The 55,787-nt window shown below is 74.0% G+C and carries 52 protein-coding genes and 1 pseudogene (1 of these 53 running past the window's edge); 35 read left to right on the top strand and 18 right to left on the bottom strand.

Annotation, left to right across the window (positions count from 1 at the left end):
* Both ACME2J_RS09915 and ACME2J_RS09910 read left to right on the top strand, forming a co-directional pair.
* On the top strand, positions 1-1,657 hold the 3' portion of the coding sequence (locus tag ACME2J_RS09915; RefSeq protein WP_495544744.1) for a hypothetical protein. The gene continues 1,130 nt to the left of window position 1, outside the view; 1,657 of the gene's 2,787 nt are visible here — the last part of the coding sequence; its start codon lies beyond the left edge, outside the window; its stop codon occupies positions 1,655-1,657.
* A 184-nt stretch (positions 1,658-1,841) separates the two neighbouring features.
* Positions 1,842-3,638, top strand: coding sequence for an AMP-dependent synthetase/ligase (locus tag ACME2J_RS09910; RefSeq protein ID WP_495544743.1), 1,797 nt, complete (start codon positions 1,842-1,844; stop codon positions 3,636-3,638).
* Here ACME2J_RS09910 and ACME2J_RS09905 read toward each other — a convergent pair.
* Positions 3,626-4,183, bottom strand: coding sequence for a redoxin domain-containing protein (locus tag ACME2J_RS09905; protein ID WP_495544742.1), 558 nt, complete (start codon positions 4,181-4,183; stop codon positions 3,626-3,628). The genes ACME2J_RS09910 and ACME2J_RS09905 overlap by 13 nt on opposite strands.
* Positions 4,184-4,265: 82 nt before the next feature.
* On the opposite strand from ACME2J_RS09905, the gene ACME2J_RS09900 reads away from it, so the two are divergent.
* Complete coding sequence (locus tag ACME2J_RS09900; protein WP_495544741.1) at positions 4,266-4,871, top strand: TetR/AcrR family transcriptional regulator; 606 nt, start codon at positions 4,266-4,268, stop codon at positions 4,869-4,871.
* A gap of 15 nt (positions 4,872-4,886) precedes the next feature.
* Here the strand turns inward: ACME2J_RS09900 and ACME2J_RS09895 are convergent, their stop codons facing one another.
* Positions 4,887-5,945 carry an alpha-hydroxy acid oxidase gene (locus ACME2J_RS09895; protein ID WP_495544740.1) on the bottom strand — a complete coding sequence of 353 codons (1,059 nt, stop codon included), beginning with the start codon at positions 5,943-5,945 and terminating at the stop codon, positions 4,887-4,889.
* Between the two features lie 55 nt (positions 5,946-6,000).
* On the opposite strand from ACME2J_RS09895, the gene ispG reads away from it, so the two are divergent.
* A complete protein-coding gene (gene ispG / locus ACME2J_RS09890; protein WP_495544739.1) occupies positions 6,001-7,281 on the top strand; it encodes a flavodoxin-dependent (E)-4-hydroxy-3-methylbut-2-enyl-diphosphate synthase in 1,281 nt (426 codons plus the stop codon).
* 85 nt (positions 7,282-7,366) lie between these two features.
* Here the strand turns inward: ispG and ACME2J_RS09885 are convergent, their stop codons facing one another.
* Positions 7,367-8,947 carry a hypothetical protein gene (locus ACME2J_RS09885; RefSeq protein WP_495544738.1) on the bottom strand — a complete coding sequence of 527 codons (1,581 nt, stop codon included), beginning with the start codon at positions 8,945-8,947 and terminating at the stop codon, positions 7,367-7,369.
* 200 nt (positions 8,948-9,147) lie between these two features.
* Positions 9,148-9,756, bottom strand: a complete 609-nt coding sequence (locus ACME2J_RS09880) for a superoxide dismutase (RefSeq protein ID WP_495544737.1) — start codon at positions 9,754-9,756, stop codon at positions 9,148-9,150.
* A 143-nt stretch (positions 9,757-9,899) separates the two neighbouring features.
* Between ACME2J_RS09880 and ACME2J_RS09875 the strand changes: the two genes are divergently transcribed.
* From ACME2J_RS09875 to ACME2J_RS09845, 7 genes are all read left to right on the top strand, one after another.
* Positions 9,900-11,570, top strand: coding sequence for a proline--tRNA ligase (locus ACME2J_RS09875; RefSeq protein WP_495544736.1), 1,671 nt, complete (start codon positions 9,900-9,902; stop codon positions 11,568-11,570).
* Positions 11,552-12,343, top strand: coding sequence for a CDP-alcohol phosphatidyltransferase family protein (locus ACME2J_RS09870; RefSeq protein WP_495544735.1), 792 nt, complete (start codon positions 11,552-11,554; stop codon positions 12,341-12,343). The genes ACME2J_RS09875 and ACME2J_RS09870 overlap by 19 nt, the downstream gene beginning before the upstream one ends.
* Positions 12,344-12,414: 71 nt before the next feature.
* Positions 12,415-12,675, top strand: a complete 261-nt coding sequence (locus tag ACME2J_RS09865) for an RsiG family protein (protein ID WP_495544734.1) — start codon at positions 12,415-12,417, stop codon at positions 12,673-12,675.
* A gap of 27 nt (positions 12,676-12,702) precedes the next feature.
* The gene (locus ACME2J_RS09860; RefSeq protein WP_495544733.1) at positions 12,703-13,176 is read left to right on the top strand and encodes an FHA domain-containing protein; all 474 of its coding nucleotides are present in this window, start codon (positions 12,703-12,705) and stop codon (positions 13,174-13,176) included.
* Complete coding sequence (gene ftsR / locus ACME2J_RS09855) at positions 13,176-13,955, top strand: transcriptional regulator FtsR (RefSeq protein ID WP_495544732.1); 780 nt, start codon at positions 13,176-13,178, stop codon at positions 13,953-13,955. The genes ACME2J_RS09860 and ftsR overlap by 1 nt, the downstream gene beginning before the upstream one ends.
* A complete protein-coding gene (locus ACME2J_RS09850; protein ID WP_495544731.1) occupies positions 13,952-14,500 on the top strand; it encodes an adenine phosphoribosyltransferase in 549 nt (182 codons plus the stop codon). The genes ftsR and ACME2J_RS09850 overlap by 4 nt, the downstream gene beginning before the upstream one ends.
* 36 nt (positions 14,501-14,536) lie before the next feature.
* Positions 14,537-14,941, top strand: coding sequence for an SRPBCC family protein (locus ACME2J_RS09845; RefSeq protein ID WP_495544730.1), 405 nt, complete (start codon positions 14,537-14,539; stop codon positions 14,939-14,941).
* On the opposite strand, the gene ACME2J_RS09840 is transcribed toward ACME2J_RS09845, so the two are convergent.
* On the bottom strand, positions 14,898-16,010 hold the full coding sequence (locus ACME2J_RS09840; protein ID WP_495544729.1) for a hypothetical protein: 1,113 nt from the start codon (positions 16,008-16,010) through the stop codon (positions 14,898-14,900). The genes ACME2J_RS09845 and ACME2J_RS09840 overlap by 44 nt on opposite strands.
* Positions 16,011-16,074: 64 nt before the next feature.
* Between ACME2J_RS09840 and ACME2J_RS09835 the strand changes: the two genes are divergently transcribed.
* Entirely contained in the window at positions 16,075-16,539 is a 465-nt protein-coding gene (locus ACME2J_RS09835) for a PaaI family thioesterase (protein ID WP_495544728.1), read from the top strand.
* Positions 16,540-16,573: 34 nt separating this feature from the next.
* Here the strand turns inward: ACME2J_RS09835 and ACME2J_RS09830 are convergent, their stop codons facing one another.
* Positions 16,574-18,373, bottom strand: a complete 1,800-nt coding sequence (locus ACME2J_RS09830; RefSeq protein ID WP_495544727.1) for an NAD+ synthase — start codon at positions 18,371-18,373, stop codon at positions 16,574-16,576.
* Between the two features lie 138 nt (positions 18,374-18,511).
* On the opposite strand from ACME2J_RS09830, the gene ACME2J_RS09825 reads away from it, so the two are divergent.
* The 4 genes from ACME2J_RS09825 to ACME2J_RS09810 all read left to right on the top strand — a co-directional run bounded on the left by ACME2J_RS09825 (position 18,512) and on the right by ACME2J_RS09810 (position 22,459).
* The gene (locus tag ACME2J_RS09825) at positions 18,512-19,060 is read left to right on the top strand and encodes a sigma-70 family RNA polymerase sigma factor (RefSeq protein WP_495544726.1); all 549 of its coding nucleotides are present in this window, start codon (positions 18,512-18,514) and stop codon (positions 19,058-19,060) included.
* A 399-nt stretch (positions 19,061-19,459) separates the two neighbouring features.
* The gene (locus ACME2J_RS09820) at positions 19,460-20,437 is read left to right on the top strand and encodes a septal ring lytic transglycosylase RlpA family protein (RefSeq protein ID WP_495544725.1); all 978 of its coding nucleotides are present in this window, start codon (positions 19,460-19,462) and stop codon (positions 20,435-20,437) included.
* 62 nt (positions 20,438-20,499) lie between these two features.
* Positions 20,500-21,639, top strand: coding sequence for a DNA polymerase IV (gene dinB, locus ACME2J_RS09815; protein ID WP_495544724.1), 1,140 nt, complete (start codon positions 20,500-20,502; stop codon positions 21,637-21,639).
* A gap of 13 nt (positions 21,640-21,652) precedes the next feature.
* Positions 21,653-22,459, top strand: coding sequence for an alpha/beta fold hydrolase (locus ACME2J_RS09810; RefSeq protein ID WP_495544723.1), 807 nt, complete (start codon positions 21,653-21,655; stop codon positions 22,457-22,459).
* Positions 22,460-22,486: 27 nt separating this feature from the next.
* On the opposite strand, the gene ACME2J_RS09805 is transcribed toward ACME2J_RS09810, so the two are convergent.
* Positions 22,487-23,233: a tetratricopeptide repeat protein gene (locus ACME2J_RS09805; RefSeq protein WP_495544722.1), complete on the bottom strand. Its 747-nt coding sequence runs from the start codon at positions 23,231-23,233 to the stop codon at positions 22,487-22,489.
* Between the two features lie 22 nt (positions 23,234-23,255).
* Between ACME2J_RS09805 and ACME2J_RS09800 the strand changes: the two genes are divergently transcribed.
* The 3 genes from ACME2J_RS09800 to ACME2J_RS09790 are packed head-to-tail and all read left to right on the top strand — an operon-like array spanning position 23,256 to position 25,632.
* Positions 23,256-24,062, top strand: a complete 807-nt coding sequence (locus ACME2J_RS09800) for an alpha/beta hydrolase (protein ID WP_495544721.1) — start codon at positions 23,256-23,258, stop codon at positions 24,060-24,062.
* Positions 24,063-24,073: 11 nt separating this feature from the next.
* Positions 24,074-24,826: an enoyl-CoA hydratase-related protein gene (locus ACME2J_RS09795; RefSeq protein ID WP_495544720.1), complete on the top strand. Its 753-nt coding sequence runs from the start codon at positions 24,074-24,076 to the stop codon at positions 24,824-24,826.
* A complete protein-coding gene (locus tag ACME2J_RS09790) occupies positions 24,823-25,632 on the top strand; it encodes a thioesterase family protein (protein ID WP_495544719.1) in 810 nt (269 codons plus the stop codon). Before ACME2J_RS09795 ends, ACME2J_RS09790 begins: the two co-directional genes overlap by 4 nt.
* 42 nt (positions 25,633-25,674) lie before the next feature.
* Here the strand turns inward: ACME2J_RS09790 and ACME2J_RS09785 are convergent, their stop codons facing one another.
* On the bottom strand, positions 25,675-27,261 hold the full coding sequence (locus ACME2J_RS09785) for an alkaline phosphatase D family protein (RefSeq protein ID WP_495544718.1): 1,587 nt from the start codon (positions 27,259-27,261) through the stop codon (positions 25,675-25,677).
* A gap of 137 nt (positions 27,262-27,398) precedes the next feature.
* Here ACME2J_RS09785 and ACME2J_RS09780 point away from each other — a divergent pair, with 137 nt between their 5' ends.
* Positions 27,399-28,556 (top strand): pyridoxal phosphate-dependent aminotransferase, encoded by a 1,158-nt coding sequence (locus ACME2J_RS09780; protein ID WP_495544717.1) that lies wholly within the window; start codon positions 27,399-27,401, stop codon positions 28,554-28,556.
* Between the two features lie 11 nt (positions 28,557-28,567).
* On the opposite strand, the gene ACME2J_RS09775 is transcribed toward ACME2J_RS09780, so the two are convergent.
* The gene (locus tag ACME2J_RS09775; protein WP_495544716.1) at positions 28,568-29,074 is read right to left on the bottom strand and encodes a GNAT family N-acetyltransferase; all 507 of its coding nucleotides are present in this window, start codon (positions 29,072-29,074) and stop codon (positions 28,568-28,570) included.
* A 46-nt stretch (positions 29,075-29,120) separates the two neighbouring features.
* Between ACME2J_RS09775 and ACME2J_RS09770 the strand changes: the two genes are divergently transcribed.
* From ACME2J_RS09770 to ACME2J_RS09760, 3 genes are read left to right on the top strand one after another with little or no spacing between them, the layout of a single operon-like run.
* Positions 29,121-29,783 carry a TetR/AcrR family transcriptional regulator gene (locus tag ACME2J_RS09770; RefSeq protein WP_495544715.1) on the top strand — a complete coding sequence of 221 codons (663 nt, stop codon included), beginning with the start codon at positions 29,121-29,123 and terminating at the stop codon, positions 29,781-29,783.
* Position 29,784: 1 nt separating this feature from the next.
* Positions 29,785-30,816: a 6-phosphofructokinase gene (locus ACME2J_RS09765; protein WP_495544714.1), complete on the top strand. Its 1,032-nt coding sequence runs from the start codon at positions 29,785-29,787 to the stop codon at positions 30,814-30,816.
* A gap of 52 nt (positions 30,817-30,868) precedes the next feature.
* The gene (locus ACME2J_RS09760) at positions 30,869-32,476 is read left to right on the top strand and encodes a hypothetical protein (protein ID WP_495544713.1); all 1,608 of its coding nucleotides are present in this window, start codon (positions 30,869-30,871) and stop codon (positions 32,474-32,476) included.
* Positions 32,477-32,704: 228 nt separating this feature from the next.
* On the opposite strand, the gene lipP1 is transcribed toward ACME2J_RS09760, so the two are convergent.
* Complete coding sequence (gene lipP1, locus ACME2J_RS09755) at positions 32,705-33,850, bottom strand: LipP1 family hormone-sensitive lipase (RefSeq protein WP_495544712.1); 1,146 nt, start codon at positions 33,848-33,850, stop codon at positions 32,705-32,707.
* 44 nt (positions 33,851-33,894) lie between these two features.
* On the opposite strand from lipP1, the gene ACME2J_RS09750 reads away from it, so the two are divergent.
* Positions 33,895-34,221, top strand: a complete 327-nt coding sequence (locus tag ACME2J_RS09750; protein WP_495544711.1) for a hypothetical protein — start codon at positions 33,895-33,897, stop codon at positions 34,219-34,221.
* A gap of 27 nt (positions 34,222-34,248) precedes the next feature.
* Here the strand turns inward: ACME2J_RS09750 and ACME2J_RS09745 are convergent, their stop codons facing one another.
* Positions 34,249-34,911 carry a hypothetical protein gene (locus tag ACME2J_RS09745; RefSeq protein WP_495544710.1) on the bottom strand — a complete coding sequence of 221 codons (663 nt, stop codon included), beginning with the start codon at positions 34,909-34,911 and terminating at the stop codon, positions 34,249-34,251.
* Between the two features lie 38 nt (positions 34,912-34,949).
* Here ACME2J_RS09745 and ACME2J_RS09740 point away from each other — a divergent pair, with 38 nt between their 5' ends.
* Together ACME2J_RS09740 and hrpA are read left to right on the top strand one after the other, a co-directional pair.
* Positions 34,950-35,345, top strand: coding sequence for a hypothetical protein (locus tag ACME2J_RS09740; protein ID WP_495544709.1), 396 nt, complete (start codon positions 34,950-34,952; stop codon positions 35,343-35,345).
* A gap of 16 nt (positions 35,346-35,361) precedes the next feature.
* Positions 35,362-39,315, top strand: a complete 3,954-nt coding sequence (gene hrpA, locus ACME2J_RS09735) for an ATP-dependent RNA helicase HrpA (protein WP_495544708.1) — start codon at positions 35,362-35,364, stop codon at positions 39,313-39,315.
* A 58-nt stretch (positions 39,316-39,373) separates the two neighbouring features.
* Here hrpA and rnhA read toward each other — a convergent pair whose 3' ends face one another.
* Positions 39,374-39,835 (bottom strand): ribonuclease HI, encoded by a 462-nt coding sequence (gene rnhA, locus ACME2J_RS09730; RefSeq protein ID WP_495544750.1) that lies wholly within the window; start codon positions 39,833-39,835, stop codon positions 39,374-39,376.
* Between the two features lie 207 nt (positions 39,836-40,042).
* Here rnhA and ACME2J_RS09725 point away from each other — a divergent pair, with 207 nt between their 5' ends.
* The 4 genes from ACME2J_RS09725 (at position 40,043) to ACME2J_RS09710 (ending at position 44,324) form a co-directional block, all read left to right on the top strand.
* Positions 40,043-41,101: an SDR family oxidoreductase gene (locus tag ACME2J_RS09725; RefSeq protein WP_495544707.1), complete on the top strand. Its 1,059-nt coding sequence runs from the start codon at positions 40,043-40,045 to the stop codon at positions 41,099-41,101.
* A 36-nt stretch (positions 41,102-41,137) separates the two neighbouring features.
* Complete coding sequence (locus tag ACME2J_RS09720; RefSeq protein WP_495544706.1) at positions 41,138-41,380, top strand: hypothetical protein; 243 nt, start codon at positions 41,138-41,140, stop codon at positions 41,378-41,380.
* 26 nt (positions 41,381-41,406) lie between these two features.
* Positions 41,407-41,730, top strand: coding sequence for a hypothetical protein (locus ACME2J_RS09715; RefSeq protein WP_495544705.1), 324 nt, complete (start codon positions 41,407-41,409; stop codon positions 41,728-41,730).
* A 179-nt stretch (positions 41,731-41,909) separates the two neighbouring features.
* Positions 41,910-44,324 (top strand): putative bifunctional diguanylate cyclase/phosphodiesterase, encoded by a 2,415-nt coding sequence (locus ACME2J_RS09710; protein ID WP_495544704.1) that lies wholly within the window; start codon positions 41,910-41,912, stop codon positions 44,322-44,324.
* Between the two features lie 372 nt (positions 44,325-44,696).
* Here the strand turns inward: ACME2J_RS09710 and ACME2J_RS09705 are convergent, their stop codons facing one another.
* The gene (locus tag ACME2J_RS09705) at positions 44,697-45,269 is read right to left on the bottom strand and encodes a flavodoxin domain-containing protein (protein ID WP_495544703.1); all 573 of its coding nucleotides are present in this window, start codon (positions 45,267-45,269) and stop codon (positions 44,697-44,699) included.
* A gap of 162 nt (positions 45,270-45,431) precedes the next feature.
* Between ACME2J_RS09705 and ACME2J_RS09700 the strand changes: the two genes are divergently transcribed.
* A complete protein-coding gene (locus ACME2J_RS09700; protein ID WP_495544702.1) occupies positions 45,432-46,295 on the top strand; it encodes a universal stress protein in 864 nt (287 codons plus the stop codon).
* Positions 46,296-46,424: 129 nt separating this feature from the next.
* Complete coding sequence (locus ACME2J_RS09695) at positions 46,425-47,624, top strand: MFS transporter (protein WP_495544701.1); 1,200 nt, start codon at positions 46,425-46,427, stop codon at positions 47,622-47,624.
* 61 nt (positions 47,625-47,685) lie between these two features.
* On the opposite strand, the gene ACME2J_RS09690 is transcribed toward ACME2J_RS09695, so the two are convergent.
* Positions 47,686-49,545 (bottom strand): glycoside hydrolase family 15 protein, encoded by a 1,860-nt coding sequence (locus ACME2J_RS09690; protein WP_495544700.1) that lies wholly within the window; start codon positions 49,543-49,545, stop codon positions 47,686-47,688.
* Between the two features lies 1 nt (position 49,546).
* Complete coding sequence (locus ACME2J_RS09685) at positions 49,547-49,714, bottom strand: hypothetical protein (protein WP_495544699.1); 168 nt, start codon at positions 49,712-49,714, stop codon at positions 49,547-49,549.
* A gap of 87 nt (positions 49,715-49,801) precedes the next feature.
* Here ACME2J_RS09685 and ACME2J_RS09680 point away from each other — a divergent pair, with 87 nt between their 5' ends.
* Positions 49,802-50,122, top strand: coding sequence for a hypothetical protein (locus ACME2J_RS09680; protein ID WP_495544698.1), 321 nt, complete (start codon positions 49,802-49,804; stop codon positions 50,120-50,122).
* Between the two features lie 27 nt (positions 50,123-50,149).
* Here ACME2J_RS09680 and ACME2J_RS09675 read toward each other — a convergent pair whose 3' ends face one another.
* On the bottom strand, positions 50,150-50,677 hold the full coding sequence (locus tag ACME2J_RS09675) for a DUF1360 domain-containing protein (protein ID WP_495544697.1): 528 nt from the start codon (positions 50,675-50,677) through the stop codon (positions 50,150-50,152).
* A 61-nt stretch (positions 50,678-50,738) separates the two neighbouring features.
* Positions 50,739-51,335 carry a glutathione S-transferase family protein gene (locus ACME2J_RS09670; RefSeq protein WP_495544696.1) on the bottom strand — a complete coding sequence of 199 codons (597 nt, stop codon included), beginning with the start codon at positions 51,333-51,335 and terminating at the stop codon, positions 50,739-50,741.
* A 55-nt stretch (positions 51,336-51,390) separates the two neighbouring features.
* Here ACME2J_RS09670 and ACME2J_RS09665 point away from each other — a divergent pair, with 55 nt between their 5' ends.
* Together ACME2J_RS09665 and thpR are read left to right on the top strand one after the other, a co-directional pair.
* Positions 51,391-53,031, top strand: a complete 1,641-nt coding sequence (locus ACME2J_RS09665; protein WP_495544695.1) for an alkaline phosphatase D family protein — start codon at positions 51,391-51,393, stop codon at positions 53,029-53,031.
* 89 nt (positions 53,032-53,120) lie between these two features.
* Complete coding sequence (thpR, locus tag ACME2J_RS09660; RefSeq protein ID WP_495544694.1) at positions 53,121-53,702, top strand: RNA 2',3'-cyclic phosphodiesterase; 582 nt, start codon at positions 53,121-53,123, stop codon at positions 53,700-53,702.
* Positions 53,703-53,717: 15 nt separating this feature from the next.
* On the opposite strand, the pseudogene ACME2J_RS09655 reads toward thpR, so the two are convergent.
* Positions 53,718-55,787 (bottom strand): annotated as a pseudogene (locus ACME2J_RS09655) (hypothetical protein); the annotation flags it as partial.

The following is a 55,787-nucleotide window of genomic DNA, read 5'->3' as shown; positions in this document are numbered from 1 at the left end:
AGGCGAGGGCGACGTGTACGACGGTCGTCGCGTGGACGGGGCGCCGGGCGGCGCCATCGACTGCCCGCAGTTCTTCTGCTCGGCGTTCTTCCCGGCGACGAGGGCGACCGTCGTGCGGTTCTCGGTCAAGGCGCGGCCGGGTCACGACATCAAGACGCTCGACGGGTGCACCGACGGCATCAAGAGCGGCCGGCGTGACTACGCGGACTGCTACGTGAAGGTCGCCGCGTCGACCGAGCAGCCGACCTCGAGGATCGCGGTGCGCTTCGGTCCCGTCGCGCCTCCGGCCCCGCCCACGGCGCCCGGGGCTCCGGCGCCCGCGCCGACTCCGCCGCCGCCCGCCCCCGCGGCGGGGACGCTCGACGCGTCGTTCGGCACCGGCGGCATCTTCCGCCGCCGGATCGGCGCCGGCCGGTACCCCGGCGTCGGTGCCGCCGAGGGCGGTGCGACCGACGTCCTGCGGCAGGCCGATGGCCGCATCCTCACGGTCGCGACCGGCACCGACGGGGGCGGGCACCCGGTCACGCTCGTGACCCGGCACCTCCCGTCGGGGGCGCTCGACACGACCTTCGGCGCGCTCGGGGTCGTCGAGATCGACCAGTCCCCGGGTGTCATGTCCGGTCCGGAGGGCGAGTTCATCGGTCGTGCGATCGAGCTGCACGGCTCGGACATCATCGTCGCCGGCGGGTTCGTGCCCGCGGGGTCCTTCGACACCCGCTTCGCCGCGCTGCGCCTCCACGGGTCCGACGGCGCACTCGACACGGGGTACGCCGGCGGCGCGACGATCGCGACCGTCGACGTCGGCGGGTCCGGGGAGGCCCGTGCTCTCGTCGTCGACCCGGTCGACGGGACCGCGTACCTCGCCGGCTCCCGCTCGACGTCCGGTCCGTTCGCGACGAACGCCGCGTTCACGGCGCTCGCGTCGAACGGCACGCCGATCTCGGGCTTCGGCTCGGGTGGCGTGTTCGTCCCGCCCTTCAGCGACGATGCCGAGATCGCCGGCCTCGCGCTGCACGGCCACGGGCTCGTCGCCGTCGGGCACACGACGTCGACGAGCGGCAGCCACCAGCAGACGGCGCTCATGATGAAGCTGACGAAGACGGGCGCGTTCGACCCGTCGTTCAACGGGGGTGCCGGGCTCGCACGGCCCTTCGGCACGGGCGCCTACCAGACGCTCCGGGACGTCGACGTCGCGCCGGACGGCAAGATCGTCGCGGTCGGCGACGGCGTGAGCGGCGCGTTCGCCCACTGCCTCGGCGTGCGCCGCGTCGCGGGTGACGGCACGCCCGACGGCGCGTTCGCCGGCGGGAACGACGTCTTCGAGTGCCCGGCGGCGACCGGCGACACCTCGAGCGGCATCTCGGTCCTCGTCGACGGCGTCGGCCGCATCTACGCGGGCGGCTTCCAGTACGACGACGGCGCGAAGGTGACGCGGGTGCTCCTCGGTCGCCTCGGCGCCGACGGCACCCCTGATGCCGCATTCGGGGGCGGCCGCGTCGTCGTCACGACGGGATCCGTTTCCGAGTTCTCGCAGGTGAGCGCAGTGACGCTCGACGACGGTCGTCCGATCGTCGCCGGGTTCGCGGCACCCGGGGACGGGGCCGGCTCACCGCTGCCGAACGAGCTCGACCTGCTCCTCGCCCGGTTCGTCGGGTAGAGCGGGCGCCGTCCGGAGCCGCCGGCGCCACGGCGCCGGCGGCCGGGCGCCGGCCGCCGGGCCGGCGCCTGACGCCGGCGTCATCTCTGACACCTCGTCAGGCCGCCTCCGGTACGGTCGTCCCGACCCAGGTTCCGCGGGGTCAGGTCCGCGGGACGCCGAACCGAGAGGGAGAAGACAGCTGATGGAGAGCAGCACCGCCGATCGCAGGGCGGTCGATGCGCCGTCGATGGCCGCCGCGTTCCGGATCACCGCGCAGCAGCGCGCCGAGCATGTCGCCATCCGGACGAAGGGGGACGCCGAGACGTGGACGTGGGGTGAGCTGCGCGAGCGCGTCGACGCGCTCGCCGGCGGCTTCGCGAAGCTCGGGCTGAAGAAGGGGGACTCGCTCGCGATCCTCCTCATGAACCGGCCCGAGTTCCACCTCGTCGACCTCGCCGCGATGACGGTGGGAGCGACTCCGTTCTCCATCTACATGACGTACACGGCCGAGCAGATCCAGTTCGTCGTGTCGGACGCGGATGCGCGCATCATCGTCACCGAGCAGGCGTTCCTCCCGCAGGTCCTCGAGGCGCGCAAGAGCCTGCCCGATGTCGAGCACGTCGTCGTCATCGACGGCGAGGCGCCCGAGGGCTGCCTCTCGCTCTCGGAGGTCGAGGGGTCGAACCCCGACTTCGACGTGGACGCGGCGGTCGCGGCGATCGGCCCGGAGGACGTCCTCACCCTCATCTACACGTCCGGCACCACGGGTCCGCCGAAGGGCGTGCAGCTCGCGCACCGGAACCTCCTCTCGACGGTCGCGGGGCTCGAGGAGCTCATCGAGTTCCCCGACGGCGCGCGCGTCATCTCGTGGCTGCCCGCGGCGCACATCGCCGAGCGCGCCGCCCACCACTACCTCCCGATCGTCTACGGGTTCACGATCACGACGTGCCCGAATGCGCGAGAGGTCGTCGCGTACCTGCCCGAGGTCCGCCCGCACTGGTTCTTCGCGGTGCCGCGCATCTGGGAGAAGCTGAAGAGCGGGCTCGAGGCGATGATCGCCGCCAAGCCCGACGCCGAGCGCGAGGCCGCGGAGAAGGCCCTCGCGGCCGGCCTGCAGAAGGTGCGGCTCGAGCAGGCGGGGGAGCCGGTCCCCGACGAGCTCGCCGCCGCCGTCGCGCAGGCCGACCAGGCGATGTTCGCCCCGATCCGGTCGCAGCTCGGCCTCGACGAGGTGACGTCGGTCAACGTCGGCGCGGCGCCCACGCCGGTCGAGGTCCTCGAGTTCTTCCACGCGATCGGCATCCCGGTCGCCGAGCTGTGGGGGATGAGCGAGACCTGCGGCTCGGGCACGGTGAACCCGCCCGGGAAGGTGAAGATCGGGACGGTCGGCCCCGCGGCGCCCGGCAACGAGATCCGGATCGCCGACGACGGCGAGGTGCTCGTCCGCTCGCCGGCGGTGATGCTCGGCTACCGCAACCTCCCGGACAAGACGGCCGAGACGATCGACGAGGACGGCTGGCTCCACACGGGCGACATCGGCGAGCTCGACGAGGACGGGTACCTGCGGATCGTCGACCGCAAGAAGGAGATCATCATCAACGCGGCGGGCAAGAACATGAGCCCGGCGAACATCGAGGCGCACGTCAAGTCGTCCTCGCCGCTCATCGGCCAGGCCTGCTGCATCGGCGACCGCCGGTCGTACAACGTCGCGCTCGTCGTCCTCGACTCGGACTTCGCGCCCGCGTGGGCCGCGCAGCACGGCATCGAGGACACCTCCCTCGAGGCTCTTGCGACGAACGACGCGGTCCGTGCCGAGGTCCAGAAGGGCGTCGACGCGGCGAACGAGAAGCTCGCCCGCGTCGAGCAGATCAAGAAGTTCGCGATCGTGCGGGGCGACTGGCTCCCCGGCGGCGACGAGCTGACGCCGACGATGAAGCTCAAGCGCAAGCCGATCGACAACAAGTACGCCGACGAGATCGAGGCGCTCTACGCCGAGTAGGACCCTGTGCCGCGTGCCGCCCGGTCGACGGCGTCGAGGACGTCGTCGACCGGCGGGATGTCGGCCGCGCCCGTCGACACGTGGGCGTAGACCACGCGGCCGTCGGCGCCGACGACGTACGTGCCTCGCCCGCTGAGGATGTCGTCGGGGATCCCGGGCCGTCCGGTCTCGCGCATCGCCCGCACCGCCTTGATCGGCGTCGACGCCGTGAGGTAGCGCGAGGCGCGCATCCGCCCGATCACGGCCGTCGCCTCGAGGCGCCGGTCCTCGTCGCTGAGGCAGTCGAACGGCACGGCCCGCTCGGCGCAGGTCCGGCTCACGTCGGCGAGAGGCTGCGGGTAGACGAGCACGACGCTCGCACCGGCCCGCCCGAGATCGTCGCGCCGCGCGGCGAGCTGCGCGGCCGACTGCCGGCAGAACGGGCACCAGAGGCGGTGGAAGGCGATGACGAGGGGACCCTCTCGCCAGCGGTCGGCCAGCGACACCGGGCCGCTGGGGGAGGCGAGGGGGACGTCGGGGAACGGATCGCCGGGGGAGACGCGCATCTGCGCTCCTTCTGTCGAGGGTGGGCCGACTCCACCAGGGCGTGATTGGACTATCAAGTCCATTTCTGGGAGGTTCGTCGTCATGGCGACTGCCGACTTCACGACGAAGGGCCAGGCGACGCGCGAGCGCATCGTCGACGTGGCATCCGAGATCTGCCACGAGCGCGGCGTCGCCGCGATGACGCTCGACGACGTCCAGTCGCGGGCGCGCGTGAGCCGAGGGCAGATCTATCACTACTTCGCCGCGCGGTCGGACCTCGTCCACGCCGTCGTCGAGGCGACGACGGACCGCATCCTCGAGGCGCAGCGCGACGTGCTCGACGGCCTCGCGACGTGGGAGGGCGTGGAGGCGTGGCTCGCCTTCCTCGACGCGCGGATGCACGATCAGCGGCGCCCCGGAGGCTGCCCCCTCGGTTCGCTCGTCGGTCAGCTGGTGCCGCGCGACGAGGGGGCGCGTCGTGCCCTCGCCGAGGGGTTCTCGCGGTGGGAGGACGAGCTGGCGCGCGGGCTGCGCGGCCTCGCGTCGCGCGGTGAGCTGCGTGACGGCATCGCCCCGGAGGACCTCGCCGCGGCGGTGCTGTCGATCCTGCAGGGCGGCTACGTGCTCGCCCAGGTCCACGCGGACGCGGGGCGGTTCAGCCTGGCGCTCGACGGCGCCCGCGCGATCCTCCGCGACGCCCGCCGCTGACCCCGCGGGCGGGGCTCAGGCGAGGTGCTGCGGGCCGATGTCCTGCGGGTCGCAGACGCCGAGGAGCGTCATCGTGAGCTCGAACTCGGCGCGGAGCAGCTCGAGCACGTGCGCGGCGCCGTCCTCACCGCCGACGGCGAGCCCCCACAGCGCGGGGCGACCGACGAGCACGGCGCGGGCGCCGAGCGCGAGGGCGACCGCGACGTCGGTCCCGCGGCGGATGCCGCCGTCGACGAAGACCTCGACGTCGTCGCCGACCTCGTCGACGACCGGCGGGAGGAGGTCGACGCTCGCGGGGACGGCGTCGAGCTGGCGGCCGCCGTGGTTGCTCACGACGACGCCGGAGGCGCCGTGCTCGACGGCGAGCCGCGCGTCCTCGGCGTGGTGGACGCCCTTCACGAGCACCGGGATCGGGCTGTCGGCGACGAGCTCCTCGAGGTCGTCCCACGTGAGGGTGAGGTCCATGAGCGAGAAGAACCCGGCGGCGTCGATCCCCGCGCTGTCGCCGAGCGCCGCGCTCACGGCGGGCATGTCGATCCCGGGAGGGACGCTGAAGCCGGCGCGGAGGTCCCGCTCCCGGCGGCCGGCGCGCGGCGCGTCCACGGTGAGGACGAGCGCGCGGTAGCCGCTCGCCACCGCCTCGTCGACGAGCGCGCGGGTGATGCCGCGGTCCTTAAGGACGTAGACCTGGAACCACCGCGGGGCGTCCGGCGCCGCTGCGGCGACGTCGGCGGGGCGCATCGTCGCGATCGTCGAGAGCGTCATGACGGTGCCGGACCGGGCAGCGGCGCGCGCCATCGCGGCCTCCCCGTCGCGGTGCGCCATCTTCTGGAGCGCCACGGGCGCGACGAGGACCGGGAGGTCGACGGGCGTGCCGAGCACGGTCGTCGCCGTCTGCACGCGGCTCACGTCGACGAGGACGCGGGGGAGGAGGCGGTGCCGGGCGTAGGCCTCGACGTTGTCGCGGAGCGTCCGCTCGTCGCCGGCCCCGCCCGCGTAGTAGGCGATGGGCCCGGGGTCGATGCGGTCGGCCGCGAGCGCCTCGTAGTCGGCGAGATTGACGGGGTCGGGCATCGGCGGGCAGCCTAGCCGTGGTCGGCCGCGGGAGGGTGCTCCGTACAATCTGCGCATGGCCTCGAAGCGGCAGATCCACGTCGGCGGAGTCCCCATCGGGGGCGGCGCGCCCGTCGCGGTGCAGACGATGACGAAGACGGAGACCGCGAACCTGTCGGAGACGATGGGCCAGATCCACCGCGTCGCGGAGGCGGGCGCCGATCTCGTCCGGGTCGCGGTGCCGCGCGACGAGGACGTCCTCGCCCTGAAGACGATCGTCGCCGAGTCGCCGATCCCGATCATCGCCGACATCCACTTCAACCACACGCTGGCGCTCAAGGCGATCGACGCCGGCGCCCACTGCGTGCGGATCAACCCCGGCAACATCGGCGGTCCGGACAAGGTCGCCGAGGTCGTCGAGGCCGCCCGCCGCGCGGGCACGCCGCTCCGCGTCGGCGTCAACTCGGGCTCGCTCCCCAAGCACCTGCGCGAGCTCGAGTTCACGGACCCGGTCGAGGCGCTCGTCGCCGCCGCGCTCGAGATGGTCGAGCTCATGGAGTCCCTGCGCTTCGACGACTTCAAGGTCTCGATGAAGTCGACGAGCGTCCCGAACACGATCGCCTCGAACCGCCGGCTCGCGGAGAAGATCGACTACCCGCTCCACCTCGGCGTCACCGAGGCGGGCACGAAGTGGGCGGGCTCGCTGAAGTCCGCGGTCGGCCTCGGCACGCTCCTCGCCGACGGGATCGGCGACACGATCCGCATCTCGCTCTCGACCTTCCACGCCGAGGAGGAGGTCAAGGTCGCCTGGGAGATCCTCAAGGCGCTCAAGCTGCGCGAGCGCGGCCCGGTCCTCATCGCCTGCCCCACCTGCGGGCGCCTGCAGTTCGACATGGACTCGGTCGTCGCCGAGGTCGAGCGCCGTCTCGAGGACTACGAGGACCCGATCGAGGTCTCGATCCTCGGCTGCGCCGTCAACGGCATCGGCGAGGCCCGTCACGCCGACTTCGGCATCACCGGCGCGAAGGACGCCGGGATGATCTTCTCGAAGGGCGAGCCGCTGAAGAAGGTCGCGACGGACAGGCTCGTCGACGAGCTCTTCGCCGAGATCGACCGCTACTACGCGGCGGGCAAGAAGGTCGTCGTCGACGAGGCGAAGGCCGCCGAGGCGAAGCAGTGGCTGGCCGAGAACGAGGACGCCGAGGCGATGACGCCGGAGCGTCTCGCGGCCCTCGAGGCCGAGCAGGCCCGCAAGGAGGCCGAGGAGGCGCCGGCCGAGACCGAGGCCGAGCCCGCCTACGCGGGTGTCGACGAGGACTCCTCGCCGACCGCCGGGCGCCGCTTCCGCCGCGCCTGAGGGGCGCCTCGGCGCGGCCGGAACGCCGAAGGGCGGGCCCGGAGGCCCGCCCTTCGAGAGAACGGCGTGGAGCTGAGACGGCCCGCTACGGGACGAACGACTCCGTGCTGTAGACGAACCCGCCGCTGGCCGGGTCACGCACGACGGCGCGGGTCTTGCCCGGTCCCGGGACGGTCACCGTCGAGACGAAGTAGCCGACGTTGCTCGTCACGGGGATGAGCTCGCTCACGTTGAACCACAGGTTGTTCACCGGGTTCTGCCACTGGATGACGACCTGGTCCTGCAGCGCGGGCGGCAGGTTGTTCGGGCGGAAGCGGAGCATGCCCCACACGCCCACCTGACGCTGGCCGCTCGCCGCGTCGGCGCCCTGGATGAGCGAGACGAACGGGAACGAGTAGGCGCCGGCGGCCGGCTTCTGCTCGCCGCTGCGGCCGAAGAGCCCCGACTGGTAGGTGAACCAGTAGCGCTTCGAGCCCTTCGTGTGCTTGCGCAGGGGCGCGACGTCGCTGAGGAGGAACTGCGACGTCGCGAGGATCCTCGGGTTGAGGTACTGCGCGTACTCGGCCGCGACGAGGTACTGCGCCTGCTTCTCGAGCGGGATGCCGCTGAAGGGGTCCGGCGGGTTGGTCTCGTAGCCGAACTCGGTGTTCATGATCGGCAGCTTGTTCTGCACCCGGCCGGTCTTCACCGCGGCCTCGTCGAGGAGCTTGCCGAGGTCGTCGATGTTCGCGAGCGTGATGGCGCGATCGTCGTCCTCGCGCTCGGTCGGCGCCTTGTCCTTCGTGTACGGGTGGTGCGCCCACGCGGTCGCCTTGATGTCCCCGTACTTGCGGAAGAGCCCGCAGCCCTTGTTGTTGCCGTTGAGGCAGAGGAACTCGCGGATGAACGTCTCCGGGTACATCGGCGTCCGCGAGGTCTTGCGGCCACCACGGCCGTTCGGAGCCGTCTCGCCGACGAGCACGACGTCGTTCTCGTGGCCGGTGCGGTCGAGCGCGCGGCGGCCCGCGAACCAGAGATCGCGATACATGCGCGGCGACTCGAGGCGCTTGCCGGCGTATTGCGGCGCCAGCCAGCCGGCCTGGTTCGGCTCGTTCCAGAGCGACCAGAACCCCACCTTCGGGAGCCGCTGCCGGCCGTCGTTCTCGTCGCGGTACTTCCCGCCGTAGCGCTTCCCGACGGCCTCGACGAACTCGCCGAACTCCTTCGCCTTCGGACGCCACGCCTTGCGGACCTGGGACGGCGTGCCCTTCGGGGCCTTGCCGTGCGCCCACTTCGGGCCGGGGCCGGTGATGTTGAAGAGGATGCTCACGCCGACCGTGCGCCCGGCGCGGACGAGGCGGTCGTACCGGTCCCAGTTGAGCTTCGGGTAGGCGCGCGGGTCGTCGGCGCCCAGGCGGTCGAAGCGCTTCTCGCGGGACTTCGTCTTCTTCGCGTCCTCGGCGACGCGGTCCCACAGGAGGGTGACGCGGACGGCGTCGACCCCGAGGGCCTTCATCTTCTTCAGCGCGCGGTCGCGCGTGTCGTCGTCGCGATAGACGAGCAGATCGTCGTCCTGCATGATCGAGATCTGGCTCGCGGCCGCGGGCGCGTGCGGGACGGCGAGCCCGAGTCCGACGAGGGCGACGGTGAAGGTCCCGAGGAGGGACCGGCGACGGGGTGGCGTCATCGTGCTCCGAGTGTTTGGCGGTGTGCGGGCGGGTGCGGTGGGGCGTGCCCCACGGACCGACAGCGTCCGCGAATCCCGCCCCCCGGCGAATCGGAACACGAGGGTACCGGCGGAGTTCCGCTGGCGCGCCACCGGTCGCGCGTCGGCTCCGCCGGTCGCGCGCCGGACGGGCCCTCGCCCGCCCGGCGCGCCCGTCGCGGTCAGCCCTTCGCTGCGGCGTAGCGCTCGGCGACCTTGTCCCAGTTCACCGTGTTCCACCACGCCTTGAGGTAGTCCGGGCGCTTGTTCTGGTACTTGAGGTAGTACGCGTGCTCCCAGACGTCGTTGCCGACGAGCGGCGTCTTGCCCTGCGTCAGGGGGCTGTCCTGGTTCGGCGTGCTCGTGATCGCGAGCGACCCGCCGTCGAGGACGAGCCACGCCCAGCCGGAGCCGAACTGGCCGACGCCCGCCGCCTCGAACTTCTCCTTGAAGGCGTCGAAGGAGCCGAAGGTCGACTCGATGTCCGCGGCGAGGTCACCGCTCGGCGCGCCGCCGCCGCTCGGGCTCATCGACTCCCAGAAGAGGGTGTGGTTGTAGTGCCCGCCGCCATTGTTGCGGACCGGGCCCTTCTTGTCGTCGGGGAGCTTGTCGAGGTTCTCGATGATCTCCTCGATCGACTTGTCGGCCCACTCGGTGCCCTCGACGGCCGCGTTGAGCTTGTCGACGTAGGCCTGATGGTGCTTGTCGTGGTGGATCTCCATCGTCTGCGCGTCGATGTGCGGCTCGAGCGCGTCGAACGCGTAGGGGAGGGGGGGAACGGTGAAGGCCATCTCTTCTCCTCGGGATGTCGGGGTTGCGAACCGGGCGAGGATATCCCGCCGCACCTGTCGGCCCCTGGCGGGACGTCCCGCGTGGCCTACCCAGCGCGCCCGGCGTCCACGCGCCACCCGCGGCGCGTAGGCTTGGGCCGCCGATGACCCGCCTCTCCCAGCTCCTCCTTCCCACCGAGCGCCGTCCTCCGGCCGACGCCGAGGCGCTCTCGCACCAGCTCATGGTCCGCGCCGGTCTCGTCCGGCAGATCGGCTCCGGGCTCTGGTCGTGGCTGCCGGCCGGCTGGCGGGTGCACGAGAAGATCGTCGGGATCGTCCGCGAGGAGATCGACGGGATCGGCGGCCAGGAGCTCCTCCTCCCGGTCGTGCTGCCGGCCGAGCTCTGGAAGCGCTCCGGTCGGTGGGAGAGCGTCGGCGACGAGCTCGTGCGGCTGAAGGACCGCAAGGACGCCGACCTCATCCTCGCGATGACCCACGAGGAGGCGATGACGCATCACGTCGCGCAGGTCGTGCGCTCCTACCGCGAGCTCCCTCTCCTCCTCTACCACTTCCAGACGAAGGTCCGCGACGAGCCGCGACCGCGGGCGGGCGTGCTGCGCACCCGCGAGTTCGTCATGAAGGACTCCTACAGCTTCGACCGCGACGCGGAGGGCCTCGACCGCAGCTACGAGGCCCATCGCGCGGCGTACGCCGCCATCTTCGACCGCTGCGGCCTCGAGTGGTTCGAGTGCGAGAGCGACGTCGGCATGATGGGCGGGACGCGCGCGCACGAGTACATGGCGCCGTGCGCGGCCGGGGAGGACGACGTCGTGCTCTCGGCCGACGGCACGTACTCCGCGAACCTCGAGATCGCGAGCGCCGAGCCCGTGCCGCGCGGTGATCTGCCGCTCCCCGACGGCGACCACGAGACGCCCGGCCTCACGACGATCGAGGCCGTGAGCGGCGCGCTCGGCGTCCCGCCCTCGACCCTGCTGAAGGCCTACCCGGTCGTCACCGAGTCGCGCGGGCTCCTCATGGTCTTCGTCCGCGGGGACGACCAGGTGAGCCACACGAAGCTCCGCAACCTCCTCGGCGAGGAGCCGCGGCCCGCCCGCGAGGACGAGCTGAAGGGGCCCGCGGGATTCCTCGGCCCGTCCGCCGACGTCCCCGCAATCTACGACGCCGCGGTCGTGCCGGGTCGCTGGGTGACCGGCGCCAACCGCCCGGATCTCCACACGGTCGTCGAGATCCCGGCGGGCGAGCGCGTCGACGTCCGGGAGGTCGCCCCGTCCGACACGATCGGCGGGGCTCCGGTCCGCATCGAGCCGGCGATCGAGATCGGCAACATCTTCAAGCTGGGGACGCGGTACTCGGAGCCGCTGAAGGCCACGTTCCTCGACCCGGACGGCAAGGAGCAGGCGATCTGGATGGGGTCCTACGGGATCGGGCCCGCACGGATCGCCGCCGCCGCCGTCGAGCAGTTCGCCGACGAGAAGGGCATCGCCTGGCCGCGCGCGATCGCGCCCTACGACGTCGAGCTCGTCGTCCTCGGGAAGCCGGACACCCCCGAGCGGGCCGCGGGCGAGGACCTCTACGCCGCGCTGCGCGACGCCGGGATCGACGTCGTCGTCGACGACCGCGACGCCGGCCCCGGCGAGAAGTTCGCCGACGCCGAGCTCCTCGGCTGCCCGCTGCGGCTCACGCTCGGCAAGCGCTCCCTCGACTCGGGGGCCGTCGAGGCGCAGCGGCGCCGCGGGCTCGAGGACGTCGAGGGCGGGATCCCGCTCGAGGGCGCCGCGGAGGCGGTGCGGGAGCTGTGGGCGAGCCTCCCCTGACACCGCGCGAGCGCGTCGAGCAGGCGCGCGAGAACACGCGGGAGCGTGTCGAGCAGGCCCGCGAGACCACCCGCGTCCGGGTCGAGCAGGCCCGCGAGACGACCCGGGAGCGCGTCGAGCAGACGCGCATGACGACGCGCCGGCTCCTCGGGCTCGACCGCTCGGGACCACCGCCGCCGCAGACGCTCTCGGACGCCCCGTGGCACGTCTGGACGATCCCGAACGCGATCGGCTTCGTCCGGCTCGCGCTCATCCCCGTCTTCCTCGTGCTCGCGTTCACCTCGGACTCGGGGACCGACGCGCTCCCCGCGGTCATCTTCGCGGTCATCGGCTGGAGCGACTACCTCGACGGGATGGCCGCCCGCATCACCGGGCAGTACAGCCGCTTCGGGGCGCTCCTCGATCCGGTCGTCGACCGCCTCCTCGTCATCTCCGGCGTCGCGGTCGTGTGGCACTTCGACCTGCTCCCGCGCTGGGCGCTCGTCGTGCTCGTCGCTCGCGAGGTGCTCATGCTCGTCGGGGGGCGGTACGCGCTCGACCGCGGCGTCCAGATGACGATCAACTGGCCCGGGCGGATCGCCGTCGCCCCGACCATGGGCTCGATCTTCTTCGCTCTCGTCGCCCTCGAGACCGTCGCGCACGTCATGCTCTTCACGGGCCTCGGGCTCGCGTGGATCGCGACGGTGCTCTACATCCGCGACGCGCGCGCGCAGCTCGCCGCCCGGAAGGACGGCGCGCGCAACGTCTCGTCCACACCCTCAAGCTCTGGTTGACCGTTCGGGGGCCGGGGGCTATGCTCGCGCGTCCGCGGTCTTCACCACCCACCGCGCAGAGGAGATAGGACATGGACACGTTCCCGGACCTCGGCTCGCTCTCGGACGAGGAGCTCAAGGACCTCATCCAGCAGCTCACCGAGGAGGAGACCGAGATCTCCTATCGCCGGCGCATCCTGCACGGGAAGATCGACATCCTGCGGGCCGAGCTCGTCAACCGCCTTCGCAAGAAGCACGAGACCGGCGAGGACGTCATCTCCGGCGCCGACGTCCAGCGGCTCACCGACATCCTCGCGGGCCGCTCGCCTTCCGAGGGCAACGCCGAGGGCTGACCGAACCGGCACGACAGGAGAGACGTCGTGGCCGTCCACTGCCCCGAGTGCGCCTTCATCAACACCGAGGGCGCGAACTACTGCCAGAAGTGCGGGGCCTACCTCGCCGTGCAGAGCCACTCCTCCGAGACGGAATCCTCGACCGCGACCTATCGCGTCGGCGAGACGGGCGAGTTCATCCCCGTCGACCTGGAGGACGTCGTCGCGCACGGCGCGGCGCTCGTCATCCGCGCCGGAGGCGGCCGGGTGGGGGAGAGCTTCCCGCTCGAGCTGGAGAAGCACTCGATCGGGCGCCGGCCCGACTCCGACGTGTTCCTCGACGACGTGACGGTCTCGCGCGACCACGCGCTCGTCGTGCGCCGCGGCGACGAGTGGTACCTCGACGACCTCGGGTCCCTCAACGGCACCTACGTCAACCGCAAGCGCATCGACAGCCAGCGGCTGGCCGACGGCGACGAGCTCCAGGTCGGCAAGTACAAGCTCACGTTCCTCACGCGCTGATGACCTCGATCTACGACGAGGGCGCCAGGACGACGACCGCGGTCGCCGAGACCGACGCCGAGCTGCCGGGCCGGCCCCGGAAGTCGATGACGATCGGCGCCGTGTGCAAGGCGCTCCAGTCGGAGTTCCCCGACGTCTCCATCTCGAAGATCCGCTACCTCGAGGACCAGAAGCTCCTCCAGCCGCGGCGGACCCCCGGCGGATACCGGCTCTACAGCCCCTCGGACATCGAGCGCCTGCGCACCATCCTGCGGCTGCAGCGCGACGAGTTCCTCCCGCTGCGGGTCATCCGCCAGGAGCTCGCCTCCGGTCGCGCCGCGGAGGCGACCGCGCCGGCCGCGCCGGGCGGCGCCGCCGCCGATCGCCGGCCGCGCCGGGTGACGAGCGTCACCGAGGACTCGCCCGCCCGCTTCTCCTTCGAGGAGGTCGTCGAGGAGACCCGCGCCGACGGCCGGCTCATCCGGGAGCTCGAGGAGTACGGCGTGATCCGGGGCGAGCCGCGCAACGGCACCCGCTACTACGACGAGACCGACCGCGAGATCATCCGGGCCGTCGTCGAGCTCGCGCGCTACGGCGTCGGGGGGCGGAACCTCCGCGTCTTCCGCACGTCGGCGGACCGCGAGGCCGCGCTCCTCCAGCAGCTCCTCGCGCCGGCGCTCCGCTCGCGCAACGCCGATCGGCGCAAGGAGGCGCTCGAGGCGCTCGAGAACCTCGCCGCCGTCACGAGCCACCTCAAGCACCTGCTGCTCGTCCGCGACCTGCGGAGGCTCGCGGGGTGACCGACGCCGACGCCCGTCCCGTCGAGGATCTCCGCACCTACGTCCGCGAGATCCCCGACTTCCCGAAGCCGGGGATCGGCTTCAAGGACATCACGACCCTGCTCGCGGCGCCCGAGGCGCTCGACGCCGCCGTGCGCGGCCTCGCGGACCTCGCGCGGCCCCTCGAGCCGGAGGTCGTCATCGGCGCGGAGGCCCGCGGCTTCCTGCTCGGTCCGGCGCTCGCCCGCGAGCTCGGCTGCGGCTTCGTCCTCGCGCGCAAGCCGGGGAAGCTCCCGCACGACACGGTGCGGGCGGAGTACCTCCTCGAATACGGGACGGACGCCCTCGAGCTCCACACGGACGCCGTCGCCCACGGGCACCGGGTCCTCGTCCACGACGATCTGCTCGCGACCGGCGGGACCGCGGTCGCCCTGTGCGAGCTCGTCGAGCAGCTCGGCGGCGTCGTCGCAGGGTGCGCGTTCGTCATCGAGCTCGCGTTCCTCGGGGGACGCGAGCGTCTCGGCTCGCGCAGCGTCCGCTCCCTCGTCACCTACGACGCGGAGTAGCCGGTGCCGCGGACGCGTCGCAGCCGAACCCTTCCCGTGAGCGTCGACGAGGTGTGGAACGTCGTCGGGGACCCGTACCACCTCCCGCGGTGGTGGCCGCGCGTCGACCGCGTCGAGAGCGCCGACCACTCCGGCTTCACGCAGGTGATGACGACGGAGCGCGGCCGCACGGTGCGTGCGGACTTCCGGCTCACGGCGCTCGACGAGGCGAGTGAGATCGCGTGGGAGCAGGAGGTCGCCGGGACGCCGTTCGAGCGCGTGCTCGACCGGGCGGCGACGCGGATCACGCTCGAGCCCGCCGACGACGCGGCGACGACGGTCCGCATCGAGATCGACCAGCGGATGCGCGGGATGTCGCGTCTCGGCGGCCCGATGGTGCGCCGGGCCTCACGTGCGCTCATCGAAGAAGCCCTCGACGGGCTTCTCGCGCTCTACGACTGAGAGGCCGCGCTCTGCGACCGGGCGCGGCCGGCGGCGGCCCGCGCCCCGGGCCGCCGCGGGCGCAGCGGCGCCGGGGTCCCCGGCGCCGCGCCGCTTCCTCGCCGCCGGCTTCGCCCTGACCGGCCTGCGGCTCGGTCGTCGTCTCGCCGGTGCCGGCCCCGCCGCCCTCGGTGCCGAGCGTGAACTCGCCGCGGAGCACGATCGTCCCGGGCTCCGTCGGCCGGTCCTCGCGCTCGCGCGTGACGATGATCGACTCGTAGTCGGCGGCATCCGGCGGGACAGGGGCCAGCCCGGCGAGCCGGCCGTCCTCGCCGACCGGGGGCGCGAAGCCGAGGAACTGCGCGTTGCTCGGGGAGGTGTAGAGCCAGACGGCGTAGCGGGAGCCCTCCTGCATGTCCTGCGCGCTGATCGCGAGGGCCCGCTGACCGGCCTGGGAGAGGACCTGGACGACGCCGACAGCGTCCGAGCCGCTCTGCCCGCTGAGGTTGATCTGCGCGTCGACGGTCGGCGCCGCCGCGGTCTGCGTCGTCGCCGTCTCGGCGGTCCCGCCATCGTCGTCGTCGTCCCCGCCGCCGACGAGGAGGATGATCCCGACGGCGATCGCGATCCCGATGCCGACGAGGAGGAGGATGCCGCCGAGGCGCGAGGACTTCTCGCGATCGGCGCGGGCGACCTTGCGAGCCTCGAGGGCGTCGAAGGCCTCCTCGGTCTCCTTCGCCTCGGACGGGATGTCGGGGAGGGCGTCGCCGGCGAGCGGGCGCAGCTCGGCGGACACGATCCGGGCCCAGGCGCGGCCGGTCGCCGAGCCCTCGAGGAACGAGCGGGTCTGCGCGCGCTGCGAGGCGGACTGCTGGCCGAGGAGGTAGTCCGAGATCTCGTCCTGGCGGTCCTGCTCGAGGTCGCCGGGATCGTTCGGCCCGAGAGCGTCGAGGGCATCGAGCGCCCGGTCCCTCACGCCCGCCTCGTCGAGTCGCAGCAGAGCGGCGAGCTCGTCGTAGGACTTCCCCTGCTTGAGGAGGAGCTGGAGAACGGCCTTCTGGTCGGCGGGCAGATCATCGACGCGCGGCATAGGTCGCGGAGCCTAGTGAAGTCCGCAAGTCCGGCGCGTCAGGACCACCACTAGGGTTCGCGCGATGACCGACCTTCCGACGCCGCTGCCTTACGAGAAGACGTTCGACGGCCTCTACGGGCTCGTCATCGACGAGCGCACGGACGACCGCGTCGTCGCGCACGTCGACGTGGAGGACCACCACAAGCAGCCGATGGGCCTCGTCCACGGCGGCGTCCTCGCCGCGATCGCGGAGTCGATCGCCTCGGTCGGCACCGGAGCGGTCGTCATCCAGGAAGGCGCCAGCGCGCAGGGCCTCTCGAACCAGACGAGCTTCCTGCGGCCGATCCTCGGAGGGCGGATCCACGCCGAGGCACGACGGCGGCACCGCGGCCGGACGACGTGGGTGTGGGAGGTCGACATCACCGACGACGACGGCCGTCTCTGCGCGATCATCCGGATGACGATCGCCGTGCGTCCGCTCCCGCCGGAGATCGCGGAGGCCGCGCGCGCGGCCGGCGTCACCGACCCGCGCGGCGGCGGGAAGTAGAAGAGCGTCGGCGCCGCCGGGCGGCTGCCGGGGGTCAGCCCCCGTAGCGGTTCGTGATCGGAAGGCGGCGGTCGCGGCCGAGCGCCCGGGGCGTGATCTTGATGCCCGGCGGGGACTGCCGGCGCTTGTACTCGGCGACGTCGACGAGGCGGATGACGCGGTCCACGGCGTCCGCCGGGAAGCCGCGCGCGATGAGCTGCTCGCGACCGAGGTCGCGCTCCACGTAGCCCTCGAGGAGCGCGTCGAGGACCTCGTAGGGCGGCAGTGAGTCCTCGTCGCGCTGGCCGTGGCGCAGCTCGGCGGACGGCGGGCGCGTGACGATCGACTCGGGGACCGGGCTCTCGGGGTGGCGCGCGCTGCGCCATTCGACGAGCCGGTAGACGAGGAGCTTCGGGCAGTCCTTGATGACGGCGAACCCACCGGCGCTGTCGCCGTACAGCGTCGAGTACCCGACCGACATCTCGCTCTTGTTGCCGGTCGTGAGGACGAGCCAGCCGAACTTGTTCGAGAGCGCCATGAGGAGGTTGCCCCGGATCCGCGCCTGGAGGTTCTCCTCGGTGAGGTCGGGCTTGCGCCCCGCGAAGGTGTCGGCGAGCAGCTCGTCGTAGGCGCGCATGGGGCCCTCGATCGGCAGCTCGAGGCAGTTGACGCCGAGGTTCTCGGCGAGGACCCGCGCGTCGGACTGCGTGCCCTCGGACGAGTAGCGGGAGGGCATGATCGCGCAGCTCACCCGGTCGGCCCCGAGCGCGTCGACGGCGATGAGCAGGACGAGCGTCGAGTCGATGCCGCCGGAGAGGCCGAGGACGACGTGCGAGAACCCGGTCTTCGTGACGTAGTCGTGCGTGCCGAGGACGAGCGCCCCGTAGATCTCCTCCTCGCCTTCTGGAGCCTCGGCGATGGCCCCCTCGGGCGCGTCGGCCGGCGACCGAGGCCCGCCGTGGGCGTCCGACGGCGCCGAGGTCGTGAGCGGCCCGACGCGGCGCACCGGGACGACGGGGTCGTCGTGCGCGACGCGTCGCGCGAGGCGCGGACGCGTGTCGCGCAGCCGGGCGTTCTCGGCCGCGCGCGTGTCGACCGTCGCGAGGAGGAGCGCCTCCTCGTAGAGCGGGGCGCGGGCGACGACGCCGCCCTCGTGATCGAGGACGACGCTGCGGCCGTCGAAGATGAGCTCGTCCTGACCGCCGACGAGCGCGCAGAAGGCGACCGGCGCGAGATGGTCCCGGGCGCGCTGGGCGAGCATGCGCTCACGCTCGGCCGCCTTGCCGGCGTGGTACGGCGACGCAGACAGGTTGACGATGAGCCGAGCGCCCTCGAGCGCCTCGTCCGTCGCGGGTGAGCCCGGCACCCAGATGTCCTCGCAGACGGTGACGCCCACACGGACCCCGTCGACGTCGACGACCATGCCCTCCGCCCCGGCGCCGAAGTAGCGCACCTCGTCGAAGACGCCGTAGTTGGGGAGGCGCATCTTGCGGTAGACGGCCTCGACGCCGCCGTCGGCGAGGACGGCCGCCGAGTTGTAGACGTCGTCGTCGTGCTCGGGGAAGCCGACGATCGCGACGATCCCCTCCGTGCCGGCGGCGAGACGGTCGACGACGGCTCGCGCGTCGCTGAGGAAGTGCTCCTTGAGGAGGAGGTCCTCCGGCGGGTAGCCGGTGACGGCCAGCTCCGGGAGCACGACGAGCTGAGCTCCGGCGGCGCGAGCGTCGGAGATCGCGGTCGCGATGAGCTGCTCGTTGCCGGGGAGGTCCCCGACGGTGGCGTTGATCTGGGCGAGAGCGATGCGCACGGGACCGGAAGGATCGCATCGAGGGAACCCGGAACGCTCGCGCGCCATGCATGAGAAGGGTCGAGGCCGGGAACATTGCACACATGTCGCAAGCTCACTCGACAACTCTGCACGAACTGTGTAAGGTTAATCTCACGAGATGTTGAAGGTGTCTTCTCCCCGCCGCCGAGAAAGGGCCGCAGCCTCATGAATCTCAACGACGAGTCGACTTTCGCCCGCATCTACGAGGAGCATCAGCGTGGCGTGTACGGCGCCGCGTACCGCATCCTCGGCAACGCGACCCAGGCGCAGGACGTGTGCCAGGACGTCTTCCTGCGGGTGTGGCGCAACCCGCACAAGTACGACGCGCGGCGTGGGGAGCTGGGCAGCTACCTCCGGCTCATGGCCCGCAGCCGGGCGCTCGACCTCTGGCGCGAGGGACAGGCCGCCGGCCGGGCGAGCGACCGGCTGAAGGTCGCTGTCGCCCAGGAGGAGCCGCGCGTCGAGGAGCGGCCGGCGCGCATGGCCGAGCGCGAAGGCGACCGCCGCGTCGTGCGCGACGCGCTCGGGCGGCTGCCCGAGGCGCAGCGGGAGGCCGTGGTCCTCGCCTACTGGGGCGGCCTCACGGCCGACCAGATCGCGAAGCGCGCCGGCGTGCCCCTCGGAACGGCGAAGAGCCGGATCCGCCTCGGGCTCGCGAAGCTGCGCGACGACCTCGAGAACGTCATCGAGCCTGCGACGCTCGAAGCGGCCTGACGGCCGGCGCGTCGCTCCTCACAGGCGGGCCGCGGACAGCGGCCGAGTCCCCCGGGGCGGGTCGGCGCGACCCGCCCCGTCCCGTTACCTGGCCGCGAAGCGCCTGCACAGAGCGCCAACGCGCCCGCTCGCGGAATGTGACCGGGGTCACATCCGCTGCTCGAGACGTTCCCTACCCTTCGCGAACTGATGTTCGACCGCTGAGTCTCCTCTGCCCACTGCAGGGGAGAGCGGGGGACCCACCGCCCGGCCGGAACGACCCCGGCCGGGATGGGGCGAATCGCCGGCTGATGTCGGCGTAGCGCCCCGTCGAGTCGCGCCAGAAGCGCGGCCGGCGGGCTGCGAGCCCGACAGCTAACCCCGTAAGCGGCAGACGCGACAACGCAGGAGGAACACGGCATGGTGCCGTCCATCGTCCGCACCCGCGGTCTGGTCACCGGGGGTGCTCTCACGATCGCCGCGGCCGTCGGAACGATTCCGACGAACGCGGCCTCCACGACCACGGCGTCCGCTGCGACGGCGCCGAAGATCACGGCGGAGGTCCAGGGCTCGCACGTGCGCTACGACGAAGACGTCGTCGTCACGGGCGAGGCGCGCGGCCTCCCCGCGAAAGCCCCCGTGACGCTGCAGCACCGTCGCGGCGAGAAGGCCGACTGGGACAACCTCGAGACCGAGCACCTCGATGCCGACGACGAGTTCCGGTTCGAGGCCCGGGCACCCGGCAACGGCGACCTCCGCGTCGTCGCGGGCAACCCCACCGCGCTGCGGGCCGCCGCGGCGGCGGCCGCCCGGACGATCGCGAGCGACGACGTCGACGTCCGCGTCGCGCCCGTGCTGAAGACGACGACGGAGGTGCGCAACGTCACCGTCGGGCGCTCGGCCAAGGTGAGCGGTCGCATCTCCCCGGCTCGCAAGGGCCGCACCGTGCGTCTCCTCGTCCGCCGGGGCGGGAAGTGGCGCACGGTCGACAAGGACAGCACGTCCAAGACCGGGCGGTACTCGCTGAAGTGGAAGACGGACCGCCCCGGGCGCATGACGGTGCGCGTCAAGCTGAGCAGCAGCCGCGACATGACGTCGACCCGCCGGACGCTCGGCCGGCTCAACGTCTTCCGCTCGTCGTTCGCGTCGTGGTACGGGCCGGGCTTCTACGGCCGCCGGACCGCGTGCGGGCAGACGCTCGGCCGCGGCACGGTCGGCGTCGCTCACAAGACGCTCCCGTGCGGCACGAAGGTGACCTTCCGTCGCGGTGACCGCATCGTCACCGCTCGCGTCATCGACCGCGGCCCGTTCCACGGCGGGCGCGAGTGGGACCTCACCGGCGCGCTGAAGCGCAAGCTCGGCTTCGGCTCGACCGGCCGCGTCCAGTCGACGGTCTGAGGACGGCGTGAGGGCGTCGCGCCGCGGTCTCTCGCCGCGGCGCGACGTACCCTCCGAAGGCGATGGGCTCGACTCCCGAGCGACAGGTCATCGCCCACTGCGACATCGACGCGTTCTACGCGTCGGTCGAGCTGCTGCGCCGGCCGGAGCTCCAGGGCAAGCCGGTCGTCGTGGCGGGCACCGGGCCGCGGTCGGTCGTCACGACGGCGAGCTACGAGGCACGGGCCTACGGCGTCGACTCCGCGATGCCCGCGTCGCGGGCCCGCGCGCTCTGCCCGGGCGCGATCTTCATCCCGCCCGACCACGCCGCCTACCGCGACAAGAGCACCGCGGTGTGGGACGTCGTCCGCGCGCGCGTCGACCGCGTCCAGCAGGTCGGCATCGACGAGGCGTACCTCGACGTCACCGCGTTCGAGAAGCCGATGCGCGTGCTCCGCGAGCTCGTCGCGGAGATCCACGACCGGACGGGCATGGTCATGTCGGTCGGGGTCGGGCCCTCGAAGCTCGTCGCGAAGACCGTGAGCGCCTCCTACAAGCCGAGGGCGCTCAAGGCGCTCTCGCGCGAGGACGCCTGCGCGGTCTTCGCCGATCGGCCGACCCGCCTCCTCCAGGGCGTCGGCCCGAAGACCGCGGACCGTCTCGCCGCGCTCGGCGCGCGGACGGTGGGGGACCTGCAGCGGATGGACGAGGCCGTCCTCGTCGAGCACTTCGGCGACAACTGGGGCCCGTTCCTCAAGGCGCGCGCGTGGTTCCACGACGACTCCAGGGTCACGCCCCCGGGCCCGGCGAAGTCGCGCTCGAACGAGACGACCTTCCCCGAGGACATCGACGATCACGCGGAGCTCGAGGCGGTCCTCGGCCGGCTCACGGAGGATCTCTGCGACCAGCTGCGCCGCAAGGACGTGCGCGGCCGGACGATCGCGATCAAGGTGCGGCTCGACGACTGGACGACGGTCACCCGCGCCCGCACGATCGACGAGCGCACGAATGACCCGGGCGTCGTGCTCCCCGTCGTCCTCGATCTCTTTCGCGCCTACGCTCCGCCGCGGCCCGTCCGGCTCCTGGGGGTGCGTCTCGCGGCCTTCGAAGAGCAGCCCGAGGGCGCCTCGCCACGCGCCGTCGCCGATGCGGCGCAGCTCGTGCTCCCTCTTCCGGCCGACGTCCTCGCGCCGCGCCCGCGCGTCGCGGCGGCCGACCGGTAGCGTCCCCGCCTCCATGGGTGAGCGACACGACATCGGCGGGCGGTCCCTCTATGCGCTGCGGCGCGGGCGCGGCGAGCCGCTCCTCCTCGTCCAGGGGATGAGCGGAACCCACGCGGCGTGGGGGGAGCCGTTCCTCTCCGCGCTCGACGACGGGTTCGACGTCGTCGCCTACGACCACCGCGGCATCGGCCGCTCGGATCCTGCGGACGGCCCGTTCGCGATCACCGACCTCGCCGACGACGCCGTCGCGCTCCTCGACACGCTCGGCATCGCCGAGGCGCACGTCCTCGGCATCTCGATGGGCGGCATGGTCGCCCAGGAGATCGCGCTGCGCCATCCCGGTCGGGTGCGCACGCTGGCCCTCGGATGCACCTATGCGGGCGGCCCGGGGTCCGCGCTCACCGACGAGGCGACGATGTCGCGTCTCGCCGAGGCGATGATGAGCGGCGACCGCGAGCGCGCGATCCGCACGGGCTTCGAGATCAACGTCTCGGAGCGGTTCGCCGCCGACGAGGCGAACTGGGGCCCGTTCCGCGACATGGCGACCGCGGTGCCCGCGCCCCTGCCGACGATCATGCTGCAGCTCCAGGCGATCGTCGCGCACGACACGCAGGAGCGCCTCTCCGGGATCGCCCACCCGACCGTCGTCGTCCACGGCGACGAGGACAGGATGCTCCCCGCCGCCAACGCCTCGCTCATCGCGGGTGCGATCCCCGGCGCGCGCCTCGAGCTCCTCGAGGGCATCGGCCACCTCTTCTGGTGGGAGGCGCCCGAGCGCGCGGCGGAGATCCTCCGCACGCACGCCCTCACCCCGGCCTGACTGCCCCGGTTCGGCGCTCGCGGTGGGTCAGTAGAGGGCGCTCGCGAGGCGGCGGCGCGCGTCCCTCGCGAAGGGGTGCTCGACGCCGAGCTCGTCGAGGACGCCGACGACGACGCGGCGCAGGTCGTCCTTGCTGTCGCCGGCCGCGGGCATCGCGGCGATGAGCGCGTCGACGGCGGCCTCGCGCTCACCGGCGTCGAGCGACCGCCACGCCTCCGCGAGCTCGAGGTCGCCGGGGTCGTTCTCGAGGCGGATGCGCGCCGCGAGACCCTCCGCGGCGAAGTTCCCGGTGATCGTCTCGACGAGGGCGAGCGCCTCGTCGGACTCGCCGCGGCGATGGAGGAGCCCGGCGAGGGCCAGCGCGGCGTCCGGGCGGCCGGGCTCGAGCTCGAGGGCGCGGCGCAGCGAGGGCTCGTCGCCCGACTCGATGAGGCCGTCGGCCTCGGAGGGGATGAGCTTCGAGAAGAAGCGCTCGACGACCGGTCCGCCCTGGGCCCCGACGAACTCGTCGACGACCTCGCCGTCCTTGAACGCCTTCACCGCGGGGATCCCCTGGATCTGGAAGGCCTGCGCGATCCGCTGGTTCGCGTCGGTGTCGACCTTCGCGAGGACGACGGCGCCGTCGTGCTTCGCGGCCTCCCGCTCGAGGATCGGGCCGAGCGCGCGGCAGGGGCCGCACCACTCGGCCCAGAAGTCCACGACGACCGGCGTCGTGTGCGAGCGGTCGAGGACCTCGGTCTGGAAGGTCTCCTCGGTCACGTCGATGACGGTCATCCACGGAGCTTACGATGCGGCCGTGACCGCACCGAATCTCCACGTCGAGGAGGCGGGGGAGGGGACGCCCGTCGTCCTCCTCCACGGCCTCACCGCCTCGCACCGCTACGTCGTCATGGGCTCGCGCTCGCTCGAGCGGTCGGGCCATCGGGTCCTCGCCTACGACGCCCGCGGTCATGGGGCCTCCGATCCCGCCCCCGAGCGGACCGCCTACGGATACGACGCGCTCGCCGAGGACCTCGGCCGCGTCCTCGACGCGCACGGCGTGGACCGCGCGGTGCTCGCGGGGGCGTCGATGGGCGCCCACACGCTGCTGCGCTACGCCCTCGACCACCCGGAGCGCGTCGCCGGCGTCGTCGTCATCACCCCCGCCTACGACGGCGGCGCGGACCACGACGACCCGGACCGCCTCTCGCGCTGGGACGCCCTCGCGGACGGACTCGAGCGAGGCGGCATCGAGGGGTTCATCGAGGCCTACGGCGACCCCCGGGTGCCCGACCAGTGGCGCGACACCGTGCTGCGGGTCATCCGCCAGCGGCTCGAGGTCCACGAGCATCCCGAGGCGGTCGCCGACGCCCTGCGCGTCGTCCCTCGCTCGCGCCCGTTCGGCGACCTCGGGGACCTCTCGGCGCTGGACGTGCCGGCGGTCGTCGTCGCCGACCGCGACGAGGCCGACCCGGGACATCCGCTCGCCATCGGCGAGGCGTACGCGGAGGCGATCCCGGGCGCCGAGCTCGTCGTCGAGGACGAGGGCGAGAGTCCGATCGCGTGGCAGGGCGGCCGGCTGTCGAAGGTCATCGCGACGCTCGCGGGACGCGCGGACGGATAGCGTCCGGGCCGATGAGCACTCTCGTGGACCTCAGCCTCACGCGTGACGGCGGCGTCGCCGTCATCACGCTCGACGCGCCCGACCGGCGCAACGCCCTCACCGTCGAGATGGCGACCGCGATGCTCGAGGTCTGCGATGCCCTCGACAAGGATCCGACCGTCGGGGCCGTCGTCGTCGAGGGCTCCGGGGGCTACTTCTGCGCGGGCGGCGACCGCCCGACGCTCGCCGAGGCGGGGAAGGACCCCGCCCACCCCGACGCCTTCACGGGCATGGGGAGGATCTACCGCGCGTTCGAGCGGATCGGCGAGCTCACGATGCCGACGATCGCCGCGATCGAGGGCGGGGCGGTCGGCGCGGGGATGAACCTCGCGTTCGCGACGGACCTGCGGGTCGTCGCGCGTGACGCGAAGCTGCTCTCCGGCTTCATCCCGATCGGGCTGCACCCGGGCGGCGGCCACGGCGTCCTCCTCGGCCGCACGGGGGCGAGGGAGGCGACCGCGGCGCTCACGCTCTTCGGCGAGCGGGTGAGCGGCGAGCGCGCCGCCGAGCTGGGTCTGTGCTGGGAGGCCGTCGAGCCCGGGACGACCGGCGCACGCGCCCGCGAGCTCGCCGCGGTGCCCGGAGCCGACCCCGAGCTCGCCCGCCGCACGACGAAGTCGCTGCGCGCCGAGCTCGGCCCGCCCGGCATGGCGTGGGGGGCCGCGCTCGAGATGGAGCGCTCCGCCCAGATGTGGTCGATGCGGCGCAAGGACATCGCGGGGTGAGCGCGCCCGAGCCGATCTTCCGGCGGGACGGCGACGCCTACGTCCCGACGGGCCACGCGCGCGGCCCCTGGGACGACGCCCACCAGCACGGCGGTGCGCCCGCCGGCCTCATCGCGCGCGAGATCGAGGCGCTCGGTCCCGGCGAGGATCTCGCGGTCCTGCGGCTCACCTGCGAGATCCTCGCAGCGGTTCCGCTCGAGCCGCTCACGGTCGAGGCGCGGGTCGTGAAGCCGGGCAAGCGCTTCCAGCTCGTCGAGGCCGACCTCTCCGTCGCGGGGGGCCCGGTCGTCGTGCGGGCCCGCGCGGTCCGCCTCCGCCGCGGGGACGTCGACGTCCCCGACATCGCCGCGGTGCCGGGCCGTGAGGCCCTGCCGGTCCCGGCCGACCCGCTCGCAGCGCCCCCCGGCGGCTTCCTCCCGCAGTCCGACGCGATCGAGGGGTTCCACGTGACGGGGATGGAGATCCGCGTCGCGATGGGCGGCGTGCACGAGCCGGGACCCGGGGCCGCCTGGATGCGCCCGGCGCGCCCGCTCGTCGACGCGGAGCCGGCGAGCCCGCTCGCCCGCGTCGCGATGGCCGCGGACTTCGGCAACGGCGTGAGCGCCTCGCTGGACTTCCGCCAGGCGCTCTTCATCAACACCGACGTCTCGATCCACCTCACGCGCCCCGCCGAGGACGAGTGGGTGCTCCTCGACAGCCGCACGACGATCTCCCCGGTCGGCGTCGGCCTCGCGCAGTCGGCGCTCTACGACCGGTCGGGCGCGCTCGGGCGCAGCCTGCAGACGCTGCTCGTCGACGAGCGGTAGGGCGACGGAGGGGGGTCCCGGGGGCTCCGATCGCGCGCGACGCTATGCCGCGCGGACGACCTCGGTGCTGCCCGCCTCGACGACGAACGAGGCGAGTCGCCGCGTCCTGGCGTCGCGGCGCAGGGGGTCGGCGGTCATGAAGTCGACCTCGAGGCCGTCCGTGCGCGCCTCGAGGATCCCGAAGCCGCGCCGGTCGAGGTCGGCGAAGCGGATGTGCGGGTTCGTCGCCAGCAGCCCGGTCTTCAGCGTCTCCCGGGTGACGGGGTCGGGGAGGTACTCCTCGAGCCCGTGCGAGGTGACCGACCCGCCGACGAACTCGGTGCCGATCGGCGGCGTGCCCCGGCGGCCGTTGGTGTGGACGGTGCCCGCGAAGAACGTGTGGATGTCCCCCGTGATGAAGGTGAGGTCCTTCACGCCCTCCGCACGGAAGTGCTCGAGGACCTCGCGGCGCTCGGCGCCGTAGCCGTCCCACGCGTCGACGTTGACGGTGACGCCGGGCACGGAGTCGACGGCCATCACCATGAGCTGGTTCGCGACGACCTTCCAGCGGGCCTCGGAGCGGGGCACCGCGCGCTTGAACCACTCCTTCTGCTCGCGGCCGAGGAACGTCCGCGGGCCGGTCTCGGCGTCGGGGCAGGGGACGATGAACGCCCCGCCGCAGGGCTGGACGTCCCGGTACTGGCGCTCGTCGAGGAGGAAGACCTCGGCGGTGCGCCCGAGGGGGACCGACCCGTAGATCCGGGTGTTCACGGGCCGGCGGCGCAGGCGCGGCATGTACTCGTACCACGCGAGGTAGCCGCAGCGGCGGCGCTCCTTCAGGTCGACGTCGGGGAACGACGTCTTCGCGGGATCGCGCCGGTCGCCCGCGTAGTTGTCCTCGACCTCGTGGTCGTCCCAGATCGCGACGAACGGATGCGCGGCGTGCATCGCCTGCAGATCGCGGTCGGACCGGTAGAGGCGGTACTTGTCGCGCCACTCGGGCAGCGTGACGACGAACGCGTCGCCGTTCGCGCCGGTCGTGTCCCTGCGGTCGGCCGGGCCGTCGTAGAAGGTCTGCTCGTAGACGTAGTCGCCGAGGCAGACGACGAGGTCGAGGTCGTCGCGCTCGGCGAGCGCCCTGTGGGCGGGGTAGTAGCCGGCCTGGTGGTCCTGGCAGGAGAAGAAGCCGATGCGGACCGGCTCGCGCGAGTCGGCGGGCCGCGCGGTGCGGAAGCGGCCGACCGGCGACGAGGAGCGGCGTGTCTCGAAGCGGTAGAAGTACTGCTCGCCCGGGCGCAGCGGCTTGCCGCGCAGTCGCGTGTGGACGGTGTGGTCGCGGATCGCGGGGACGCGGACGCTCCGTCGCAGCACGACGTCCTCGAAGCCGGCGTCGCGGGCGACCTCGAGCCGGATGCGCCCGTTGCCCTCGACGTCGCCGAGGTGCGTCCACAGGACGATCTCGTCCGTCCCGGGCGTCCCGGAGGCGACGCCGAGCCGGAAGTCGCCGTCGCGGAGGAAGGGCTCGCGCGCACGGCGCCGCGCGGGGGAGGTCTTCGCGAGCGCACCGGCCGGTCCCGAGAGGACGAGGCCCGCCCCGGCGGCGGCCCCCGCTCCGATGACGGCGCGGCGGGAGAGGAGGGTGTCGTCCATGAGCGCGCCGGATGGTACCCGCGCCCATGGAGAAGTCGAGGCGGTCACACGGTCCCCCCGGCCGCCGAACCGGATTCCTCCGTGGCCATGTGAACGGAGGAATCCGGTTCGGCATCGCCGGGCGTAGGATCGCCGGCGTGGCGCTTCCTCCTCGGCCCGACCGGCTCGACCGGCTGCCCGACCAGTTCTTCACCGGGATCCTCGCCGAGGTCGCGCGCGCACGCGCCGAGGACGGGCCGCCGGTCGTCGACCTCGGGCGGGGCAACCCCGACATCCCGCCTCCGGCGGTCGCGCTCGACGCGCTGCGGGAGGCGGCGGAGTCGCGGGCGACCGCGGTGCACGGCTACCCGCCGTTCGCCGGCCGGCCGTCGCTGCGCGAGGCGATCGCCGAGCGCTACCGCGCCGATCACGGCGTCGACCTCGATCCGGACCGCGAGGTGTGCGTCGTCCCGGGGACGAAGACGGCGATCTGCTTCGCCGCGCTCGCGACCGCCGAGCGCGGCGACGCGGTCATCCTCCCGGATCCCGGCTACCCCGACTACCTCTCGGGCGCGGCGCTCGCCGGCGCCCGGGTCGTCCCGCTGCCGCTCGACGCGGACGCCGGATGGCAGCCGGACTGGGCGGCGCTGCCGTCCTCGGCGCACGCCGCCTGCCGGCTGCTCGTCCTCAACTACCCGTCGAACCCGTGCGCCGCCGCGGCCGCCGACGGGACGCTCGAGGAGGCCGTCCGGGTGGCGCGGGCGAGCGGGAGCGTCCTCCTGCACGACCTCGCCTACGGCTTCCTCACGTTCGGCGGCGCGCGCGCCCGGAGCGTGCTCGAGGTGGACGGCGCGCGCGACGTCGCCATCGAGCTGTGGTCGGCGTCGAAGGTGCACGGGATGGCCGGCTGGCGGATCGGCTTCGCGGTCGGCAACGCGGAGATCGTCGGCCGCCTCCAGGAGCTCGTCGACCACACCACCGCCGGCGTCTTCGCGGGCGTGCAGCACGGGCTCGAGGCGGCGCTGCGCCACGCGCCCGAGGATCCGGCCGCCCGCGCGTCGGTGTACGCCGCGCGCCGCACCCGGCTCATGGCCGCGGGCCTTCCCGGGCTCGCCGCGCCCGAGGGGACGTTCTACGCGTGGTGGCGGCTCCCGCCCGGCCTCACGGCGCAGCGGCTCCTCGCCGAGCACCGCGTGGCGGTCGCCCCGGGCGAGGGCTTCGGAGAGCGCGGTGCGGGCTGGGCCCGTCTCTCCCTCGCGCTCGACGACGACGAGCTCGACGAGGGACTGCGCCGCCTGCGGGCCGCCTGCGGCTGACCCCGCCTCCGTCAGGCGTCGAGACGCCGGTACATGACGAGCGCGTCGACCTCGCCGAGCGTGCGATGGTCGAAGGCGCCCGGGAGGCGGCCCACGGTCTCGAAGCCGAGCTGCTCCCACAGCGCGATCGCGCCGGTGTTCGTCGCGACGACGAGGCTGAACTGCATCGCGCGGAAGCCGAGGGCCCGCGCCTCCTGCATCGAGTGCTCGGCGAGCGCCCGGCCGATGCCTCGCCGGCGCTCCTCGGGGGCGACCATGTACGCCGCGTTGCAGACGTGCGCGCCGAGCCCGGGCTGCGCGGGCCGCAGCGAGGAGTGGCCGACGATGCGTGACGGCGCTTCCGGGTCCTCGGCGACGTAGGCGAGTCGGCCGGGGCCGAGCCATGCGGCGAGCGCGTCGGCGCGCGAGATCTCCGGCGGGTAGGCGTACGTGTCGCCGCCGGCCACGACGGCGCGGAAGATCGTCCAGATCGCCTCGTGGTCGGTGGGGTTGGCGGGACGGATGAGGGGACGCGCCATCCCCTCGCAGTCTCGCACCAGCGTCCCGACGTGCTGCAATAGGGGCGTGAGATCCGTCAACCCGGATCAGCCGCCCCCGCCTCCGCTCCCGCGGGGCCGGCATTCCCCGGGCGGCGAGGTCGTCGCCGCCTCCCAGCGGACGCGCCTCCTCGACGCGCTCGTCGAGCTCGTCGCCGAGGAGGGCTACCCGGCGGTGCGCGTCGGTCACATCGCGCGCCGGGCCCGCGTGTCGCTGAGCTCGTTCTACACCCATTTCGAGGGCAAGGAGGAGTGCTTCCTCGCCGCGTACGACTCCGTCGTCGACGGGCTGCTGGGCGACCTCCAGGCCGCGGTCACGGCGCACGACGACGTCGATGCCGGCCTCGACGCGGCGGTGCGCGCCTACCTCGCGTGGTTCGCCGCCCGCCCGGCGGCCGCCCGGACCTTCCTCATCGAGATCCGGCGCGCCGGCCCCGCGGCCCTCGCCCGCCGCGCCGAGGTCGTCGAGCGGTTCCTCGGGCTCCTCGTCGAGCACCTCCGCGGCACCGCGGGCGAGGTGGCCGTCCCGTCGCGCGCCCGGCTGGTCGTCCTCGCTGCAGGTCTCGAGGGCCTCGCCCACGAAGAGGTTCTCGCCGGCCGCACCGAGGGCATGACGGCGGTGGCCCCGGACGCGATCGACGTCGTCCGCCGTCTCCTCGGCCCAGACCCCGACCCACGGAGCACCAGCTGACATGCGCATCGGAATCCTCACCGGCGGGGGCGACTGCCCCGGCCTCAACGCCGTCATCCGCGCTGTCACCCGGCGGGCGCTCCAGGACGGCCACACGCTCTTCGGCTTCCGCGACGGGTGGGCCGGGGTCGTCGCGGGTGAGGGCCGCGAGCTGAGCCGCGAGTCGACGGCGGGGATCCTCCACCGGGGAGGCACGATCCTCGGGACCTCGCGGACGAACCCGTTCAAGGGCGGCGCCGACGGCGTCGCCGCCGTGCGCGCGGGGATCGAGAAGGCGGGCGTCGACGCGCTCGTCCCGATGGGCGGCGAGGACACCCTCGGGGTCGCGGCGAAGCTCTCCGAGGCGGGCATCCCGGTCGTCGGCGTGCCGAAGACGATCGACAACGACCTCGCGGGCACGGACGTGACCTTCGGCTTCCACACCGCCGTGCAGATCGCGAGCGACGCGATCGACCGGCTGCACACGACGGCGGAGTCGCACAACCGCGTCATCGTCGTCGAGGTGATGGGGCGGCACGCCGGCTGGATCGCCGCCTACTCCGGGATGGCGGGCGGCGCCGACGTCATCCTCGTCCCCGAGCGGCCGTTCGACATCGACGAGGTGTGCGACAGCCTGCGCCGCCGGCACGAGTCGGGCCCCACCTTCTCGATCGTCGTCGTCTCCGAGGGCGCGATGCCGCGCGAGGGGACCATGTCGCTCCACGCCTCGGGGGAGACCGACGCCTTCGGGCACGTCCGCCTCGGCGGGATCGCCGTCGAGCTCGAGCGCGAGATCGAGAAGAGGACGGGCTACGAGACGCGCATGACGATCCTCGGGCACGTCCAGCGCGGCGGCACTCCGACCGCGTACGACCGGGTGCTCGCCACCCGGTTCGGCGTGAAGGCCGCCGAGGCGCTCATCGCGGGCCGCACCGGGGTCATGGTGTCCCTGCGAGGGACGGAGATCACGGAGGTCCCGATCGTCGACGCGGTGGCCGAGCCGAAGCTGCTCGACGACGACTTCTTCCACACGGCCGAGGTGTTCTTCGGGTAAGGGCCGGCCCGGCCCGCTCAAGTCACCGGGCGAGAAGTCCGATGAGCGTCGCATGTCCGTCCGCCGCCGGCGTTCCGTCTGGCTGTCCGCGCTCGTCGCCTTTGCGATCGTGCCCAGCACGCACGCCCACGCCGCACCGGGTCCGTTCGCGCTCGGCGGGGGCTACGAGTCGTCGTCGACGATGGCACCCGACGGGACGGCGTTCGTCGTGTGGCTCGACGCGGACCGGCGGCCCACCGTCTGTCGCGTGCCGCCGGGCGCCGCCGCCTGCACCCCGATGCAGCGGCTGCCCGCCCCGGCCGGCGACCGGGGCATCCTCGTGCGCGCACACCGCGTCACCGCCGTCGTCCGCGGCCCGCTCGTCGAGGTGGTCGCAGGCGCGTCGTCCTGCGGGACACGCGCCGTCGTGAGGTGGACGAGCCACGACGGCGGTCTCACGTGGCCTGCACCGCCGGCGTGCGAGGACGGTCCGTCGTCGGGCGTGTGGATGACGACCGGCGAGTCCATGGTCGACGGGCGCGGCCGCGTCATCAGCGGCGGCGGCAGCGCCATGGGATTCCAGTATCCGAACCACCTGTCGGTGACCGACGCCGACGGCGTCTCCGCGCCGCAGCACCTGCAGCTCGGCGGTCCGACGGACTCGCCTGGGGTGCGGCTGCTGCGCCACGACGCACCCACGGGGACGACGCTCATCGCCCGGACCTCGCCGTGGACCGTCGACTCCGGGCCCGTCGGCCCGCGCTATCACGTCTTCCGCGGCGCACCCGAGGACGCGACGACCGAGGAGCTGCTCGACCCCGGCCGGTGGGAGACCGACCTCGAGCTGCCCGGCGGCGGGCGCGACACGGCGCGGTTCTTCGCCGACGGCCCCCGAGGGCTGCTCATGCTGAGCGGGCAGGGGATGCCGATGGGCGTCGAGCCGCTCACGCTCTCGCGCTTCGACGACGCGACGGGACGGTTCGCGACGCCGGTCCCGATCGACGTGTCGAGCGACATCCCGAACGAGGCGCCGCGCGGGATCGCGCAGGACGCGTCGGGGAGGCTCCATCTCGTGTGGACGGGCGGCCTCGTGCCGATCCTCCTCTACTCGACCTCGGACGACGGCGGACGCACCTGGGAGGCGCAGGGGGTGCTGCCGGAGACCTGGGCCTGGCTCGGCGACCTCGACGTCGCGCCGAACGGCGTCTCGCTGTTCGTCCGCCACACGCCACGGCCTGCCGAGAGCCCTCCCGCCGCCCTCATCGAGGGGGCCCGCCTGGAGGTCGCCCCGGCTCCGCCGGCGCCCGCGCCGACGCCGCCGAACGAGGCGAGGCGGACCGAAGCGCCAGCCCGCTACCGCGGGGCGTCGCGCACGACCGAGAAGCGGCTGCACACGACCCGCCTGCGCCTGCGCTCGCCGCGGCGCTGCGTCCGTCGCGACCAGCAGTTCGCCGTCGGCGTCGGGTCGAAGCCGCGCCGCAAGAGCGCGCCGCGCGTCTCGCGCGTCACCTTCCGGCTCACCGGAGCGCGCACGCGCACCGACCGGCGTCGCGACTTCCGGCTGCACATGCGCATGCCCGACGACGCGACCGGCCGCGTGCGCCTGAAGGCGAGCGTGCGCCTCACGGGCCGCACGCGGGCGCAGGTCGTGCGCACCACGGTCCGCGTCTGCGAGGAGTAGAGCCGGGGCTGCGGCGCCCGCCCCGGCCGCGAGGCCGGAGCGGACGATCCGCAAGACACCCCGGTCATGGATCACCGCTGTACTTCAACGTCCCAGGACTTGTGTCGTGGCCTGGGCGGCTTGGACACTCCCGACCACCGGGACTGGCCGCCGGCACGAGGCCGGCGCGTTGCCCGGCTGAGCCCCGAGGGGCTCCGGCCGAGTGGGCGATCCGCCGGACGACCGATGCTAGCGGGTCTGCGACGTTGCGCCACCGGGTTCCCCGGTCGTCGCCCCTGCGGCGGCGGGCGCCGCCGCCGTCGCGAGCATCGCGCGCGTCATGCCGCAGATCTCGAGGAAGGCGTCGCGGGAGACGCGGCTCACGCCGGTCATGTTCGCGAAGCCGTGGATGAGCCCCGGGAACCGGCGCAGAACGGTCGGCACCCCCGCGTCGCGCAGGGCCGCGGCGTAGGCCTCGCCCTCGTCGCGCAGCGGGTCGAACCCGGCGGTGACGACGAGGGCGGGAGCGAGCGCCTCGTCGATCGAACCGACGAGGGGGGAGAGGCGGACGTCGGCGAGGTCGGCGTCGCCGACGTATTGCGTGCGGAACCAGTCCATCTGCGCGCGGGTGAGGAAGAAGCCGTCGGCGAACGTGTCCACCGAGGGCCACTGCCGCGTGTTGTCCGTCGCCGGGTAGAGGAGCAGCTGCAGGACGGGCGCGGGCGTGCCCTCGCGGCGCGCCTGCTGGGCGACGACGGCGGAGAGGTTGCCGCCGGCGCTGTCGCCGCCGACCGCGACACGCGCCGGGTCGGCGCCCAGCGACGCCGCGTTCTCGGCGGCCCAGCGGAACGCCGCGGCGCAGTCCTCCGGCGCGGCCGGGAACGGGTGCTCCGGGGCGAGGCGGTAGGCGACGGAGAGCACGTCGGTACCCGCGTGGCGGCACAGGAGCCGGCACACCTCGTCGTGGGTCTCGAGATCGCCGACGACGAACCCTCCGCCGTGGAAGAAGACGAGGAGCGGCGGGGCGTCCTGGGCGCCGCTCGGCCGTGCGCTGCGGTAGAGGCGCGCCGGAAGGGGTCCCTCAGCGCCCGGCACCTCGATGTCACGGCGCTCGGCGACGTCGGGGGTCGGCCCCTCGACCGCGGCGGCCTGCCGGCGGACGACGCGCCGGGCCTCCGGCGGGCTGAGCGTCTCGATGCCCGGGAGGCCCTGGCGCTCGAGGAGGCTGAGCGTGAGCTGGATCTCCGGCTCGAGGTCCTGATCGTCGAGTCGCACCGGCGGGCGGCGCGAGAGCCGGACCTGCGTCATCGGGGGCAGGGCGGCGAGCGCGCGGGCGACGCGGTACTCGAGACGTTCGCGCGAGGACCGTCCGTCGAGGCGTGAGCGGCGGGGCATGAGAACTCCTCAGGTGGGTCGTCACGGGACGGTAACGTGGTCGCGTGCTCGGTCCCGTCGAAGGCCTCCGGTTCGCCTACGCCGTCCACGTCCTGCCGCCCGGCCGCTACGGCTTCCGCCGCTGGCGCTGGGAGCTCTGGCACGGTCCGACGATGGTGGCCGCGGGATGGCGGGCGACCGAGAAGGACGCGACGCGCGCGATCCGCAAGCACGCCGCCGAGCGTGCGCGCCGGCTCTTCGGGCTGCGCCGTCCCGCGGACCTGCAGGGCGGTGAGGCGTTCCGCGTCGGGACCTCGGTCCGCGTCGACGACGGCGGGGTGGCGTTCCTCCTCGTGCCGCGCGCCCTCGAGGCGGCCGGCGCCCTCGTCTGACCCGCGAGCCGCAGGATCACGTCGTCGTCAGGCGTCAGGATCCTGCGCCTCGCGAGGGAGGCGGGCGCGGCGGGCCCCGTGGAGCGCGTCGAGGACGATGACGTCCGCGGCGGCGGCGAGCCGCTCGAGGTCGACCCGCTCCTCGGTGGCCGGCGGCAGCCGGTCCGCGAAGGGCCGCGGCGGGCTGCGGTCGTCGCGGGGAGGGGAGACGAGGCGACCGTCCTCGACGAGGGCCAGGAGGCCGTCGACGGGCGCGATCACCTCGCCGTCCGGCTCGACGAGGAGCGCGACGGCGTCCACGCCGGCCCGGCGGGCGAGGTCGCGGGCGAGGCGGCGGTCCGCCCAGTCGTGGGCGCCGAGGCCGCCCGGGAGGGAGAACGGGGCCAGGGCGACGGGGTCGCCGCCCGGCGCCGGAGGCGAGAAGGGGGCGGACCGGACGCGCGCGGAGCCCGCCGGGTCGACCTCCGCCCGCACCTGCGCGCCCGCGGCCCCGAGGCGCGCGAGCTCGGCGCGGAGGTCGGAGGGCACATCGACCCCGAAGAGCTCGCGGGCGCTGCGGGCGAGGACCTCGAGCGAGGCGTCGAGGTCGTGGACGCGGCCCCCCGCGACGAGGAGCGTCACGCCGACTCCCGTCGAGGGGTCGGGCCGGGACGGTCCGTCGGTGCGGAGGGCATCGGGGATCTCGCGCATGAGCGCCGCAGGCTACGCAGCGCGTACGATCCAGGCAGATGGGACGTCGATCGCGCACCCGTGCGGCCTCCGCGGGCGAGCCGCGCCCCGCTCGCCCGCGCACCTCGCCGACCTCCGGGGCCCGGCGCACCGCGGGCGGTCGGAGCAAGCTGACGCCGGCACGGCGGACGCTCGCCGCCTACGTCCTCGGCGCGGCGCTCCTCGCGGTGCTCCTCCTCGTCGGGACGGTCGTGCTCGTCGGCAGCCTCGGCCCGTTCATCGTGCTCGCCTACACGCTCGTCGGCGCGGCGCTCCTGCACCGGTGGGCCTCCGGGCGGCTCGCGGGCGAGCCGCTCACCGACGAGGACCGCTTCCTCCAGACGCTGGCGGGCGGGCTTCTCGCGATCACGGTGTTCCTCGCCGTCCTCTTCGCGATCGTCCTCAGCGTCGCCTGACGGCGACGGAGGCGCCATGAGCCGCCGAGGTCCCGAGGTCGTCGCCCCCGACGAGGTCCGCGAGCGCCTCGCCGAGATCGGCCTCCACGACGCCCACCGTCTCGGACGCCGCTTCTCCGAGCTCGCGCGCGAGCGCGACGAGGAGGCGCGCGGCCGGCGACTCGAGCGGGTGATGGCGGATCTCGGCCGGGCCGAGGAGCGCATGGCGCGCCGGCGGGCCGCGGTGCCGGAGGTCTCCTATCCGCCCGAGCTCCCGGTGAGCGAGCGCCGGGACGACCTCCTCGCGGCGATCCGCGACAACCAGGTCGTCGTCGTCGCGGGGGAGACGGGGTCCGGGAAGACGACGCAGCTCCCGAAGATCTGCCTCGAGCTGGGGCGCGGGGTCCGCGGCCAGGTCGCCCACACGCAGCCGCGCCGGCTCGCGGCGCGCACGGTCGCGGCGCGGATCGCCGACGAGCTGGAGGTCCCGCTCGGCGGCGCGGTCGGCTACGCGGTCCGGTTCGACGACCGCGGAGGAGACGACACGCTCGTCCGGCTCATGACCGACGGGCTGCTGCTCGCCGAGATCCAGCGCGACCGGCTGCTGCGGCGCTACGACACCGTCATCGTCGACGAGGCCCACGAGCGCAGCCTCAACATCGACTTCCTCCTCGGGTACCTCGCGCGGATCCTGCCGCAGCGGCCCGACCTCAAGGTCGTCATCACCTCGGCGACGATCGAGACCGGCCGCTTCAGCGCGCACTTCGGGGACGCTCCGGTCGTCGAGGTGTCCGGGCGCACCTATCCCGTCGAGATCCGCTATCGCCCGGTCGTCGACCCCGAGGACCCCGACGCCGACCCCGAGCGCGACGAGGCCGAGGCGATCGGCGACGCGATCGAGGAGGTCTGGGCGGACGGACGCGGTCGCGGCGGCCCGCAGGACGTCCTCGTCTTCCTCAGCGGCGAGCGGGAGATCCGCGACACCGCGGAGACGCTCGAGGGACGCTTCGGGACGGGAGGCGGGGTCGAGGTGCTCCCTCTCTACGCGCGGCTCTCGAGCGCGGAGCAGCAGCGCGTGTTCCGCCGCGACCGATCCGGGGCGACGCGGCGGATCGTCCTCGCGACGAACGTCGCCGAGACCTCGGTGACCGTGCCGGGCATCCGCTACGTCGTCGACCCCGGGACCGCGCGGATCAGCCGCTACAGCGCGCGTCTCAAGGTGCAGCGGCTGCCGATCGAGCCGGTCTCGCAGGCCTCCGCCGCGCAGCGCGCCGGTCGCTGCGGGCGGATCGCCGACGGCATCTGCGTCCGCCTCTACGCCGAGGAGGACCACGACGCGCGGCCGCAGTTCACCGATCCCGAGATCCTGCGCACCAGCCTCGCCTCGGTCATCCTGCAGATGGCCTCGCTCGGCCTCGGCGAGATCGAGGACTTCCCGTTCCTCGACCCGCCCGACCGCCGGCAGATCCGCGACGGCATCCGGCTCCTCGAGGAGCTGCGCGCTCTCGAGGCGCAGTCGAAGGCGGGGACGGGCGACCGTCTCACCGGCATCGGCCGCAAGCTCGCGCAGCTCCCGATCGACCCGCGGTACGGGCGGATGGTGCTCGAGGCCGACCGGCTCGACTGCGCGAGCGAGGTGTGCGTCATCGCGGCGGCGCTCTCGATCCAGGACCCGCGGGAGCGGCCGGAGGACAAGCGGGCGCAGGCCGACCAGCTCCACGCGCGGTTCCGCGACGAGACGTCGGACTTCCTCTCGCAGCTGCTGCTGTGGCAGCACCTCGAGGAGGAGCAGCGCGCGCTCTCGCGCACGCAGTTCCGCAAGCGCTGCCGGGCCGAGCACCTCCACTACCTCCGCATCCGGGAGTGGCAGGACCTCGTCGCGCAGCTGCGCACGGCGGCGAAGGGCGTCGGCGTCACCTTCAACGAGCAGCCGGCCGACGCGCCGCAGATCCATCAGGCGCTCCTCGCCGGCCTGCTGTCGCACATCGGGCTGCGCGATGCGGCGCGACGCGAGTACGCGGGGGCGCGCGGCGCGCGGTTCCAGATCTTCCCCGGCTCCACGCTCGCGCGGAAGGGCCCGACCTGGGTCGTGGTCGCCGAGCTCGTCGAGACCTCGCGGCTGTGGGGACGCACCGCGGCGCGCGTCGACCCGTCGTGGATCGAGCCCCTCGCGCGGCACCTGCTCGTCCGCTCCCACTCCGAGCCGCGGTGGGATGCGCGCCGGGGGGACGTCGTCGCGACCGAGAGCGCGACGCTCTACGGGCTCCCCGTCGTCAAGGGCCGCACGGTCTCCTACTCGCGGATCGACCCGGGAGTGAGCCGGGCGCTCTTCATCCGGCGCGCGCTCGTCGAGGACGGCTGGGACGACCGGCACGCGTTCCTCGCGGAGAACCGGCGCCGGGTCGCGGAGATCGAGGCGCTCGAGGAGCGGATGCGCCGTCGCGGGATCCTCGCCTCCGACGAGGAGCGCGTCGCGTTCTTCGAGGAGCGGATCCCCGCCGAGGTGACCGGCGGGCGGGCGTTCGAGCGATGGTGGCGCGACGCGCGCCGGGACGACCCCGACCTCCTGACCTATCCACGCGACGTGCTCGTCGATCGGGCGGCCCGCGACGCGGTCGACCCGAAGGCCTTCCCGACGGCGTGGCAGCAGGGCGACCTGCGCGTGCGCGTGAGCTACCGCTTCGAGCCCGGCGCGCCCGACGACGGCGTGACGATCCACGTCCCCCTCGCCGTCGCGGGTCGCCTCGACCCGAGCGACTTCGAGTGGCTCGTCCCGGGGCTGCGCCACGAGCTCGTCGTCGCCCTGCTGCGCGGCCTCCCCAAGGACCTCCGTCGGCCGCTCGTCCCGATCCCCGAGACGGCGACCGCGGTCCTCGCGCGCATCGCTCCGCGCCGCGAGCGCCTCGCCGTCGCGCTCGGCCGCGCCGTCGAGGAGGTCCGGGGGCTGAGCGTCCCGCCCGAGGCGTGGGACCTCGCGAGCCTGCCCGAGCACCTCCGCCCGCGCTTCCAGGTGGAGGGAGAGGACGGCGCGGTCCTCGACGCCGGTCGCGATCTCGGCGCCCTGCGCGCGCGGCTGCGCCCGGCGCTCCAGGCGGAGCTCGCGGCCGCGACCCCGGAGCTCGAGGCGACCGGTCTGCGGGCCTGGACCATCGGCGCGCTTCCCCGCACGATCGCCGTGCCCGGCACGGGCGGGGACGTCGTGGCGTACCCGTCGCTCGTCGACGAGGGCGAGACGGCGGGGGTCCGCGTCCTCGACGACGCGCGGGCGCAGGAGCTCGCGATGGCCGCGGGCACGCGGCGGCTGCTCGTGCTCACCTGCCGGTCACCGGTGCGCTGGGTCCGCGACCGCCTCGACATCGCGACGCAGGTCGCGCTCGGCGACGCGCCGCTCGGCGGTCTCGATGCCGCGCTCGCGGACGCGACGACGGCCGCGATCGACGCGCTCGTCGCGGAGGCGGGAGGGCCGGCGTGGGACGAGGCGTCGTTCGCCGCGCTCCGCGGCCACGTCGCCGGCGAGCTCGCCGAGCGGACGGCCGCGGTGACGACGGCGATCGCGGAGGTGTGCGCGCGCCGCGCCGAGGTGTTCGAGGCGCTCCTCGACCTCGACGCCCGCGGGTTCGCGGACGCGCGCGCCGACATGGACGACCAGCTCGCGCGCCTCGTCCATCCCGGGTTCGCGACGCGGGCGGGCGCCGGCCGGCTGCCGGACGTCGACCGCTACCTCACCGCGATGCTCCGGCGGGTCGAGCGGCTCCGCGCCGCCCCCGCAGCCGACGCGGCACCCATGGCGACGGTCCGCGAGCTCGAGGACGAGCTCGCCGCCGCGCGCGCCGCGGTCCCCGACGGGCGGCCACAGCCGGCGGCCCTCACCGACGCGCGGTGGATGATCGAGGAGGTCCGGGTGAGCCTCTTCGCCCAGGCGCTCGGGACCCGCGGCAAGGCGTCCCCGAAGCGCGTCCGCGCGCTCCTCGCCGCCGCCCGACAGGCGTGAGTGTCGATCTGCCGACGCCGAGCGGCGGCAGATCGACACTCACGGGCTCAGGGGCGGGTCAGGCGGCGTGGCGCTCGGCCTCCGCGACGGCGAGCGCGTCGGCGCGCTCGTTGAGCTCCGTCCCGACGTGGCCGCGGACCCAGTGCCAGCGGACCGCCTCGTGCCGGCCGATCTCCGCGTCGAGGGCCTCCCACAGCTCGCGGTTCTTCACCGCCCCGCCGCTCGCCGTCTTCCAGCCGCGCTTTTTCCAGCCCGCGAGCCAGGACGTCATGCCGTCGTGCAGGTAACGGGAGTCCGTGACGATGCACGCGCGGCCTCCGCCCGGCACCGCCCGGAGCCCCTCGAGGGCGGCGGTCATCTCCATGATGTTGTTCGTCGTGTGGGACGCGCCGCCGTGGTGCTCGGCGACGACCTCGCCGTCGGAGTCGACGACGATCGCGGCCCAGCCGCCCGGCCCCGGGTTCGTCTTGCAGGCCCCGTCGGTCCACACGAGGAGCTCGCCGGACTCGGCGGTCGGCATCGCGCCCCCCGACGGGGCGGGACGGGGACGGCGGCGGCGGGTGCGGGCGGGGGCGGGCATGCCGCGGAGGGTAGGGACCCCGCCCGACGGGGGGACGCCCGGCCCTTCGGCCGCGCTGTCGTGGTCGGTCCGACGTCCGGTCCCTCGCGCGGCGCGGCGGTGCTCGCTACAACGCCGATCATGCGCACACCTGACTCTGCCATCCTCGTGACCGGAACCACCGGCTTCCTCGGCGGGGAGCTCCTCGCTCGGCTCCTCGAGCGGACCGACCGCGACGTCGTCGCCCTCGTCCGGGCGAGGGACGACGCGGCGGCGCAGGACCGCCTCCACGCCGCTCTCGAGACCCTCCTGCCCCCGGAGGCGCGCCCGGCGGCCCGGAGTCGCGTCACGGGCTTCGCCGCCGACCTCGAGCGACCGGACCTCGGACGGTCCGACGCCGACCGGCGGACGCTCGCCGCGGGGGTCGATGCCGTCGTGCACTGCGCGGCGTCCGTGCGGTTCGACCTGCCGCTCGCCGAGGCGCGGCGCATCAACGTCGACGGCACCCGAGGCGTCCTCGACGTCGCCGCGCAGGCCCCGCAGCTCGATCGCGTCGTCCACGTCTCCACCGCCTACGTCGCCGGGGACCGGCCGGGGACGTGCCGCGAGGACGAGGGGGACGTCGGCCAGAGGCACCGCAACACCTACGAGCGGACGAAGCTCGAGGCCGAGCGCGTCGTCGCCGAGAGCGGGCTGCCCGCGGGCATCGTGCGCCCGAGCATCGTCGTCGGCGACTCGCGGACCGGATGGACGCCGGCGTTCAACGTCATCTACTGGCCGCTCCAGGCCTTCGCGCGCGGCCTCCTGCCGGTCGTGCCCGGCGATCCCGACGCGCGCGCCGACGTCGTGTGCGCCGACGCGGTCGCCGACGCCCTCGTCGACGCGGCGACCGGCCCTCGCCTCGAGGAGACGATCCACGTCGTGGCGGGGGAGGGGGCACCACGCGTCGGCGACCTGGCGTCGCTCGCCGCCGAGCGCTTCGGGACCGACGTGCCGCGCTTCGTCGGGCCCGGCGAGATGCCCGAGATCGAGGAGCGCGCCGGCGCGTTCCTGCCCTACTTCCGGGTGCGTGGGACCTTCGACGACGCCCGGGCCCGGGCCCGCGGCGTCCGGGTCCCGTCCTTCCCGGAGTCGTTCGACACGCTCATGGACTACGCGGAGCGCAGCCGCTGGGGTCGCGCCCCGCGTGCGCGCTGGGAGGTCGCGGGCGAGCGCGCGACCGCCTGACGCGTCCGCCCTCCCGGGGCCGGGTATGCACGGGGCATGACCCGTCACGCCCCGCACCACGAGCGGCTGCCGCCGTTCAGCGGCCTCGGTCGCCTCCTCCTCGTCGCCGGGCTCGTCGCTCTCGTCGTCGGACTCCCGCTCCTGCTCGCCACGGGCGGCGGGACTGCGATCGCCGGCCTCGGACTCCTCGGCGTCGCGACGGTCTGCCTCGTCTCCCTCGCCTTCCTGCTCGTCGGTGAGAGCGAGGACCGCTTCCGCCGCCGGCACCCGCGAGGCTGAGCGGGACGACGCCGTACACTCGGGACGTGGCCTTCCACCGCGGCATCGACGACGGCTCCGGCGCCCGGGGCGCCGAGCCGCTCGAGCACGTCGGCGCGAACGAGAGGCGGCTCGCCGGGCGTCCCGGCCTGCTCGCGGAGGCCACCCTCGCGTGCCCGTCGTGCGACGCGCCGGTCGCCCCGCTCGGAGCCCCGCTCGCACCCGCCGATCCGCTCGGATGCCCCGTGTGCGGGCTCGAAGGGCCGGTGCGGGACTTCCTCTCCCTCGCGACGCCCGCCCGCCCCGCCCGCGTCGACGTGGTCGTCGTCGGCGGCGGGCAGCTGCCCGCGCGGACGCCGCGCGCCGCCTAGCACCGCCCGCTGACGAGGCGCCGGCTCGGGTCGGGAGCGTCCGCCGACGCGCGGCCGCCACCGCCGAGAGGCCGGCTCACCGGCCGCGAACCCGAGGCGCGCGAACGCGCCCGCGCCCGCTCCGGCGCTCAAGGTCGTCCATTCGTCCGCCGATGACCGGGGACGATGAGGGTGACGCGATGACCTGGCAGGCCGTGTTCGCCGCGAACGCGGTGATCGCCGCCGCCTACGGCTCGATCTCGTTCCTCGTCACCCGCGGGCTCATCCGCTCCCGCCAGTTCGGCCCGCGCAACTGGCTCGGGACCGCGACCGCCGGGATCTTCTTCACCTGCGCCGCCGGTCACGCCGTCCACATGGAGCATCTCCTCCTCGATGCCCCGACGCGTGCCGTCGTCGACGTCCACCTCGCGATCGCCGACGGCATCACCGGGATGGTGGCCGTCTGCTACCTCTCGCTGCGCCACCGCTTCGGCCAGCTCCTCCACCAGCCCTCGATGTTCGAGGACGTCGTGCGCCGGGCCGGGGAGGAGGAGCTGCGGGTCGCCGAGGAGCGCATGCGCCTCAGCTTCGACAGCGCCCCGTTCGGGATGGCGCTCGTCAGCCTCGACGGCCGCTTCCTCCGCGTCAACGCCGCGCTCTGCCGCATCACGGGCCGCGCCGCGCAGGACCTCATCCGGCGCACCACCCAGGACATCACGCATCCCGACGACCTCGCCGCGGACGAGACGCTCTTCACCCGCCTCATCAACGGCGAGGTCCCCGACTACCGCCTCCGCAAGCGCTACGTGAAGCCGGACGGGCGCCACGTGACGATCGACCTCAACGTCTCGCTCGTCCGCGGCGCAGCCGGCGAGCCGAAGCACGTCGTCGCGCAGATGGAGGACATCACCCGGGAGATCGCCGCCGAGGAGGCGAGGGCCCGCGCCGAGGCGAAGCTGTCCGCCGTCCTCGCGTCGTCGCCGAACGGGACGTGCGTCGTCGACCTCGACGGGAGCAGCGGCGGGCGGATCGTCCGCGTCAACCCCGCCCTCAAGCGGATCATCGGCGCCGGGGCGCTCGACCGGCCTCTCGCCGAGGCGGTCCACCCGGACGACCACGACGCGCTCGCCGCGATGCTCTCCGCCGTGCGCCCCGCCGACGACGCCCCACTGCAGGTCGAGATGCGGCTCCTCGGCCAGGACGCCCCGGTCTGGGTGCTGGTGGGAGCCGCCGAGCTCGGCGCCGAGGCCGGTCCGCGGCGTGCCGTCCTGCAGTTCGTCGACATCACCGAGCGCAAGCGCTTCGAGCACCGGCTCCGTGACCTCGCCGACCACGACGCGCTCACCGGCCTGCGCAACCGCCGTCGCTTCGGCGAGGAGCTCGACGGGGCGCTCGCCCGCGCCCGCCGGTACGGCGAGACGGGCGCCGTCCTCCTCCTCGACCTCGACGGCTTCAAGGACGTCAACGACAGCCTCGGGCACTCGGCGGGCGACGCGCTCATCGTGCGCTGCGCCGCCGTGCTGGCCAGCCAGCTCCGGGACTCCGACGCGCTCGCGCGGCTCGGCGGCGACGAGTTCGCGGTGATCCTCCCGCACACCGACGAGATCGCGGCGCGCGACGTCGCCGAGAAGCTCCTCGCGGCGATCCGGCGCGACGTCGTCCTCATCGAGGACGGCCACCACGCGCGCGTGACGGCCTCGGTCGGCATCGCGGTGTTCGACGGCTCGACCGACGTGACGCGGGAGGACGTCGTCGCGCAGGCCGACATCGCGATGTACGACGCGAAGGACGCCGGACGCGACGCCGCGCGGATCTTCCGCGGCCAGGACCGCCGAGAGCAGCTCGCCCAGCGCGTCGAGTGGGTCGCCCGGCTGCGCGGGGGCCTCGAGAACGACCGCTTCCGCCTCGTCGCGCAGCCGATCGTCGGGATCGGCGCACAGGACCTCGCGCGGTACGAGCTGCTCCTGCGCTACGTCGCGGACGACGGCGAGCTCGTCCCGCCTGGCCGGTTCCTCGACCTCGCCGAGCGCCTCGACCTCATCCGCGACATCGACCTGTGGGTCCTCGGCCAGGCCTGCGAGCTCCTCAGCGCCGAGCACGAGACGGGCCGGGAGGTCGCCTTCAGCGTCAACCTCTCCGCACGGACCCTCGGCGACCCGCGGCTCGTCGCGAGGATCGAGGAGCTCGTCACCGCCGGCGGGTTCCCCCCGGAGCGGCTCATCCTCGAGGTGACCGAGACGGCGGCGATCGCGAACATCGGTCGCGCCCAGGAGCTCATCGGCGCCCTTCACCGCATCGGGTGCGGGCTCGCGCTCGACGACTTCGGCGCGGGATTCGCCTCGTTCTACTACCTGAAGCACCTGCGCTTCGACTACGTGAAGATCGACGGCGAGTTCATCCGCGGGCTGCCGCGCGACGGCACCGACCGGCTCGTCGTCTCGGCGGTCGTCTCGCTCGCGCGGGGGCTCGGCGCCAAGACGGTCGCCGAGTTCGTCGGCGACGACGCGACCGTGACGATCCTCGACGCGCTCGGCGTCGACTACGGGCAGGGCTACCACCTCGGGCGCCCCGCTCCCCTCGACGAGATCCTCGTCGCACCACGGTCGGCGGCCTGACGCCACGCGGCGCCGCTGCCCGTCGGTGCGGGCACGTCCCGCCGCGAGGCGAAATGCTCGGGTGAGGACTGGGGTGCCCCGGGGTGGGCGACGCGCGGGCGCTGCGGCAGAGTGCCGCGCGCAGCCACCCCGTCGCCCCTGGAGACCATGCACGTCCTTCCCGCCGCCCGCGCCCGCGCGTCGCTCCTGACCGCGGTCCTCGTCCTTCTCGCCGCCCCCGCCGCGCACGCCGCCTGGAGCGGGACACCCGGCAAGGTCGCCCACCTCGACCGCGACACCTCGGCGCTCGCGCTGAAGGTCGTGACGCCGGGGCCCTGCGCGTCCGGTAGCGGCGCGCGCAGCGCCGACGGGCCGCCTCCGCGGCCGCGGGTCTCAGCGCCCGGCCGGGGCGCCCGCCCCGTGCTGGGCGAGGTCGGCGACGTCGGCGGCGAGCGCGTCGACGGCGTCCCAGTCGGTGAAGTCGACATCGAGGCGCCGGTCCGTCGGAAGGTCGTGGCGGCGCGCGATCATCTGCATGAGGAGCCGCGTCGGGAGCTTGTAGTGCGGGTAGCGCAACGCGCCGCCGACCGGCGCGACGATCCGCGGGGCGAACCCGGATTCGTCGAGCAGGCGCGCGATCGACTCACGGACCTCCTGCCGCGACTCGACGCTGTCCTCGGCGGCGTGCAGGGAGACGGACACGAGGGCGGTGGGACGCGTGGCGAGCTCGTCGCGGTGGGCGAGGAGCCAGTCGCGCAGCGCGGGCTGGTGGACGCCGGAGTGCACGGAGGCGGCGGCGAGCACGGCGTCGAAGCTCGCGACGTCGCAGGCGTCGGCGTGGTCCACATCGCGCAGGGTGACGTCGATCTCCGCGTCCTGGAGCCGGCCCGCGACGCGCCGGGCGATGCGCTCCGTGTGACCGTGGGTGGAGGAGTAGACGACGAGGCAGCGGGGGGCGGGGCTCATGCCGACAGTCTCGACGCGGGCGGAGCGCCCGGCGTCCGTAGCGGGTCCGCTCCCGCGACCGGGCTTCCCCCGGCGGCGACGGCAGGATCTGCGGCGAACTACCGACGCGGGCGGGTGGTCGGGCCCGTGGGCCCGCGAGGGCGGCGGTTCTACGCTGCGGCCATGGCCCTGCATCCGATCCTCGTCGCCTACGACGGGCGCTGCCCGCCGGCCCTCACGGCCGCCGGGCTCCTCGCGCGGGTGGCCGACACGAGCCTCGTGTGCGTCACCGCCTATCGCGCCGACTCGGTCGCGCTCACCGGCCGGATCGCCCCCGACCCGGAGTCGGACCGGCGCTTCGCGCATGCCGGGGCCGTCGCGCGCTCGGCCGCGGTGCAGGTGACCGGCCTCGATGGGGTGGAGAGCCACGCCCTCGCGGCCCACGGCGGCGACGTCCCGAAGGCGCTCATCGACATGGCGACCGACGTCGACGCCACCGCCATCGTCGTCGGCGCCGACCTCCACGGCCACGTCGCGCACGCCGTCGCGGCCGGTGCGACCTGCCCCGTCCTCGTCGTGCCCGAGGATCCGCGGCTCGTGAGCGAGGGCCTCCGCGTCGTCGGGGTCGCCTTCGACGGCTCCCTCCCGAGCCGGCTCGCGCTCACCGCCGCCGCGGCGATCGCCGAGCGGGCGGGGGCGACGCTGCGGGTCATCTCCGTCGCGGTGACCGACCGTGAGGAGGCGGAGGCGCGCGCGCACGTCGACGGCGCCCTGACGACCGGGCTCCCCGTGCACGCCACCGCCGACGTGCGGACCGGCGATCCCGGCCCCCAGCTGCGCGAGGCGGGACGTTCGGTGGATCTCATGGTCTGCGGCGCCCGCAGCCGCAGCCGCATGTCGCGGTCGCTGCTCGGGAGCGTGTCCCAGGAGCTCATCGACCTGCCCAACTGCCCGGTGCTCGTCATCCCGGGCCGCGTCGTGCGGCGCCACGAGGCGCCGATCGGCCTGTCGACGGCAGGCGAGAGCGTGGCCGCCTCGGACGGGTGAGCGGGGCGTCACCGCCCGGAGGCGCTCACGAGGAGCGCCGGGCGCGCCACGCCGTCTCGGCCGGGCGCTCCCCGGGTACCCGCCCCTTGGATGGGCACCGCATCGCTGAGCAGCGAGCAACGGCGTCGGGTGATCCTGCTCGGGCTGCCGACGTTCGGCCTCACGCTCGCGATCACCGTCGTCTCGACGTACCTCCCGACGGTCGCGCGCGAGGTGACGACCTCGACGCTCGTCATCGGGGCAGTCGTCGGCGGGGAGGGCATCATGGCCCTCTGGGTGCCGCTCATCGTCGGGCCGTGGTCGGACCAGCTCGACACGAGGATCGGCGGCAGGATGCCCTTTCTCGTCGGCGCCGCTCCGCTCGCGGCGGCCGCGCTCGTCGTCATGGCGGCCGTGGACTCGATCATCGCGATCGCGCTCGCGGCGGCTGTCTTCTTCTTCGCGTACTTCATCGCCTACGAGCCGTACCGCGCGATGTACCCGGATCTCATCGAGGACGAGGCGGCCGGGAGGGCGCAGGCGACCCAGGCGATCTGGCGCGGCGCGGCGACGAGCGTCGCACTGCTCAGCGGCGGCGTCCTGCTCAGCGTCGCCGAGCCCGTGCCCTTCGCGGTCGCCGCGGTCGTGCTCCTCGCGACGGTCGCGGGTTTCGTCGCGCTCGTCACGCGCGCCGGCCTCGCGCGCCGCGACGGCGGCCACGACTCCGAGAGCGCCCGCGAGACGGTGTCACGCCTGCGCCGTCTCGTCGGCGAGGTCCCTCAGCTCCGCGCCTATCTCGTCGCGAACGCGCTGTGGGAGCTGGCGCTCGCCGCCCTCAAGGCGTTCGTCATCCTCTACGTCACCGTCGGGCTCGGCTACGGGCTCGTCACCGCGTCCCTCATCGTGGGCGGCGTCGGCGTCGTCGTCCTCGCGGGAGCGATCGTCGCCGGTCGTCTCGGTGACGACGCCGGCCGGCTCCGCGTCATGCGCGCGACCCTGTGGGTCTACGGGGCCGGGCTCCTCGTCCCCGGGCTCATCACCTGGACGCCGCTCATCGCGGTCGCCGTTCCCTTCGTCGCCTTCGGCGGCGGCGCGGTGATGGCCCTCGCCTACGCGATCCTCATCCCCCGCATGCCCGAGGAGGAGCGCGGCGCGCTCACCGGCTTCTACAGCCTGAGCCGCGGCGTCGGCATCACCGTCGGCCCGATCCTCGCGGGCGCCCTCATCGCCGTCACGGCCGGCAACGTCTTCGAGGGGACCGAGGGCTTCCAGGCGACCTGGATCGTCTGCGCCGCGGCGATCCTCCTCAGCATCCCCTTCCTGCGGAGGCTCGAGGACGCCGACGGGTGAGCGGTGCGCTCCTCGCGTGCGCGAAAGGCGCTCCGCGGACGCGTTCTGCCGGCCCGTCGGCTCACGCCCCTTCGTCGAGGGCGCGGGCGGCGTCGAGGTGCGAGAGGTGCGTGAGCGCCTGCGGGTAGTTGCCGAGCATCTCGCCGCTCGACGGGTCGTGCTCCTCGGAGAAGAGCCCCAGGTCGCTCGCCGTGCACGCGGCGTCCTCGAACCGGCGTCGTGCGTCGTCCACGCGTCCCTGGCGGGCGAGGAGCTCGGCGAGCCAGAAGCAGCAGGGCAGGAACGCCCCCTCCCGTGCCTCGCCGGTCCCGTCGTCGACGACGTAGCGCCGGATGAGACCGCGGCCCGCATCGAGCTCGCGGGCGATGGCGTCGGCGGTCGCGACCATCCGCTCGTCGTCCCACGCGACGATCCCCGTGACGGGGAGCCGGAGGGTCGCGGCGTCGAGATGGGGTTCGCCGAGAGACTGCACGAAGCAGCCGCGCTCGGCGTCGACGCCCTCGTCGAGGACCTTCTCGCGGATCTCCGCGGCGGTGCGCGCCCAGCGCTCCTCGGGCACGTCCCGTCCGAGGTCGCGCGCGAGCTTCCGGCCGCACTCGAGCGCCGCCCAGCACATCGCCTTCGAGTGGACGAAGTGCCGGGGGGACCCGCGCCACTCCCAGATCCCCGCGTCGGGCTCGTGCCAGTGCTCGCCGACGAACTCGACGAGACGCACGAGGAAGTCCCAGTAGATCTCGTCGGGGGACCGGCCGCGGCAGTGCCAGTTCCAGCTCTGCATGAGGAGATGCCCGTAGGAGTCGAGCTGCAGCTGAGAGGCCGCGTGGTTGCCGACCCTCACCGGTCGCGCGCCGCGATAGCCCTCGAGGTCGCCCAGCGCCTGCTCGTCGAGCCGCCGCTCCCCCCCGACGGCGTAGAGCACGCGCAGATCCTCCGCACGCCCCGCGGCCGAGCGCTCGACGAAGCGGCGGAAGCGGTCCGATGCCTCGGTCACGCCGAGCGCGGCCAGCGCGCGGGACGAGAGAACCGAGTCGCGCAGCCACGCGTAGCGGTAGTCCCAGTTGCGCGTTCCCGTCGGCGTCTCCGGGAGGGAGGTCGTCGCGGCGGCCGCGATCGCGCCCGTCGGCTCGTACACGAGGCCCTGGATGACGAGCGCCGACCGCAGGGCGCCGTCGGGGCGCCCCCGAGGAAGCTGCAGGCCCCGGGACCAGTCGCTCCAGCGGCGCGTGGTCTCCTCGAGGTCGCGATCGAGCTGCGCGGCGTCGGGCGCGGAGGTGGGGGGACTGCCGACCTCCTCGGGCCGCGTGAAGCGCATCGCGAGGCGGTAGCGCTCGCCGGCCCGGCACGTCAGGTGGGCGCGCAGGCCGTCGTCGTCCTCCGAGGACGCCAGCGGGAGGTCGCTCCAGATGAGGAGGCCGTCGTCACCGCCGGTCGCGACCCACTGCCCGTCATCACGACACCGGAACCACGGCGCGAGGTCCCCGTAGTCGAAGCGCGGGCAGACGACGACGTCGAGTGGCATCTCGCCGCGCAGACCCTCGACGACGCGGAGCAGGCGCCGGTGCGAGGTGCGATCGCGGCCCGAGGAGAGGAGCAGGCAGTCGAGCACTCGCGCCTCGCCCCCCGTGGAGCGGAAGCGGGTCTCGAGGACGAGCGTGTCATCGACGTAGCAGCGTGACGTCGTGGCCTCGACGGCGGGCGAGATCGCGCAGTGTCCGCCGCGGTCCCAGTCGAGCAGTCGGCCGAACGTGCTCGAGCTGTCGAACCGGGGCATGCAGCACCAGTCGATCGAGCCCGCCCGCGAGACGAGGGCGGCCGTGTGGCAGTCCGAGAGCAGCGCGTAGTCGCCGATCGCGGGATAGCGCTCGTCGGGCCGGCACTCGACCTCTCGCGGCGGGACCTCTTCGGTCGCGGTCTCCGTCACGTCAGCGCCCGACCGGCACGTCCTTCGCCGCGAGGCCGATCTCGGCGGCGTGCTCGAGCTGCTCGTCGTCCGCGATCCCCGGGGCGGCGCGCATCTGGACGAGCGCCTGCTCCTCGACCGCATGGACGTCGCGCAGAGAGGCGCCGAGCTGGTCGTCGATTGTCGTCATGGCGGTGAGCGCTACCCGGGAGCGATGCCGGGAAACGACCCACCGGCGCGCGGCGTTTCGGCGAGGTGCGCTCGGGTAGCGCGCGGCATGACCGAGCGAGACGACCGCCAGGCCGAGACGCCGACCGGCTTCCCCGAGCCGCCGGGCCGCGACCCGGGCGACCGGACGCGCGATCGCGAGCCTCACCACACCCTCTCGAACCCCGCCACCGACCCCGATCCGACGGAGTGGCCGGACCCGTACGAGCGCCGCGAGGACCCCCGGGACCCGGAGGATCCGGACGGCCGGCCGTTCGGCGAGGAGCCCCACCCGCCGACCGGCGCACGGAGCACGAGCGAGCCGCACCCGAAGGACGACGTCGAGAGCGATCGAGGCGACGCCCCGGACCTCGACCACATGGACGAGTGAGGGAGGCCCGCCGAGGGCGCCCGCCGGCTAGAGGGCGTCCTCGGCCTTCTTGTAGGCGATCTGCAGGACGTCGGAGCCGAACAGGGTCGAGAACGCCGTCGCGATCCAGCGCGTCGGCCGCGGCGCGACGATGAGGCCCATCGTGAAGGCGGCGGCGATCCACATCCCGATGCAGTAGGGGCACACGAGGAGCTCGCCGATCGCCTTGCGCAGGCCGCCGTCCCGCGGTGCCTCGTCGACCTCGCCAGGCCCGGCCTCGCCCTGATAGCGCGTGAACGGCGCTCGGACCGTCGCGGTCACCTTGTCCTTGGAGACGAGGCGGGCCAGCTTGTGCGTCGCGACCGTCGTGAGCGCGAGGTCCGCCGCCGAGACGCGGTCCGGGAGCCGGCGCCCCGACCGGCGCATCCAGTACGTGAACCCGCCGGTGATGCCGCCGAAGGTGCTCATGAGGACGAGGTAGCCACCGAGCGGCCGCTCGACCTCCGGCGAGTATCCGGTCACGTGGGTCGCGTCGCGGATGCGGTCGCGGGTCGTCGTGTGATGCGCGGTGGACATTCCTCGCGATACCGCGTCATGAGGCACCTGACACGCGGCCGGGCGCCCGGCCGCGCGCCGCTCAGGCCTCGATGGGCACGTGTCCCTCGACGGCCGCGACCCGTTCGAGCCAGGCGCCGACGGCTGCGTGGCGCGAGAGGTCGAAGCCGCCCTTGTCGGCGCGGTGCGTGTAGGCGTAGAGCGCGACGTCGGCGACGGTGAACCGGCCCCCGACGAGCCACTCGCGGCTCTGGAGGTGCCGATCCATCGCAGCGAGCGCACGCTCGCCCTCGCGACGACGCGCCGCGATGGTCTCCTCGTCGGGCGGGTCCTTCGCGTACAGGCACCAGAAGATGACGACCGCGATGTTCGGCTCGTGGCTGTACTGCTCGAAGAAGAGCCACTGCAGCGCCTGGGCGCGCGTGTAGCGGTCGTCGGGGAGCAGCGCGGTGCCCTCGGCGAGGTACCAGATGATCGCGTTGGACTCCGCGAGCGGCCGGCCGTCGTCGAGGACGAGCACGGGGACGCGGAGGGCGGGGTTGAGGTCCCCGAGCAGCTCCTCGCGGCCCGAGCGATCGACGACGTCGACCTCGCGGCGCTCGTGGTGCATGCCGAGCTGGGCGAGGACGAGGCGCACCTTGTAGCAGTTGCCCGAGACCGCGCTGTCGTAGAGGAGCATGGGGGGAGGATGCACGCTCGGGCGTCATCTGCGTCCGCCCGGGAAGACTTCTGCGGTGGCCTCCCTCGTCCTCGGACCGATGCTCCGGCACGTCGGCGCACGCGATGCGACCGTCTGGGTCGAGGCGGACGAGCCGTGCGAGGTCGACGTGCTCGGCCACCGCAGCCGCACCTTCCGCGTCGGCTCGCGGCACTACGCGATCGTCGTCGTCGACGGGCTCGAGCCCGGGTCCGTGACCCCGTACGAGGTGCGGGTCGACGGAGAGCGCGCCTGGCCGCCTGCGGACGATGCGTTTCCTCCCTGCGCCATCCGCACCCATGCCGACGGCGCGACGGTGCGGCTCGCGTTCGGCTCGTGCCGCAAGTCGGCGCCCCACGTGCCGCCCCACACGCGGCGCCGGGCGAGCGACCCCCGCGGGCTCGGCGTCGATGCGCTGCGCACGCTCGCTCTCCGCGCCGCCGCGGACACCGCGATGCTCCCCGACCACCTCCTCCTCCTCGGCGACCAGCTCTACGCCGACGAGCCGTCCACCGAGGTGCAGCAGCGCGTCGAGGACCACGTCGTCGACGCCCGGGCTCCGCAGGACGAGCTCGAGGACTTCGACGAGTACGCCCTCGCCTACTGCGACGCGTGGAGCGAGCCGGCCCTGCGCTGGCTGTTCTCCAGCGTCCCGACGGCGATGATCCTCGACGACCACGAGATCAGCGACGAGTGGAAGATCTCGCAGTCCTGGGTGGAGGAGATGCGCGCGACGCCGTGGTTCGAGCGGCGCGTCGTCGGCGGGCTCATGTCGTACTGGCTCTACCAGCACCTCGGCAACCTCGCTCCGGACCAGCTCGTGACCGACGAGCTCCTCGCGCGCGCCCGCGCCGCCGACGACGCGGCGCCGCTCCTGCGCGACTTCGCGAGCGACGCGGCGCACCAGTCCGGTCGCAGCCGGTTCAGCTTCCGCCGCGACCTCGGCGGGGCGCGACTCGTCGTCCTCGACGCCCGCGGGGGCCGCGAGCTCGCGCCGGGACGGCGCCGGATCATGACCGACGCCGAGTGGGCCTGGGCGCGCGACCAGATCGCCGGAGACCACGAGCACCTCCTCCTCGCCAGCTCGATCCCGTTCTTCGTCGGGCACGGGCTCCACGAGCTGGAGGCCTGGAACGAGAGGCTCTGCGACGGCGCGTGGGGGAGCCGCGTCGCGCGCTGGTCGGAGTGGTACCGGCGGGCGGCGAACCTCGGTCACTGGGCGGCGTTCGGGCGGTCGTTCGCCCTGTTCGGGGAGCTGCTCGACGACATCGCGGCGGGACGGGTCGGCCGTCCGCCCCGGTCGATCATCACGCTCTCGGGCGACGTCCATCACTGCTACCTCGCCCGGGTCGAGGTCCCCGCCTCGCGCGACGACGGACCGCCGATCTGGCAGGCGGTCTGCTCGGGGCTGCGCAAGCCGCTGGACCCGGGGGAGAAGCTCGCCGTGAGGCTCACGCACTCGCGCGCCGGTCGGGTGCTCGCGACCGGGCTCGCGCGACTCGCCGGCGTCCCGCGGCCGCGCGCACGCTGGCGGATGGTCGAGCGCCCCCGCTACGAGAACCAGGTCGCGACGCTCACGGTCGCGGGGGAGAGGGTGGACCTCCGCATCGAGACGACCGCGCACGCGGACTGGCGGGATCCGGACCTGCGGACGACGATCGCCCGTCGCCTCGCCTGACCGCCCGCCCCACCACCGTGAGTGTCGATCCACCGACGCGTGGGGTCGGTGGATCGACACTCACGGCGCGGTGGGGGAGGATCGGGGCGATGACGCCGCTCCGCCTCTTCGTCGCCGTCGTCCCTCCCGCCGAGGCGGTCGCCGACCTCGCCGCGGCGGTCGCCGGTCACCACGACGAGGCGAAGGGGCTGCGATGGTCGCTCGTCGCGCAGTGGCACGTGACGCTCGTCTTCCTCCCCGCCGTCGAGGAGGACGCCGTCGAGGGGCTCGTCGCCGCGCTGGGCGACGCTGCGCGCGCGACGCCGCCGCTGCATCTCCGGGTCGCCGGTGCCGGCGCGTTCCCGCGGGCACGCCGGGCCCGGGTGCTGTGGGCGGGGCTGGACGGCGACACCGAGGCGCTCACCGGTCTCGCCGCCCGCTGCCGCGACGCCGCGTCCGCGGCGGGGGTCGAGCTCTCGGACACCCGCTTCCATCCGCATCTCACCATCGCGCGGGCGCGGCGGGCGGCCCTCGACGTCACCCGTCTCGTCGCCGCGCTCTCCGCGATCGAGGGGCCGGGGTGGACGGCGACCGAGATCGGGCTCGTCCGCTCGCGCCTCGGCGGCGGCGAGGGGCGCCGCTCGGCGTACGAGACCGTCGCCGAGCTGCCCCTCGCGGGGCCGGAGGCGTGACGCGGACCGCGCCTCCTAGGGCAGGACCTGCTTGGCGATCTGCTCGCCGCGGATGCGGCGCGGGAGGTAGCCGGTGAACTGGATCGAGAGCTGTCCGCCGAGACGGGCCGCGGGGGAGAGGGGCTCCTTCAGCTTCCACTCGCCGTCCTCGATCTTCGCGTTCTTCGTGAGGAAGGCGGGCGTGCCGTCGGCCTCGGTGTAGCCGAGCCGCACCCGGACGACGCCGCGGGCGCGCGTGCTGATCGTCCCGTCGACGACGAGGTTGCCCGCGCTGTCGATGCGCGTGGTGCCGCGCTCGAGGCTCGCCTTGTTCGACGCCGCCCGCAGCCGGACCTCGTCGGGGCGGGTGCGGTCGTTGCCGGCGTACTCGATCTCGATGATGCCGCTCCGCGCCCGGCGCATCGCCTTCGGAAGCCGCCGGTCGACCTTGATGCGCCCGTCGTCGGGGATCTCCTCGGTGAACCGGTAAGTCCGGCCGTTGGCGCGGAACGTCGCCTTCAGCTCACCCGACGCGCGCTTCGTGATCTCCCACAGCGCGTCGAGGCGCCCGTCCTTCACGCCGGCGCGGAGCACGCTGAGCTTCGCGGGGAACCGCGGCGCGGCAGCGGGCGCTGCCGCGGGGGCCGCAGGCAGAGGAGCGACGGGAAGTGCAGCCGGAGCCGGGGACGGCGGCGCGGTGGCGGGAACCGGAGTCGGAGTCGGATCGGTCGGAGCCGGTCCCGGCGGAGGCGCAGGCAGCGGCGGCGCCTCGACGCGCTGGCCGAAGATCTCCCACTCGTCGTTGACGAGCCCGCCGGTGTTCGTGTCGCCGCGGAAGACGGTGAGGAACTCGTTCGAGACGGGGTTGTACGCGAGGTCGGCTCCCGTCGCCCCGTAGGCGGGTTGGTCCGTCCCGCCCAGGAACGAGACGCGCTGGTCGCCCGAGCCGATCGGCGTCGCACCGACATCGAGGCGCCGCACGAAGACCTCCAGCTCGCCGAGGTGGAGGGCCTCGAGCGAGCCGTAGTAGCCGACCAGGTACTCGCCGCTCGTCGGGTGGACCGCGATCCTCGCGCCCGAAGCGTCGTACGCGGGGTCCCCCGCCGGTCCACGAGTGGAGATACGGACGTCGTCGGGTCCGACGGGCGCGCCGGCCGCGGACACGCGCTGGCCGAAGATCTCGGTCTTGCCGTCGGCGCCGCCGACCTTCGTGTCCCCCCACCATGCGACGAAGAACTCGCCGGAGGCGGGGTTGTACACGACGTCGGGACTCCGCGCGTCGTAGTTCGCGTCGCCGTCGGGGCCCATCGCCGACAGCCGCACGTCGCCCGTGCCGACCTCGGCGCCCTCACCGGTGAGTCGCTGGGCGTAGATCTCTGCCTCGCCGATGATCGCCCCGCCGATGTCGCCCTCCCAAGCGACGAGGTACTCCTGGGACGCGGGCGAATAGGCGGCCTTCGCGTACCAGGCGTCGTCGCTCGCGTCGCCCGTGCCGCCGGCGACGGAGACCCGGATGGGGCCGTTGATGCTCGTCACCGTCGCTCCGAGGCGCTGGGCGTACACCTCCAACTCGCCGTCGACGAGACCGCCCTCGTTCGAGTCCCCGTCCCAGACGACGAGGTACTCGTTGCGCGTCGGGTTGTGGACGACGTCGGGCCGGCCCGCATCGTAGGCGGCGTCTCCCGTCCCGCCGAGGAACGAGACGCGGACCGGAAGTCCGGTCGGGAGGCCGGCCGTGCTGACGCGCTGCGCGAAGATCTCCTGCTCGTCGGCGGCGAGCGAGCCGGTCTCGGGGTCGCTGGCGAAGACGACGAGGTACTCGTCCGAGGTCGGGTTGTAGGTGACCGCGGGCTCGTTCGCCGTCTGGGAGGCGTCTCCGAGGCCGCCCATCGCCGTCAGCCGCGTCGCCGTCCCGATGAGCGTGCCGTCGGAGGCGATGCGCTGGCCGAAGATCTCCCGCTCGTTGGCCAGCTGCCCGTCGGCGCCGAGGTTCTGACTCCACACGACGAACGCCTCGCCCGTCGCGGGGTTCACCGCGACGTCGGGGAACTGGGTGGATTCAACTGGTCGTCGCAACACTCGACGTGAGGAGTGGCGATGGGCAGG

The sequence above is a fragment of the Paraconexibacter sp. genome, assembly GCF_059438195.1.
The sequence above is the reverse complement of the archived record's forward strand: the minus strand, read 5'-3'. Positions and strand labels throughout refer to the sequence as shown.

Bases quoted from the DNA above. Each gene is read 5' to 3' on its own strand.
- ACME2J_RS09910 (WP_495544743.1), top strand. From the start codon at position 1,842: ATGGAGAGCAGCACCGCCGATCGCAGGGCGGTCGATGCGCCGTCGATG.
- ACME2J_RS09905 (WP_495544742.1), bottom strand. From the start codon at position 4,183: ATGCGCGTCTCCCCCGGCGATCCGTTCCCCGACGTCCCCCTCGCCTCC.
- ACME2J_RS09900 (WP_495544741.1), top strand. From the start codon at position 4,266: ATGGCGACTGCCGACTTCACGACGAAGGGCCAGGCGACGCGCGAGCGC.
- ACME2J_RS09895 (WP_495544740.1), bottom strand. From the start codon at position 5,945: ATGCCCGACCCCGTCAATCTCGCCGACTACGAGGCGCTCGCGGCCGAC.
- ispG (WP_495544739.1), top strand. From the start codon at position 6,001: ATGGCCTCGAAGCGGCAGATCCACGTCGGCGGAGTCCCCATCGGGGGC.
- ACME2J_RS09885 (WP_495544738.1), bottom strand. From the start codon at position 8,947: ATGACGCCACCCCGTCGCCGGTCCCTCCTCGGGACCTTCACCGTCGCC.
- ACME2J_RS09880 (WP_495544737.1), bottom strand. From the start codon at position 9,756: ATGGCCTTCACCGTTCCCCCCCTCCCCTACGCGTTCGACGCGCTCGAG.
- ACME2J_RS09875 (WP_495544736.1), top strand. From the start codon at position 9,900: ATGACCCGCCTCTCCCAGCTCCTCCTTCCCACCGAGCGCCGTCCTCCG.
- ACME2J_RS09865 (WP_495544734.1), top strand. From the start codon at position 12,415: ATGGACACGTTCCCGGACCTCGGCTCGCTCTCGGACGAGGAGCTCAAG.
- ftsR (WP_495544732.1), top strand. From the start codon at position 13,176: ATGACCTCGATCTACGACGAGGGCGCCAGGACGACGACCGCGGTCGCC.
- ACME2J_RS09840 (WP_495544729.1), bottom strand. From the start codon at position 16,010: ATGCCGCGCGTCGATGATCTGCCCGCCGACCAGAAGGCCGTTCTCCAG.
- ACME2J_RS09835 (WP_495544728.1), top strand. From the start codon at position 16,075: ATGACCGACCTTCCGACGCCGCTGCCTTACGAGAAGACGTTCGACGGC.
- ACME2J_RS09830 (WP_495544727.1), bottom strand. From the start codon at position 18,373: ATGGCGCGCGAGCGTTCCGGGTTCCCTCGATGCGATCCTTCCGGTCCC.
- ACME2J_RS09825 (WP_495544726.1), top strand. From the start codon at position 18,512: ATGAATCTCAACGACGAGTCGACTTTCGCCCGCATCTACGAGGAGCAT.
- ACME2J_RS09820 (WP_495544725.1), top strand. From the start codon at position 19,460: ATGGTGCCGTCCATCGTCCGCACCCGCGGTCTGGTCACCGGGGGTGCT.
- dinB (WP_495544724.1), top strand. From the start codon at position 20,500: ATGGGCTCGACTCCCGAGCGACAGGTCATCGCCCACTGCGACATCGAC.
- ACME2J_RS09810 (WP_495544723.1), top strand. From the start codon at position 21,653: ATGGGTGAGCGACACGACATCGGCGGGCGGTCCCTCTATGCGCTGCGG.
- ACME2J_RS09805 (WP_495544722.1), bottom strand. From the start codon at position 23,233: ATGACCGTCATCGACGTGACCGAGGAGACCTTCCAGACCGAGGTCCTC.
- ACME2J_RS09795 (WP_495544720.1), top strand. From the start codon at position 24,074: ATGAGCACTCTCGTGGACCTCAGCCTCACGCGTGACGGCGGCGTCGCC.
- ACME2J_RS09785 (WP_495544718.1), bottom strand. From the start codon at position 27,261: ATGGACGACACCCTCCTCTCCCGCCGCGCCGTCATCGGAGCGGGGGCC.
- ACME2J_RS09775 (WP_495544716.1), bottom strand. From the start codon at position 29,074: ATGGCGCGTCCCCTCATCCGTCCCGCCAACCCCACCGACCACGAGGCG.
- ACME2J_RS09765 (WP_495544714.1), top strand. From the start codon at position 29,785: ATGCGCATCGGAATCCTCACCGGCGGGGGCGACTGCCCCGGCCTCAAC.
- ACME2J_RS09760 (WP_495544713.1), top strand. From the start codon at position 30,869: ATGTCCGTCCGCCGCCGGCGTTCCGTCTGGCTGTCCGCGCTCGTCGCC.
- lipP1 (WP_495544712.1), bottom strand. From the start codon at position 33,850: ATGCCCCGCCGCTCACGCCTCGACGGACGGTCCTCGCGCGAACGTCTC.
- ACME2J_RS09745 (WP_495544710.1), bottom strand. From the start codon at position 34,911: ATGCGCGAGATCCCCGATGCCCTCCGCACCGACGGACCGTCCCGGCCC.
- ACME2J_RS09740 (WP_495544709.1), top strand. From the start codon at position 34,950: ATGGGACGTCGATCGCGCACCCGTGCGGCCTCCGCGGGCGAGCCGCGC.
- hrpA (WP_495544708.1), top strand. From the start codon at position 35,362: ATGAGCCGCCGAGGTCCCGAGGTCGTCGCCCCCGACGAGGTCCGCGAG.
- rnhA (WP_495544750.1), bottom strand. From the start codon at position 39,835: ATGCCGACCGCCGAGTCCGGCGAGCTCCTCGTGTGGACCGACGGGGCC.
- ACME2J_RS09720 (WP_495544706.1), top strand. From the start codon at position 41,138: ATGACCCGTCACGCCCCGCACCACGAGCGGCTGCCGCCGTTCAGCGGC.
- ACME2J_RS09710 (WP_495544704.1), top strand. From the start codon at position 41,910: ATGACCTGGCAGGCCGTGTTCGCCGCGAACGCGGTGATCGCCGCCGCC.
- ACME2J_RS09705 (WP_495544703.1), bottom strand. From the start codon at position 45,269: ATGAGCCCCGCCCCCCGCTGCCTCGTCGTCTACTCCTCCACCCACGGT.
- ACME2J_RS09700 (WP_495544702.1), top strand. From the start codon at position 45,432: ATGGCCCTGCATCCGATCCTCGTCGCCTACGACGGGCGCTGCCCGCCG.
- ACME2J_RS09685 (WP_495544699.1), bottom strand. From the start codon at position 49,714: ATGACGACAATCGACGACCAGCTCGGCGCCTCTCTGCGCGACGTCCAT.
- ACME2J_RS09680 (WP_495544698.1), top strand. From the start codon at position 49,802: ATGACCGAGCGAGACGACCGCCAGGCCGAGACGCCGACCGGCTTCCCC.
- ACME2J_RS09675 (WP_495544697.1), bottom strand. From the start codon at position 50,677: ATGTCCACCGCGCATCACACGACGACCCGCGACCGCATCCGCGACGCG.
- ACME2J_RS09670 (WP_495544696.1), bottom strand. From the start codon at position 51,335: ATGCTCCTCTACGACAGCGCGGTCTCGGGCAACTGCTACAAGGTGCGC.
- thpR (WP_495544694.1), top strand. From the start codon at position 53,121: ATGACGCCGCTCCGCCTCTTCGTCGCCGTCGTCCCTCCCGCCGAGGCG.